Annotated in this window: 44 protein-coding genes (1 of these 44 running past the window's edge); 29 read left to right on the top strand and 15 right to left on the bottom strand. The window is 50.6% G+C overall.

Annotated elements, in window-relative coordinates; translation table 11 throughout:
- The 4 genes in view from BZG80_RS08935 to BZG80_RS08920 are tightly spaced (at most 24 nt apart) and all read left to right on the top strand, a layout consistent with a single transcriptional unit that may run on beyond the window.
- Window positions 1–205, top strand: partial view of a response regulator gene (locus BZG80_RS08935; protein WP_077660780.1) — the 3' portion only. The gene continues 185 nt to the left of window position 1, outside the view; only the last 205 of its 390 coding nucleotides appear in the window; its start codon lies beyond the left edge, outside the window; its stop codon occupies window positions 203–205.
- The gene (locus BZG80_RS08930) at window positions 198–1847 is read left to right on the top strand and encodes a diguanylate cyclase (RefSeq protein ID WP_077660781.1); all 1650 of its coding nucleotides are present in this window, start codon (window positions 198–200) and stop codon (window positions 1845–1847) included. Before BZG80_RS08935 ends, BZG80_RS08930 begins: the two co-directional genes overlap by 8 nt.
- A gap of 24 nt (window positions 1848–1871) precedes the next feature.
- Entirely contained in the window at window positions 1872–4730 is a 2859-nt protein-coding gene (locus BZG80_RS08925) for a PAS domain-containing protein (RefSeq protein WP_077660782.1), read from the top strand.
- Window positions 4727–7909, top strand: coding sequence for an ATP-binding protein (locus tag BZG80_RS08920; protein ID WP_077660783.1), 3183 nt, complete (start codon window positions 4727–4729; stop codon window positions 7907–7909). The genes BZG80_RS08925 and BZG80_RS08920 overlap by 4 nt, the downstream gene beginning before the upstream one ends.
- A 108-nt stretch (window positions 7910–8017) precedes the next feature.
- Here BZG80_RS08920 and BZG80_RS08915 read toward each other — a convergent pair whose 3' ends face one another.
- Window positions 8018–8284, bottom strand: a complete 267-nt coding sequence (locus BZG80_RS08915; RefSeq protein WP_021022836.1) for a GrxA family glutaredoxin — start codon at window positions 8282–8284, stop codon at window positions 8018–8020.
- A 249-nt stretch (window positions 8285–8533) separates the two neighbouring features.
- On the opposite strand from BZG80_RS08915, the gene nfsA reads away from it, so the two are divergent.
- Entirely contained in the window at window positions 8534–9256 is a 723-nt protein-coding gene (gene nfsA / locus BZG80_RS08910) for an oxygen-insensitive NADPH nitroreductase (RefSeq protein WP_077660784.1), read from the top strand.
- Window positions 9257–9511: 255 nt separating this feature from the next.
- Window positions 9512–10114 carry an acetate uptake transporter gene (locus BZG80_RS08905; RefSeq protein ID WP_077460644.1) on the top strand — a complete coding sequence of 201 codons (603 nt, stop codon included), beginning with the start codon at window positions 9512–9514 and terminating at the stop codon, window positions 10112–10114.
- Between the two features lie 164 nt (window positions 10115–10278).
- On the opposite strand, the gene BZG80_RS08900 is transcribed toward BZG80_RS08905, so the two are convergent.
- From BZG80_RS08900 to pabB, 4 genes are all read right to left on the bottom strand, one after another.
- The gene (locus tag BZG80_RS08900) at window positions 10279–11640 is read right to left on the bottom strand and encodes an L-serine ammonia-lyase (protein WP_021022833.1); all 1362 of its coding nucleotides are present in this window, start codon (window positions 11638–11640) and stop codon (window positions 10279–10281) included.
- 225 nt (window positions 11641–11865) lie between these two features.
- Window positions 11866–13134: a serine/threonine transporter gene (locus tag BZG80_RS08895; RefSeq protein ID WP_021022832.1), complete on the bottom strand. Its 1269-nt coding sequence runs from the start codon at window positions 13132–13134 to the stop codon at window positions 11866–11868.
- Window positions 13135–13337: 203 nt separating this feature from the next.
- Window positions 13338–14141: an NUDIX hydrolase gene (locus tag BZG80_RS08890; RefSeq protein WP_077460641.1), complete on the bottom strand. Its 804-nt coding sequence runs from the start codon at window positions 14139–14141 to the stop codon at window positions 13338–13340.
- Between the two features lie 9 nt (window positions 14142–14150).
- The gene (gene pabB / locus BZG80_RS08885) at window positions 14151–15536 is read right to left on the bottom strand and encodes an aminodeoxychorismate synthase component 1 (RefSeq protein ID WP_077679162.1); all 1386 of its coding nucleotides are present in this window, start codon (window positions 15534–15536) and stop codon (window positions 14151–14153) included.
- A gap of 307 nt (window positions 15537–15843) precedes the next feature.
- Between pabB and BZG80_RS08880 the strand changes: the two genes are divergently transcribed.
- The gene (locus BZG80_RS08880; RefSeq protein WP_025744813.1) at window positions 15844–17361 is read left to right on the top strand and encodes a fumarate hydratase; all 1518 of its coding nucleotides are present in this window, start codon (window positions 15844–15846) and stop codon (window positions 17359–17361) included.
- 170 nt (window positions 17362–17531) lie between these two features.
- Here BZG80_RS08880 and BZG80_RS08875 read toward each other — a convergent pair whose 3' ends face one another.
- Both BZG80_RS08875 and BZG80_RS08870 read right to left on the bottom strand, forming a co-directional pair.
- On the bottom strand, window positions 17532–19163 hold the full coding sequence (locus tag BZG80_RS08875; protein WP_021022828.1) for an ABC transporter ATP-binding protein: 1632 nt from the start codon (window positions 19161–19163) through the stop codon (window positions 17532–17534).
- Window positions 19164–19665: 502 nt separating this feature from the next.
- A complete protein-coding gene (locus BZG80_RS08870; RefSeq protein ID WP_077660788.1) occupies window positions 19666–21021 on the bottom strand; it encodes a dihydroorotase in 1356 nt (451 codons plus the stop codon).
- A gap of 201 nt (window positions 21022–21222) precedes the next feature.
- Between BZG80_RS08870 and hinT the strand changes: the two genes are divergently transcribed.
- The 7 genes from hinT to BZG80_RS08835 all read left to right on the top strand — a co-directional run bounded on the left by hinT (window position 21223) and on the right by BZG80_RS08835 (window position 27740).
- Window positions 21223–21573 (top strand): purine nucleoside phosphoramidase, encoded by a 351-nt coding sequence (gene hinT / locus BZG80_RS08865; protein ID WP_077460639.1) that lies wholly within the window; start codon window positions 21223–21225, stop codon window positions 21571–21573.
- Window positions 21574–21595: 22 nt separating this feature from the next.
- A complete protein-coding gene (locus BZG80_RS08860) occupies window positions 21596–22186 on the top strand; it encodes a hypothetical protein (protein WP_158011539.1) in 591 nt (196 codons plus the stop codon).
- Entirely contained in the window at window positions 22173–23030 is an 858-nt protein-coding gene (locus tag BZG80_RS08855; protein ID WP_077679160.1) for a phosphotransferase, read from the top strand. Before BZG80_RS08860 ends, BZG80_RS08855 begins: the two co-directional genes overlap by 14 nt.
- A 67-nt stretch (window positions 23031–23097) precedes the next feature.
- Window positions 23098–23952 (top strand): DUF6279 family lipoprotein, encoded by an 855-nt coding sequence (locus BZG80_RS08850; RefSeq protein ID WP_077676944.1) that lies wholly within the window; start codon window positions 23098–23100, stop codon window positions 23950–23952.
- A gap of 106 nt (window positions 23953–24058) precedes the next feature.
- Entirely contained in the window at window positions 24059–24601 is a 543-nt protein-coding gene (gene ycfP, locus BZG80_RS08845) for an alpha/beta hydrolase YcfP (protein WP_021022822.1), read from the top strand.
- Between the two features lie 289 nt (window positions 24602–24890).
- The gene (locus BZG80_RS08840) at window positions 24891–26180 is read left to right on the top strand and encodes an NAD(P)/FAD-dependent oxidoreductase (protein ID WP_077679159.1); all 1290 of its coding nucleotides are present in this window, start codon (window positions 24891–24893) and stop codon (window positions 26178–26180) included.
- 255 nt (window positions 26181–26435) lie between these two features.
- Entirely contained in the window at window positions 26436–27740 is a 1305-nt protein-coding gene (locus BZG80_RS08835) for a DEAD/DEAH box helicase (protein ID WP_021022820.1), read from the top strand.
- Between the two features lie 115 nt (window positions 27741–27855).
- Here BZG80_RS08835 and BZG80_RS08830 read toward each other — a convergent pair whose 3' ends face one another.
- The 3 genes from BZG80_RS08830 to BZG80_RS08820 form a co-directional block, all read right to left on the bottom strand.
- On the bottom strand, window positions 27856–28728 hold the full coding sequence (locus tag BZG80_RS08830) for a peptidoglycan binding protein CsiV (protein WP_077679158.1): 873 nt from the start codon (window positions 28726–28728) through the stop codon (window positions 27856–27858).
- A gap of 64 nt (window positions 28729–28792) precedes the next feature.
- On the bottom strand, window positions 28793–32257 hold the full coding sequence (gene mfd / locus BZG80_RS08825; RefSeq protein WP_077679157.1) for a transcription-repair coupling factor: 3465 nt from the start codon (window positions 32255–32257) through the stop codon (window positions 28793–28795).
- 4 nt (window positions 32258–32261) lie between these two features.
- Window positions 32262–32879, bottom strand: a complete 618-nt coding sequence (locus tag BZG80_RS08820) for a hypothetical protein (RefSeq protein ID WP_077679156.1) — start codon at window positions 32877–32879, stop codon at window positions 32262–32264.
- Between the two features lie 195 nt (window positions 32880–33074).
- Between BZG80_RS08820 and BZG80_RS08815 the strand changes: the two genes are divergently transcribed.
- The 3 genes from BZG80_RS08815 to lolE are packed head-to-tail and all read left to right on the top strand — an operon-like array spanning window position 33075 to window position 36179.
- Window positions 33075–34262, top strand: a complete 1188-nt coding sequence (locus BZG80_RS08815) for a lipoprotein-releasing ABC transporter permease subunit (RefSeq protein ID WP_077679155.1) — start codon at window positions 33075–33077, stop codon at window positions 34260–34262.
- Entirely contained in the window at window positions 34255–34944 is a 690-nt protein-coding gene (lolD, locus tag BZG80_RS08810; protein ID WP_077679154.1) for a lipoprotein-releasing ABC transporter ATP-binding protein LolD, read from the top strand. The genes BZG80_RS08815 and lolD overlap by 8 nt, the downstream gene beginning before the upstream one ends.
- Entirely contained in the window at window positions 34938–36179 is a 1242-nt protein-coding gene (lolE, locus tag BZG80_RS08805; protein WP_077679153.1) for a lipoprotein-releasing ABC transporter permease subunit LolE, read from the top strand. Before lolD ends, lolE begins: the two co-directional genes overlap by 7 nt.
- Window positions 36180–36380: 201 nt before the next feature.
- Here the strand turns inward: lolE and BZG80_RS08800 are convergent, their stop codons facing one another.
- On the bottom strand, window positions 36381–36941 hold the full coding sequence (locus BZG80_RS08800; RefSeq protein ID WP_021022813.1) for a DUF2062 domain-containing protein: 561 nt from the start codon (window positions 36939–36941) through the stop codon (window positions 36381–36383).
- 29 nt (window positions 36942–36970) lie between these two features.
- Between BZG80_RS08800 and BZG80_RS08795 the strand changes: the two genes are divergently transcribed.
- The 5 genes from BZG80_RS08795 to kdsB are packed head-to-tail and all read left to right on the top strand — an operon-like array spanning window position 36971 to window position 43023.
- Entirely contained in the window at window positions 36971–39268 is a 2298-nt protein-coding gene (locus BZG80_RS08795; RefSeq protein WP_077679152.1) for a DNA internalization-related competence protein ComEC/Rec2, read from the top strand.
- Window positions 39269–39311: 43 nt separating this feature from the next.
- A complete protein-coding gene (msbA, locus tag BZG80_RS08790) occupies window positions 39312–41066 on the top strand; it encodes a lipid A ABC transporter ATP-binding protein/permease MsbA (RefSeq protein WP_077679151.1) in 1755 nt (584 codons plus the stop codon).
- 2 nt (window positions 41067–41068) lie between these two features.
- Window positions 41069–42061: a tetraacyldisaccharide 4'-kinase gene (gene lpxK / locus BZG80_RS08785; protein WP_077679150.1), complete on the top strand. Its 993-nt coding sequence runs from the start codon at window positions 41069–41071 to the stop codon at window positions 42059–42061.
- A 12-nt stretch (window positions 42062–42073) separates the two neighbouring features.
- A complete protein-coding gene (locus BZG80_RS08780; RefSeq protein WP_077460625.1) occupies window positions 42074–42256 on the top strand; it encodes a Trm112 family protein in 183 nt (60 codons plus the stop codon).
- Window positions 42253–43023 (top strand): 3-deoxy-manno-octulosonate cytidylyltransferase, encoded by a 771-nt coding sequence (gene kdsB, locus BZG80_RS08775; RefSeq protein ID WP_077460624.1) that lies wholly within the window; start codon window positions 42253–42255, stop codon window positions 43021–43023. Before BZG80_RS08780 ends, kdsB begins: the two co-directional genes overlap by 4 nt.
- 130 nt (window positions 43024–43153) lie before the next feature.
- Here kdsB and elyC read toward each other — a convergent pair whose 3' ends face one another.
- Entirely contained in the window at window positions 43154–43930 is a 777-nt protein-coding gene (gene elyC / locus BZG80_RS08770; RefSeq protein WP_021022808.1) for an envelope biogenesis factor ElyC, read from the bottom strand.
- 115 nt (window positions 43931–44045) lie between these two features.
- On the opposite strand from elyC, the gene cmoM reads away from it, so the two are divergent.
- The 5 genes from cmoM to BZG80_RS16225 all read left to right on the top strand — a co-directional run bounded on the left by cmoM (window position 44046) and on the right by BZG80_RS16225 (window position 52091).
- Window positions 44046–44855, top strand: coding sequence for a tRNA uridine 5-oxyacetic acid(34) methyltransferase CmoM (gene cmoM, locus BZG80_RS08765; RefSeq protein WP_077679161.1), 810 nt, complete (start codon window positions 44046–44048; stop codon window positions 44853–44855).
- Window positions 44852–46216, top strand: coding sequence for a chromosome partition protein MukF (gene mukF / locus BZG80_RS08760; protein ID WP_077577019.1), 1365 nt, complete (start codon window positions 44852–44854; stop codon window positions 46214–46216). Before cmoM ends, mukF begins: the two co-directional genes overlap by 4 nt.
- On the top strand, window positions 46197–46928 hold the full coding sequence (gene mukE / locus BZG80_RS08755; protein WP_021022806.1) for a chromosome partition protein MukE: 732 nt from the start codon (window positions 46197–46199) through the stop codon (window positions 46926–46928). The genes mukF and mukE overlap by 20 nt, the downstream gene beginning before the upstream one ends.
- Complete coding sequence (mukB, locus tag BZG80_RS08750) at window positions 46925–51379, top strand: chromosome partition protein MukB (protein WP_077679149.1); 4455 nt, start codon at window positions 46925–46927, stop codon at window positions 51377–51379. The genes mukE and mukB overlap by 4 nt, the downstream gene beginning before the upstream one ends.
- Window positions 51380–51956: 577 nt before the next feature.
- Window positions 51957–52091 carry a hypothetical protein gene (locus BZG80_RS16225; protein WP_274533709.1) on the top strand — a complete coding sequence of 45 codons (135 nt, stop codon included), beginning with the start codon at window positions 51957–51959 and terminating at the stop codon, window positions 52089–52091.
- A gap of 675 nt (window positions 52092–52766) precedes the next feature.
- Here the strand turns inward: BZG80_RS16225 and BZG80_RS08735 are convergent.
- On the bottom strand, window positions 52767–55082 hold the full coding sequence (locus BZG80_RS08735) for a methyl-accepting chemotaxis protein (RefSeq protein WP_077679147.1): 2316 nt from the start codon (window positions 55080–55082) through the stop codon (window positions 52767–52769).
- Window positions 55083–55183: 101 nt separating this feature from the next.
- Complete coding sequence (locus tag BZG80_RS08730; protein WP_077679146.1) at window positions 55184–55681, bottom strand: GNAT family N-acetyltransferase; 498 nt, start codon at window positions 55679–55681, stop codon at window positions 55184–55186.
- Between the two features lie 280 nt (window positions 55682–55961).
- Between BZG80_RS08730 and BZG80_RS08725 the strand changes: the two genes are divergently transcribed.
- Both BZG80_RS08725 and BZG80_RS15895 read left to right on the top strand, forming a co-directional pair.
- Window positions 55962–56822, top strand: a complete 861-nt coding sequence (locus tag BZG80_RS08725) for an aldo/keto reductase (RefSeq protein WP_051109700.1) — start codon at window positions 55962–55964, stop codon at window positions 56820–56822.
- Between the two features lie 7 nt (window positions 56823–56829).
- A complete protein-coding gene (locus BZG80_RS15895; RefSeq protein WP_158011538.1) occupies window positions 56830–56991 on the top strand; it encodes a hypothetical protein in 162 nt (53 codons plus the stop codon).
- A 35-nt stretch (window positions 56992–57026) separates the two neighbouring features.
- Here the strand turns inward: BZG80_RS15895 and BZG80_RS08720 are convergent, their stop codons facing one another.
- Complete coding sequence (locus BZG80_RS08720; protein ID WP_021023622.1) at window positions 57027–57524, bottom strand: MarR family winged helix-turn-helix transcriptional regulator; 498 nt, start codon at window positions 57522–57524, stop codon at window positions 57027–57029.
- Between the last annotated feature and the right edge of the window lie 147 nt (window positions 57525–57671).

Below are 57671 nucleotides of genomic sequence, written 5' to 3'. Positions count from 1 at the left end.
GGATGGCCCAGAAACACTCACCGCGATGCGGGAACGAGGACTCGTTGATGACTCGGTGCTCATTCTTTTTATGACAGCGAAAGTTCATCCAGAAGAAGTGGCGCGCTATAAAGCGTTAGGGGCGAGTCATGTTATTTCTAAACCTTTCGATCCTATGACATTAGCTGATGATGTGCGTGCGTTTTGGGACGAATTCAATGGATGATAACAAAAAGACTAATGACACCGAAAAGCGTCTTGAAAGGCTCAAGGAAGCGTACGCTAAACGGCTGACCTCGGAGTTTAAACGGCTTCATGCCATCAATGATAAGTTGTTATCAGGCCATGATGACCAGGAAACGTTAAAGGCGTTGCACTCTGGGTTGCACACCATTGCGGGCGCGGCGGGAACATTTGGTTTTGCTAGTCTCGGCGAAGCGGCCCGTCAATTTGAGCAACAGGTTGCCAAGCGCTTATCCCAAACAGAACCGCCCACCAGCCTGCCAACTGATTGGATGGAAGCGCTTGAGTCTGCGCACCATAAAGATAGCGTGTCAGCGACGCAAAGCACCACAACAATCCAGCAACCGGTTATGGAAGGGGCGCCTATTATCGGCTTGGTCGAGCGCGATAATATTTTGGCTAAATACGCCCAATCCCAGTTTGCTCGTTTTGGTTTTCAGGTGTACTGGATAAAGGATGCGAACGAACTAAAACAATTGACTAAACACGCACCTGACTTACTGCTTATTGACCATCATGCTATTCAGGACGACGTGTCTGATACCGATTTAGCAACTTTATGGAAGACCAAGTTACAGCACTTTCAATGTCCCGTCTTTTTCATTGGTGCTGAGGAAAGTTATAAAGCTAGGCTGCAAGCATTGCGCGCGGGAGGCGCAGGTTATTATCCCAAGCCGTTGGACATGGCCAAACTTGCCTCAAAGTTTGCGTATATGCTTGGCCACATAGACGCGGAACCTGGTCGGGTTATGATAATTGATCAAGACCCAGCCCTCGTCTCTCAATGCCAATCTGTCTTAGAAGATGCAGACATGAACGTCGCGACACTGGATAAGCCAGAACGACTGTTTGAGTGTATCAGCGAGTTTAATCCTGAAATTATCCTTGTCAGTGTCTGGTTACCGCAGGTGACGGGCGCTGAATTAGTGGCCTTGCTCGCGCAGACAGAGCATTGGTCACATTTGCCGATTATTTTCCTCTCTCGCGACCCTAACGCAGATTTGCGTCGCCAATCATTGTTGTTAGACGGCGATGCCATTCTTGAGGTGCCGGTGGACACGGATCTTTTGGTGCGCCTGTGTCAAAGCAGAATACAGCGATTTCGAGCGTTTAACCGCACGCAACATCAAGACGGGCTTACCGGCTTATTGAAACACGCCAGCATCAAAGACGCGTTGCAAAAGCAATGGCAATTGGCGCAGCGTCGGTCGCAAGTATTCAGCGTGGTCATGTTGGATATTGATCACTTTAAAGGCGTGAATGACACCTATGGTCACGCTATTGGGGATCAGGTGATCGCGGCAATCGGTACGCTTTTACGTCAGCATTTTAGGAATACGGATAAGCTTGGCCGATACGGCGGAGAAGAGTTTGCGCTGGTATTGCCAGATTGTGATGCTGACCAAGCCGAGCATTTGGTTAATCAATTACGAGAAGATTTCGGAGCGATCACGTTCAAGGCGAATGACGCCACGTTTTCTTGCACGCTTTCCGCCGGCATTGCCGACAATCAGTGCTTTCCGACAGAACCAAGTGAGTCTTTATTGGCTCTCGCGGACAAAGCCTTGTATCGCGCCAAGCATGACGGACGAAACTGTGTCGTACAAGCAATGAATACGCCTTAATCGCTAATTGTCCGGAGCTTTTGTATGCGAACGCCATCTATCCCTGATAACGAAGCCGAGCGTCAACAGGCACTAGACGAAACCGAGCTGCTTAACAGTGGTGCCGACCCACGTTTTGAGCGCATTACTCGCTTATGCCTTGACTTGTTTTCTGTCCCTATCGCGCTGGTGTCACTGATCGACCGGGAGCGACAATACTTCAAGTCTCGTCAGGGGGTAGATGCCTCTGAAACCCCAAGGGATATCTCTTTTTGTGGGCATGCCATTCTGGGTAGTGAACCATTAATTGTTGAAAACGCGCTAGACGACATGCGTTTTTGTGATAATCCGCTCGTCTGTGGGGCGCCGGATATTCGGTTTTATGCAGGTATGCCGATTCACAGCAGCGAGGGTTATCGACTGGGCACGCTATGCCTAATCGATAACCAACCAAGGCAGTTTAGTGAAGAAAACGTGGCGCAACTAAAGAACCTTGCTGGCATGGTGGAGGATCTGATTTGGACCGATACTTATCAGCGACGTGAGTCAACGGCGTTGCAGCAACAACTGCAGGCTAGTCACAATGAAATGACATCGCTGGTTAATAACATACCAGGTATTACGTTTCGTTGTTTGCCAGATAAAAGCTGGACCATGCTCTATATCAGTAATCAAGTCGACACCATCAGTGGCTATACCGCCGAGGACTTGATAAATAATAAACGTGTTTGTTATGCGGATCTCATTCACCCTGATGATGTGTTCGTTGTTGATAACGCCGTTGCCAACGCCATGGCCAACAATGAGGAATGGCATATTGAGTATCGTGTTCGACATCGTACGCTGGGCTTTCGCTGGGTGGAGGAACGAGGTAAATGTATAGACACAGATCCTAGGCATCCACTGGTGCTTGAAGGGTTTATTATCGATATTACTCGAGAGCGCAATGCCTTAACGCAGCTGGAGCGGCACCATCAGGCGTTAACGGTGCTGACTGACATTGCCTTTTCCAGTCATGGGAGCCTGGATGAGATAATCAATCATGCCTTGCAAGAGGCCAAGCTCTACTTGAGGGCTGAATTGGCCATTGTCAGTGAAATAAAAGGCGAGGTGTATACGGTTAACTGGATAGCTGGGCCGCCAGACACAACGATTGTTGCAGGGCAGCAGTTTGCATTAAAAGACACCTGGTGTCAGTTTTTGATGGCAGAGAACCCCAGCAGCACCACGCAGGAACAGTTTATTGCCGATACCGATCGCCCAGAGTTTCAGCAACATCCGTGTTATAAAACTGCACCGTTAGGCAGCTATGCTGGCGTTGTCATCAATATCTATGACCGCCCCTGGGGCACATTGAACGTATCGTCCGCTAAGGCGCGTTCTGAAGATTACAACGATGGCGAAAAACTGTTTCTACGCCTCCTCGGCAACTGGTTATCCGATGTATTGACCCAGAATTTGAGCCAGCAGCGGCTGACCAAATTAGCAGCATTATTGCCGGGAACGCTCTATCAATTCCGTCGTTTTCCCGATGGGCGTATGGTTTTTCCTTATAGTTCCCCTCAAATAGAGACGTTGTACGGCATCACACCAGAACAGGCTGCAGAAGATGCCATTCCTGCGTTTGAGCGCATCCATCCTGGCGATATTGAGACCGTGAGTCGATCCATTGAGCATTCGGCGAATACGTTAGAACACTGGCAATCTACCTATCAGATCAATTGTCCGGGTAAGGGCTATCGTTGGATTTCTGGCGAGGCGAGGCCGGAGAAAATGATCGACGGTAGTATATTGTGGCACGGTTATTTGCAAGATGTTCACGAACAGCACCAGGCGCGTTTAGCTTTGGAGCAGAGCGAGGCGAGATTGCGTAGCTTGTTTGACTTTTCCCCTATCGGCATCGCTTTGAATGATTTTGCTACCGGGCAGTTTCTTGATCTCAATGATGCTTTGACTGCACCCACGGGTTACACCCGCGAAGAATTCGTTTCCCTTAGTTATTGGGATGTCACGCCTAAAGAATATGAGCCAGAGGAGCAAAAAGCGCTGGCAAGTATGCAAAGCACGGGTCGTTATGGGCCGTTTGAAAAAGAGTACATCCGCAAAGATGGCAGTCGTTATCCGGTCCGTTTGCAAGGCATGCTGAGCACAGAGTTGGATGGAAGAAAGGTGATCTGGTCCCTTGTCGAAGACATTACTGAGCGTAAAAAACTCGACAAAATGAAAGATGAATTTATTGCCACCGTCAGCCATGAACTGCGCACACCCTTAACGTCGATCAAAGGCGCGTTAGGATTATTGAATGGCGGCGCAACTGGGGAATTACCACCAAAGGCTAACAAGTTGCTGCATACTGCCGAGCGTAACGCAACACGTTTAACCTTGCTGATAAACGACTTGTTAGATATGGAAAAGCTCGTGGCAGGAAAAATGCCAATTCAGAAACAAAAGCAAGATCTTGGCTCGCTATTGGATGACGCGATAGAGTCTGTTAAATCCTACCAGCATCAAACTCAGACACAAATACGCCCTCCAAATAACTGGCCGGCTGTGACGGTCAATGTTGATGGACCAAGATTGATTCAAGCACTGACCAATCTTTTATCTAATGCGATCAAATTCTCACCAGAAGGTGAGTGGGTAGACGTTTCGGTAATTGTTGATAAAACGCTGGTTGAAATTGCTATCAGAGATCGTGGACCTGGGGTTGACCTAGCGTTTCAGGATCGACTGTTTCAGCGTTTTAGCCAAGCTGACAGCAGTGATAATCGCAAGGTTGCTGGTACAGGACTGGGGCTAGCGATTACGCGGGAGATATGTCAGCAAATGGACGGTAATGTGGGGTACCGCGATGCTGAGGGCGGTGGGGCGTTGTTTTTTATTCAGTTGCAGGTTGCACAATGAGCGTAGTTGCTAAACAGGTGATGGCAACGCTGTTACTGGCCCTTATTGCCGTCGTTGGTAACATGGTCAACTTGCCTTTGTTTTTCGGCGTGCATTTTATCTTTGGCTCGGTGGCTGTCATGCTGGCCATAAGATTGATCGGGCTATGGCCAGCCGTGTTCGTGGCGTTAGCTGGCGGTTCTTATACCTGGATACTTTGGGGTCACCCTTACGCGATGCTGACACTGACATTGGAAGCGTTTGCAGTCAGTTTATTGTATCGCCGCGGCGTAAAAAACTTGGTACTCGCGGATCTCGCTTTTTGGGTAGTGGTGAGCCCGATAGTGCTGATACCAATCTATGCAATAGCCATCGGTATGGATGGCAGCTCCACCGGCATGATTGTCTTAAAACAAGCGCTGAACGGTTTGTTCAATGCGCTCATTGCAGGGCTATTGGTGAAACTGCTGATTTGGTATTTCCAGAATGGCACTATCAATTGGTTACCGGCAAAGATACGGCTCCAGGAGCTGCTTTTTGATGCCCTGTTGTGCCTGACCCTTATCGCGGGGATGACACCCATCATTATCAACAACCAAAATAATATAATAAAAAACGAGCAACGGATCGCTGACGAACTTAAGCGGGTTGCCGAGGGTGCCGTGGCTCGACTCAACCAGCAACCTGACCGTTCGCTTGATAACCAAAAGAGAGCATTACGGCCGTCACTGTCTCAAGGTGCGTCTGGTGTGGCGATATTAAATCGCGAGGGAACACCGACAGTGCAGGTCGGTGATTTACACTCTGGTTTACCAGGGGGAGTCCGGCCGCTAACCAGTGCCGATAACCTGTCTATTTGGTTGCCGGCGTCGGGGGGTAGTTTGGTTAATCGCTGGCAATCCGGCTTTTATCGTTACCAACTGCCATTAACAGACCGGTCCGACGCTATGGTCTTGCTTGCAGAACGGCCGGCAGCGCCATTGATAGAGGCTATTGAAAGGAGTCGTAATCAAAGCTTTATTATGCTTTCAGGCATTGCTTTTTTGAGTATACTCGCGGCCTTTTTGTTGAGCCGAATCCTGATTCAGCCTCTTTCACAACTCGATAGGGCAAGCCGTCATCTACCTAAAAAAATACGCTATCAAGCGAGTGTTGTGCTGGCTGAAAGCCGAGTAGCGGAATATGCTGTTTTGTCGACATCGCTGCAAGATATGAGCCATGCGCTTAGTGATAACTTCCGTGAATTGGAAAAGGCACGAGCAAACTTAAAGCAAGAGGTAAAGGACCGTACCCGTGAACTGGCAAGCACTTCCGATCTGCTCAGTAATATATTGGCCGCCTCGACTGAGGTTGCGATTATCGCGACGGATACGAGAGGCATAATTACTTTATTCAACACCGGCGCTGAGCGACTGCTTGGTTACCATTCTGCCGAGGTCGTCGATAAACACAGCCCTGCCTTTTTTCATGTGCCTGACGAGGTGGAAGAACGATCTCAGGCGCTATCAGGTCAGTTTAATCGGGCGATAACTGGGTTTGAGACATTTATGACCATTCCGATGTTAGAGGGCGCAGAAACGCGTGAATGGTGTTATGTCCATAAGCAAGGTCAGCATATTCCGGTTATGTTGACAGTAACGGCGATATACAACGACAGTCAAGAGATTACCGGTTTCCTCGGGATTGCCCAAAATATCACCGAACGCAAACGTCATGAGCAAATGAAGAATGAGTTCATTTCTACGGTCAGTCATGAGTTGCGTACGCCGCTTACCTCGGTGTCTGGTGCACTGAGTCTAGTGCTGGGTGGACGCTTGGGTGAGATCCCTGATAAAGCCCAAAAAATACTCAACACCGCACACCGTAATAGCGAGCGGTTAGCGTTATTGATCAATGATTTACTCGATATCGAAAAAATAGCGGCCGGCCAGTTGTATTTTGATATGCAAGTTCAATCTATTGATCCCATCCTTGAGCAGTGTTTAGAAGAAAATAAAGCATACGGTGCAGAGCGGCACATCGATATCGTCTTGAACAGTGAAACGGCTAACGCCGAGGTTCGAGTAGACAAACAAAGGCTGAAGCAAGTATTGGCTAATCTGCTATCTAATGCGATCAAGTTTTCGCCTGATGGGGCGACGGTCACCATCGATACCGTGGTGGATGAACAGCACGTGACCGTGAGTGTTACTGACCAAGGTTGTGGTATTGCTGCGGACTTTTATCCCAAAATTTTCCAAAAGTTTGCCCAAGCCGATAGCACAGATACACGGCAAAAAGGTGGCACGGGGTTAGGGCTTGCGATTACCCGTGAACTCGTTGAAAAAATGAATGGCAAGATAGGTTTTGAGTCGAGCCCGGGGAAAGGCACCCGTTTTTACTTTCAGCTGCCTTTGCATGAAACAGTGAAGACCAAATCGGTCGATCAGCATAGGCCGACTGACTCGAACATTGGTGACAAACCAAACATTAACTCTTCATATAATATTCTAGTGATTGAAGATGATCCCGACGTGGCTAGTTTATTAAAAATAGTGCTGGAAGAGGCCGGATACCGAGTTGATATTAGCCAAGAGGGTATGGCGGCGTTAAAAGCGTTACAAGCAAGGCATTATGACTTAATCAGCTTAGATTTAATGCTGCCCGATATCGGTGGGCTCGATATTATTCGTCGGATAAGACAGCATGCCGACACCGCTAATATTCCCATTGTTGTGGTGTCTGCAAAGATGAAACAAGGACGGTTAGAGCTTAATGGCGACGCTGAAAACATTGAATGGTTAGCAAAACCCATCGATCACAAACAACTCATCAGTCTAGTAAAACAACAGTTGCTAACGTCTACACAGGCAAAAATTTTGCATGTTGAAGACGATATAGATTTACATCGAATTGTTCAGGCGATGGTCAGTGATTATATGACGCTTGATCATGCTCTCACACTGAGCCAAGCTCAATCGTTGTTAACGCAACATGCGTATGATGCTGTCTTGTTGGATATTGGTTTACCCGACGGATCGGGTTGGCGCTTAATTCCAGTGATTCAAGAAACACAGCCAACGGCTGCGATTATCGTACTGACCGGTGAGGAGATTAGTGCTGAACGATACGATACGGTTCACGGTGTGTTGATGAAAAGGCAACTGACAACTGACAGGCTTGTGGATATTATCGGCAAGCGTATTACGCGTGAGCGGTAACGTTCCTAGCGTTAATCGAGACGCTAGACGACAACCTCGATATATCAATGACCGCCAAAAACAAAAAAACCAGCCAATGGGCTGGTTTTTTATCGATTGCTCGACCGATTAGTCTTGGAACAAACCGAGATTTTCTTTGGCGTAGGCTTCAAATTCGGTAAAGCCGCCAACGTGCGCTTGATCAACGAAAATCTGTGGCACGGTTTCAACCGGTTTGCCGACGGTTTTTTCCAAATCCGCTTTGCTGATGCCTTCCGCGTGAATATCGACATAACGGTAGTTAAAGTCATCACGGTTGGTTTTAAGATCTTCCGCTAGGTCTTTGGCGCGAACACAAAAAGGGCACCCTGGGCGACCGAAAATTACGACGAACATATTCATCTCCTTTGGCATTAATGTTGTTACTATGCCTGATAGGCGATGGAGAGAAAAGACGAATTTCCCTTTTGCACCGATAGGCAAAACCGATTGCTGTGAACGTCTATACCGAATCGCACGACCGGCGGGAGATCACGGGTGGTATGGCCGCAGAGCGTCGCTATTGTGTTGATTGCGCGTCGGCTCATAAAGGTGTAAAACCAGCTCATCCCTCTTTTACAGCTCAACGTCTAATAAGGAAACATAATGAACCCAACGATTGAGACATTACTTTCTCACCGCTCTATTCGCAAATTTAGCCAAGCCCCCATTTCGTCAGAGCAACTGAGCCAGATTATTGATGCGGCGCGCTCGGCGTCGAGCTCAAGCTTTTTACAATGCACCAGTATTATTCGTGTGACCGATGGCGACAAACGACGTTTACTGGCGGAATACGCGGGCAACCAAGCGTATGTAGCCGACTGCGCCGAGTTTTTGGTGTGGTGTGCGGACTTTCATCGTCATGAGCAAATCAATCCCAATGCCAAGTTGGGCTTTACTGAGCAAACGTTAATTGGCGCGATTGACGGCGCAATCATGGCGCAAAATGCGATGGTCGCAGCAGAGTCCATGGGTCTTGGCGGTGTGTATATCGGTGGGTTGCGTAACCAACCGAATAAAGTCGCCGAGTTGCTGGATATACCTAATCATGTGTTGCCATTATTTGGTATGTGCTTAGGTGTACCTGCACAAGATCCTGAAACCAAACCGAAACTACCGGCCAGTCTTATCGTTCACGAAAATCGTTATCAGGCGATTGATGAAGCGGCGCTAAGTGACTACGACAACCAAGTGCGCGAGTATTATCAAACACGTACAGGCGGCAATAAAGACATGAGCTGGAGCGAACAAGTGTCTGCCACATTGGAAAAAGAAGCGCGTCCGTTTATGAAAGAATTTCTGCATAGTAAAGGCTTTAGTACTCGCTAACGCGCTATGCTTGAACAATTGAGTGAAAAAGCAGCATTTTGCTGCTTTTTTATTATCAACAAACCGGAATTGCCCAGTTTTATTGGCTATTTTGGCTCTCTTGTTTATGAAAGCAACGCTAAGCGCTAAAAGTTATTTACATCTAGTCTGTAACCCGTAATATTGCCGCGTTTTTGCGCGTGATAATCACTTTTATCCGTGGTTTTGGGCGCTTATTTTGAGTATTGATAGGTTTTTTTAATAAGTAGGGCACTGATGGAAAACAAACTGGCAAATCCTGCCCCTTTAGGGCTGATGGGTTTTGGAATGACCACGGTATTATTGAACATTCATAATGCAGGGTTTTTTCCGATTGATAGCATGATTTTGGCGATGGGGCTGTTTTATGGCGGCTTAGCGCAGGTGATTGTGGGGATCATGGAATTCAAAAAAGGCAATACGTTTGGAACAACCGCGTTTACCTCTTATGGTTTGTTCTGGTTGACGCTTGTTGGCCTGATTGTGATGCCAAAAATGGGTCTGGCTGACGCAAGCCCTGCTGCCTTTATGGGTTGGTATTTGGTGTTGTGGGGTGTGTTCACTGGATTTATGTTTATTGGCTCATTGCGCTATTGCCGTGCTAAACAGTTTGTATTTGGTAGCCTGACTATCCTGTTTTTCTTGCTCGCGGCGCGTGATTTTACCGGCAGTACACTCATTGGCACCATTGCCGGATTTGAAGGGATTGTGTGTGGCTTAAGCGCGATGTATTTTGCGATGGCGCAGGTGCTTAACGAGGAATATGGCCGTACCGTACTTCCGGTTGGTGAGCTAACACGTGATGCGAAAAAGCCTGCGATGGCCACCCACGCGGCTTAAATCATACCTGTGAGGGCAGTGGAAAACACACTGTCTGTTTGCGGTGTAAACGCAGATAAAAAGGCCCAGTGACGTGATGTCCCGGGCCTTTTTGATGGTTTTAGTCAGCAATATAACGCGTTACTTTTCGATAGCGTGTGGCTACCTGGCGTGATTCTCTGGGATTAGCACATCACGGTGACAGCTAGGCCACCTTGTGATGTTTCACGGTATTTGGCGTTCATGTCTTTACCGGTTTCCATCATGGTTTCGATCACTTTATCTAACGACACCCGTGGCTCGGAAGAACGTTGTAGTGCCATGCGTGATGCATTGATCGCCTTCACCGCCGCAATGCCGTTACGCTCAATACACGGCACTTGCACCTGTCCAGCGACCGGATCGCAGGTAAGGCCTAAGTTGTGCTCCATTGCGATTTCAGCTGCCATACACACCTGGTGCGGATTACCGCCCATAAGTTCAGCCAAACCGGCGGCGGCCATTGAACACGCGACCCCGACTTCACCTTGGCAACCCACTTCTGCCCCAGAAATAGACGCGTTTTGTTTATATAAGCCGCCAATCGCACCGGATGCAGCAAAGTAGCGGGTATAGGTTTGCTTATCGACCGGCTCAATAAATTTATCGTAGTAGGCGAGGACGGCAGGAATAATTCCGCATGCCCCATTCGTTGGCGCGGTTACAACACGACCACCGGCGGCGTTTTCTTCGTTTACCGCAAAGGCAAACATATTGACCCAGTCCACTACCGACATGGGATCGATGTTGTATTTTTCGGTGGTTTTGAGCTGGTGATGCAACGCAGCGGCTCGACGAGGTACACGCAATGGACCGGGCAACACGCCTTCGTTTTCCATACCACGGTACATACACGCTTGCATGGTTTTCCAGATATTGGCGAAATAGGTGTCAATTTCTGCTTGGCTATGCATGCTACGCATGTTGGCCATCACTAAGCCGCTGATAGAAAAACCGGTTTCTTGCGTCAGTGCGAGCAAGCCGTCTGCGCTATTAAAGTCGTAAGGGACTTGCACCGCTTGCATGGCAGGCTGACCAAACTCGGCTTCTTCAACAATAAAGCCGCCACCAATGGAGTAGTAGGTTTTGCTCAGCACGCACTCATCGCCTTGCCAAGCATGAATACGCATGCCGTTTTCATGCAAGGAGAGGTTGGTTTGGTGAAAGTTCATGCCGCCATCACGCAAAAAGGTGACGACATGCTGCTGTTCGCCCAACGGCAATTGCTCTGTGTCTTCGACACGTTTAACAAAGCTAGGGATCGCGTCGATATCAACGGTTTCAGGGCTGTTGCCTGCGAGGCCCATAATGATCGCGATGTCGGTGTGGTGGCCTTTGCCTGTTAAAGACAAAGAGCCATAAACGTCAACCGTCACGCGGTCGACGTCGGTCAAGCGTTGGTTAGCAATAAGCGCATCAACAAAACACTGGCCGGCTTTCATTGGGCCAACAGTATGCGAGCTGGACGGGCCAACGCCAATCTTGAAAATGTCAAAAACACTGATCATGTGTTTACCTCAGTCAATGCCCTAAGGGCAATGGATTTAGTGTTTACGCCATCCGTCCATGGTATTGACTGTGCTGGCAATGCCGGTGGCTTGCCATAATGAAAGGAGCAGCGTTCACTGCTCCTGGTTATCCCGCAAACATCGATGAATGCGGCTGGGATTAATGCCCCAGTAACAGCAGTCCTATAGCACCTGCTGCGCGCGCTGATTAACGGTCATGATTAATTAAAAAAGCATGCCGTACATAATCGCTGAAATCGCGACCAAGCCCATGATAAGAACAAAGGCGTTACTGATTGTACCTGAATACTTCTGCATTGCTGGCACGTTTTTCACGGCATACATTGGCATAATAAACAGGATGGTGGCAATGATAGGGCCGCCAAGTGATTCAATCATCCCCAAAATACTTGGGTTTAGGGTCGCCACCAACCAAATGGTGAGGATCATGAAGACCACGGTAAACACGTCAATTTTCTTGCGGTTGATCGGTTTACCTGCACCACGCAGCGTTTTCACGACTAAGCCATTTAGACCTTCACGTGCGCCCAAATAATGGCCGAAGAATGAAGACACGATCGCGACAAAGGCAACCAATGGGCCCAAGAAGGAAATAAATGGGCTCTCATGCTTGTTGGCAAGGTAAGACAAAATCGCAATGTTCTCTGCTTTGGCCGCTTCCAGGTCCGCTGGTGTCAGCGACAGGACGCAAGAGAATACAAACAACATCACAAAGCCAACCAGCATCGCCGCTGCACGCATTAGAATTTGGCCAGACTTTTGCTCTGCATCGTCACCATGATCGCGACGTTGTGCCAATGAGAAAGATGAAATCGCTGGGCTGTGGTTAAACGCAAATACCAGCACCGGAATCGAGATCCAAAGAGTGATGGCAAAATCGCCAGCTGAGGGCACTTGCGACAGGGCGGCGGTGTTCCACTCTGGGATAAGATAGAGCGACATAAATACTAAGATGGCAACCAGCGGATAAACCAAGAACTGGGTGACACGCAACATCATTTTCTCGCCCAGAAGCATGATAGCCATCATTCCCAAAATCAGGGCCAGTGACAAAATTGCCCGCGGTGGTGATGCCATACCAAGCTGGTTAACCAAGAAGGAATCAACGGTGTTGGTGATGCCGACACCGTAGATCAGAACAATCGGGTAAATCGCGAAAAAGTACAACAGGGTGATGATTTTACCCGCGCCGACGCCAAAGTGCTCTTCAACCACTTCGGTGATATCGCTGCCTGCGTTTTTGGACGAGAGCACAAAACGAGACAAACCACGGTGAGCAAAAAAGGTCATCGGGCCAACTAATAAGGTCATCACAACCAATGGCCAAAAACCGCTCATCCCCGCATTGATGGGAAGAAAGAGGATGCCGGCTCCAACAGCGGTGCCAAAAAGGGAAAGCGCCCAGGTTGTGTCTTGTTTGGTCCAGCGCGGGCGCGTGGTTGCGCGGGTACCAGTCGTCGAGGTTGTTTGCATAACAATACTACTCACATTGTAGGGAACAGGAATCAGGGAAGGCGAATTCTGGCGATTTCCACGCAGAAAACCAAGCGCTAGATCGCGATATGAAAAGGCGCGCCCGGACTATTGCACCAAAATGTGACAACTATCAATAATAAAAGCGCTTTAGTGCGATTAAGTAGGCAGGTGTGTACGGTTTTGTGTTGGATAAATATGCATCAAATTGCGCCAAATTCCATAGTATTGGTAGGGTTTATGGTGCGATTGACCGGAAAGTGAAACAGCGTGAGTTGACTGATCAACGCGCGTAACAGCTGGGCAGTGGCTCCCCAAACAAGATGATCGTGATGATAAAACGCACTCACAGGGTGCCATTGTCCGTCGATTAAAAACGATTGTTCTCGGATGTGGCCGGGATAACACAAGGTATCTAAGGGCACTTCAAAGCAGGCGGCCACTTCATTGGGATCCAGACAAGGCTGATAATCGGGATCCACCCAGGCAAGCACCGGATGAATATAATAGCCCGTCACCGTGGGCAAGGGACACAAGTGGCCAATGACAGCGTCGCGTGTGACGCGAATACCGGTTTCTTCCCACATTTCACGGGTGGCGGTGGCAATATTATCGTGATCGATAGACTCGCGCTTTCCGCCCGGAAAGCTCACTTGTCCCGGGTGATGTTTAAGGTGACTGGCGCGTTGGGTTAACACCAAATGAATGCCTGACGGCCTAGGCACCAGCCCGATCAATACTGCGGCGGGTTGAAAATCCGCCCCACCGAGAATGCGCGGAGATAGCCGCACGCGATTGAGAATACGGCTGTCGTGGCGCGCTAAAGGGGTGAGTGAAAATGCACGGACCACGTCGGTCGGTGATAGTCGCGTGGCCGCACCGTGATCAGCGAGGAAACACTCTCCTTCGTAGCGCGGCCAAAACCCAGGCACTGTCTGTATTGTATTGCCCAGGGGGGAGACATTTAGGGGTGAGAAATACGCCTTGTCAGCGGTGAGTAACTGCATCCACTCTCCTTAATCCTGAATAGGTGTGCTCAATGCCTCATCTTCTGCCAGTACGGGTAAAATTCGGCTCACTTTATCGAGCGTCTCCTGATATTCGGCATCAGCTTGGCTGTCAGCAACCAACCCGCCACCTGCCCAAACATGAAGTTGTCCTTGATGACCAACCAACGTGCGAATGGTAATGCTGGTATCCATTCGTCCACAGCGGCTGATATAGGCAAAGCTGCCACAATAAACATGACGACGATGGGGCTCGAGTTCTTCAATGATTTCCATTGCCCGCACCTTTGGTGCCCCGGTAATTGACCCGCCAGGAAACGCGGCGCGCAGCAAATCGAGTGCTGTCTTGTCGTCGGGTAAGCGTCCAGTCACTGTACTGACCATGTGGTGGACAGCAGGAAAACTTTCTATATCAAAGAGTTTAGGCACAGATACGGAACCTGGCGAGGCAATGCGACCAATATCATTGCGTAATAAGTCTACAATCATCAAATTTTCGGCGCGATCTTTTTCAGCCGACTTCAATGCTTGGGCGCGTTGTGCGTCTTTTTGTGGATCGGGATCGCGCGGGCGTGTGCCTTTAATGGGTTTGGTTTCTATCTGTTTGTCGTGCACCGATAAAAAGCGCTCAGGCGAGACCGACAACAGGGCGCTGTCTTGCAGGCGAATAAAGCCCGAAAACGGCGCGCCGTTGTTCGCGGCCAATTTGCGATACGCGTGCCACTCGTTACCCTGATAGGGTGCGGAAAAGCGTTGAGCAAGATTGATTTGATAGCAATCGCCCGCGTGTAAATACGCTTGGACGGTGTCGAACTTTTGGCCGTATTGTTGCGCGGTCATGTTGGCCTGCCAAGGCCCGGTGAGAGAAAAGGGTACCGGCGAGGTTGGCGCGTGTTGCTCGGTTAGCCACTGCCATCGTTGTTGGCTATTGGGTGCAATCACCACCGCTTGGCGCTGATGATGATCGATCACCACCGCCCAGTCATAGAGCCCGACCGCCATATCCGGCACCTCGAGCTCATCTTTCGCCAATGCCGGTAGCACTTCCACCCATCGACCGAGATCATAGCCAAAGTACCCCAAGGCGCCACCAATAAATGGCCAAGGCGCTATCGGATCCGCGGTGGGTAAAAGCTTGGCCTGAAGATCGGCCACCCAGTGAAAAGGGTCTTGCGTGTGGGTGGTGGTTGTGCCATCTGCGTAATAGGTTGTCACCTGGTTATAACGCGCAGTAATGGTGGCAACCGGATCGGCGACCAAGATATCGAAACGACTGTCTGGGTGGGTTCGCGTGGCCGAGTGGAGCAGCATCGCCCAGGGCTGGTGGGCAATCCGATCAAAGAGGGTCACCGCAAGATCCGGCGTATAATCGATGGGCGTCGTTGTCAGTGTCATGGCATTTTGTCGCTGCATTGTTCTTTTTGTGATCACGGTTGAAGCGCTGTGTGGCGCGCGAATAGCGCTAAGCGTATCATAGCTAGGCCTTTTCCGGCATGGGCCAACACAAATAACCAAGCAACGTTGTTGCCATTATCACCTTCTATAATTCGATGAGGCAACTTGGCTACATGCGATTTACATCTAGCGTCAACTGGCAATCGAGCGCTATTCGAAAATTGATCGCCAACCGATAATAACGAGGGGAAAGCTCCCCCACACTGGATACCCACTTTGGGTCCTGCAAATGACACCAGAGGCAATGATGACCACAATTAAACAGCAAGACGTGATCGAAAGTGTTGCAGATGCCCTGCAATATATCTCTTACTACCATCCCCTTGATTTTGTACAAGCCCTTGAAAAAGCGTACAACAAGGAACAAAGCCAGGCGGCAAAAGACGCCATTGCGCAAATTCTGATTAACTCCCGCATGTCGGCGGAAGGTAAGCGTCCTATTTGCCAAGATACAGGTATTGTCACCTGCTTTGTCAAAGTGGGCATGGCGGTGCAGTGGGATCGTCATGATATGACGGTGCAAGAAATGGTCGATGAAGGGGTACGACGTGCCTACACCAACCCTGACAATCCGCTACGTGCCTCCGTGGTTGCCGATCCGGCCGGTAAACGCCAAAACACCCGCGATAATAGCCCTGCGGTCGTGCACATCGATATGGTGCCGGGCGACGCGGTGGACATTCAAATTGCAGCCAAAGGCGGTGGTTCGGAAAACAAAACTAAGATGGTGATGTTGAATCCATCTGACGATGTGGCTGAGTGGGTTGAGAAAACATTGCCGACCATGGGCGCGGGTTGGTGCCCACCGGGTATGTTAGGTATTGGAATTGGTGGCACGGCCGAGAAAGCCGCCGTATTGGCCAAAGAATCGCTCATGGAGCACATTGATATTCAAGCGCTTATCGACCGTGGTCCAAGCAATGCGGATGAAGCACTGCGGTTAGATATTTTTGATCGGGTGAACAAGCTGGGTATCGGTGCTCAAGGCTTGGGCGGCCTGACCACGGTAGTGGATGTGAAAGTAAAAACCGCGCCCACTCATGCCGCTTCTAAGCCGGTATGCTTGATCCCGAACTGTGCCGCCACACGCCATGTTCACTTTACGCTTGATGGCTCAGGCCCAGCCGAATTGGCACCACCAAAACTGGACGACTGGCCACAGGTCACCTGGGAAGTGGGGGATAACGTCCGCCGTGTTAACTTAGATACCGTGACCAAAGAAGACGTGCAGAGCTGGAAAACCGGCGAAACTGTGTTGTTATCAGGTAAGATCTTGACCGGACGCGACGCCGCACATAAACGCTTACAAGAAATGCTGCGCAATGGCGAAGGCCTTCCCGAGGGGGTCGACTTTAACGGCCGCTTTATTTATTACGTTGGCCCTGTCGATGCGGTGGGGGATGAGGTAGTCGGTCCAGCAGGCCCAACCACCTCAACACGCATGGATAAATTTACCGATATGATGCTGGCAGAAACCGGACTCACCGGCATGATCGGTAAGGCTGAGCGCGGTCCTGCGGCGGTGGAATCGATTAAAAACCACAAAGCGGTGTACCTCATGGCGGTCGGCGGTGCCGCGTACTTGGTATCAAAAGCGATCAAAAAAGCGCGCGTGGTCGCGTTTGAAGATCTCGGTATGGAGGCCATTTACGAATTTGAAGTGGAAGACATGCCCGTGACCGTAGCGGTTGATGCGCAAGGGCAAAACGCGCACCAGATTGGCCCGGATACCTGGAAGGTGAAGATAGCTGAAATGGATGATTAATCCGTCAATTGCACCTGTTCGGCTTAACGCCAGTTTGCGTTAATGAGAAGGCGTTGAGTCGGGCGGAGCCTAAGCGGATAGACGTCATAAAAAATGCGCCAATTAGGCGCATTTTTTGTCTACTTTTGTCTACCCGAACGATGTTGCCCGTTTGGACATCACTGCGTGGGCTAAGCCACTTCCTCTTCTTCCAGATCGAACGACGCGGCAATCAGGTTACGCGTGTATTCGTGTTGCGGGTGATGGAAGATTTCTTCTGGTGTGCCCGCCTCCATGACTTTGCCGTTTTGCATGACCATGACGCGGTCTGATAGCGCACGAACCACACTCAAGTCATGGCTGATAAACAGATAGCCAATATTGTGACGCTGTTGAATGTCTTTCAACAAATCAATCACGGTCAACTGTACTGAACGGTCCAATGCAGAGGTTGGTTCGTCGAGTAAGATAAACGCAGGATTCAAGATCAAGGCGCGTGCAATCGCAATTCGCTGACGCTGACCGCCTGAGAACTCGTGCGGATAACGGTTAATCGCGGAACTATCGAGACGTACTTCATAAAGGGCATCTTTTACCCGATCGAGACGCTCTTTTTTGTCGAGCTCTGGAAAGTGAGTGCGCAAGCCCTCAGCCACAATTTCACCGACCGTCATGCGGGGCGACAGTGAGCCAAATGGGTCTTGGAACACCATCTGCATATCGCGGCATAGCGCTTTATTCTCACTGTTTTTTATTTCGTGGATATCGTGACCTCGAAAACAGACTCGGCCTTCGGCAACGGGCAACAAGCGCATAATTGCGCGGCCCAGGGTCGATTTACCCGATCCAGACTCGCCCACGATACCTAAGGTCTCGCCACGGCGTAGCGATAAGCTAATGTCGCTCACCGCTTCAAAATAGCGTTTGTTGCCGCCAAAGAAGTCAGCACCAAGGAAATACTTGATGGTGACATTATCCACGGTTAGCAAGTTTTCTGAATCCTCATTGACAGCCGCTTTGCGACCACGCGGTACCGCGTCAATCAGCATTTTGGTGTAATCTTCTTGCGGATTATCGAACAAGGCTTTGGTGTCGTTGGTTTCAACCACTTCACCTTTACACATCACCACAACGCGGTCGGCTAAGTGTTTCACCACGGCCAAGTCATGCGAGATAAACATGATCGCCATGCCCATCTTTTGCTGCAGTTCGCCAATCAAGTTCAATACTTCGGCTTGTACCGTTACATCCAAGGCCGTTGTTGGCTCATCGGCGATCAGCAAGTCAGGCTCATTCACTAGGGCCATAGCAATCATGATGCGTTGCAATTGGCCGCCTGAAAACTCATGCGGGTATTTTTGCAATGCGCTAGTGGGGTTAGGAAGGTGGACTAAATTAAGGAGATCGATAATCCGCTGCTTGGCCTTGTCTGACGTGGTGCGGTGGTGACACTGAATGGCTTCGGTTAACTGCTCGCCAACGCGCATATACGGGTTCAGTGAAGTCATTGGCTCTTGGAAAATCATCGCGACACGATCACCGCGCATTTTCTGAATTTGCTTGGTCGACAAGGTCAGAACATTGGTATCGTTAAAGCTTACTTGCGATTCAGGTTTTACCACAGCGTTATTGGGCAGCAGGCCCATCACGGCACTGCTAGAGACCGATTTACCCGATCCTGATTCGCCAACGACAGCCACGGTTTCACCGGGCATGATGTCAAAGCTTACGTTTTTAACGGCATCGACCATACCGTCGTTGGTAGTAAATGACACGCTCAAGTTTTTGACACTGAGCAGTGGCTTAGAAGCAGATGAAGACATCATCACCTCACTGGTTGATTATTCGACGTCCCGAGCTTGCCGGTGCCTTCTGCACGACAATAACGTGCATGATATGGACTGCGGCGATGGCTCGATGATTTGGGTTACGCCTGCTGGATTACCGAGCAAACGTGAGTCATTCATGTGGGGTCATCATTGCTTGCGATGGCTTTGCAATGTACGCCCTGATGCGGATATCAGCCAGCTGGTGCCTTTGAACGGCTTACGCCAGTGGAAGAGGTAGGATACGAGTGTCGCGATAACCGAAAGACGCTTAAGGTTACCTCTCCTTGCGAACACAGCTTTTCAACATCATCCGGTGTTGAAACCAAGCAGCGTGAATATCCATATATCAACAACACAATAAACGATTCGGATATAAAAGCAAATCGTTATTATAAGCAAGGTTTGTGATGTGAGAGTTTGACCGCGCAGGCAAAAAGAAAAGCGCGCGACGGATTCGTTTTGGTGTCGCGCGCGTATCGATTAAGGGTTACGTCGTTTAGCTGCGGTCGAACGCTAGACGCGTGGAGTAGCGATTCTCACTGTGCTGACCGTGCTCAAACGCGACTTCGCCATTAACGAGAGTCATCTCAATGCTTGACCCAAAGGTGTGGCCGTCAAACGGTGACCACTGGCACTGATAAAAGAGATTTTCTTGGCTGACTGTCTGAGTTTGGTTCAGATCCACCAGTACTAAGTCGGCCCAGTAGCCTTCACGAACGAAACCGCGCTCTTTCACCTGATAGCGAACAGCCGGCGCATGAGCCACTTTTTGTACCACCAACGGCAAATCAAAAATCCCGCGATGATAAAATTCTAACGCCACTTGCAAGGCATGTTGCACTAAGGGTAGGCCGGCTGGGGCGTTAAAGTAGGTATTTTGCTTCTCTTCAAAGGTATGCGGCGCATGATCGGTGGCAATCACATCGATAACCCCGTCTTTCACCGCTTGAATGAGCGCTTGCTGGTGGTGCGCCTCTTTGATCGCAGGATTACATTTGATCAGTGTCCCTTTGCTGTCGTAGTCGTCGCGATTAAAAAACAGGTGATGAACGCAGGCTTCGGCAGTGATTTGCTTTTGCTGCAAGGCTTCTAGGGTTTTAGCAGGCTCAAACTGGTACAGCTCGTCTTCGGTCGTCAGATGCAATACATGCAAGCGTGTCCCGTGTTTTTTGGCTAAGTTAACCGCCAGTTGCGACGATTTTAAGCACGCTTCTTTGGAACGAATATGGGCGTGCGCATCAATGGGGACGTCGTCGCCATATTTTTCCCGATATATGCCTTCCAGTTCATTGATCATTGGCGTGTCTTCGCAATGGGTTGCGATCAGCGTTGGGCAGTCGGCAAAAATCGCGTTCAGTGTTTCAGGATCGTTGACCAACATGTTCCCGGTTGACGCGCCCATAAATACCTTCACGCCACACGCAGCGTTGGGATCAAGACGACGGATCTCATCGATATTGTCGTTAGTAGCGCCAAGATAAAAGGCGTAATTGGCATGACTGGATTGTGATGCGCGTTGATACTTTTCTTCCAGTGCCTCTAGCGTAGTGGTCGGCGGGTTAACGTTGGGCATTTCCATGTAGGTGGTGATGCCGCCGGCAACCGCGGCTTTCGATTCAGTGGCAATGGTGCCTTTTTTCGGGAAGCCAGGTTCACGAAAGTGAACTTGGTCATCAATCATTCCAGGTAATAGGTGTTTACCGGTTGCATCAATCACGCGACAATCGGCGGCCGCAGGGGCACTGATGTCGCGAGCAATCTGGCTAATGCGGCCATTTTCGATCAGTACATCGGTCTCAACAACGTGTCCTTCGTTGACGACAGAAGCGTTTTTGAAAAGCAGGGTGGTCATGGTGTGATCCTTACATGTCAATGCATCGGTGCTATGGTAACGCAATCGATTACTTGATTCAGCCCCTGTTTTTACCGGGGATTGACGGATATTTCACCGCGCATTGACCGAATTGTTGCACATTCGTACCGTTAGCATATTGCCCTTCATTGGGGGCTGCCGCATACTTGGCCGACACACAATCATAAAAGGGAATCGACCATGGCGGAAGAAACTATTTTCAGCAAAATCATTCGCAAAGAAATCCCCGCGGATGTTGTCTATCAGGATGAACTTGTTACTGCCTTCCGTGATATTAATCCGCGCGCGCCGGTTCATGTGCTTATTGTACCCAACAAATTGATCCCAACGACCAATGATGTGGAGCCAGATGATGAGCTCGCGCTCGGGCGTATGATTACCGTGGCCAAGAAAATTGCAGCGGACGAAGGGGTTGCCGAAAACGGCTATCGTTTGATCATGAACTGTAATCAACATGGTGGCCAAGAGGTCTATCATATCCACATGCATTTAGTGGGTGGGCGAGCGCTTGGGCCCATGGTGGTGGGTTAACACATTAAATATGAATGAAACCATGAAAACCGCGAACCTTGAGTGGTCACGCCGATGGACGAAAAAATGGGGCAAGTTGCGCTTGCCTCAACTAATGGTGGGCGCGCTCGTGCTGTTACTCGCAGGGTGTGCGCCTCGCTACCAGCCGGTTAACCCGTCGCCAGACACCAACCGCGCAGCACGTTTATCAGATTCGCAGGTGCATAACGGCATTGATCGCGCCATGCGTGCTGCGGTGGAAGCCTTATTGGCGAGTGAGCCTTTAAAGGTATCGCCGGTGACCTTGGTCCAACCGATCCAAAATAGCAGTGGCGATTATTTTCCTACCCCAAGGTATTCAACGCAGTTGCAAGCGGGCTTAATCGAATCCGGTCGGATAACGCCTGTTCCTGAAGCGAGAGTACAGGCGGTCCGCGCCTCGTTAGGGTTGGCAGCGAATCAGGTGCTGGTGGATCCCGCGACCATTATGCAATATGGCCGCATGCTGGGTGCGCAGTATCAACTGAGCGGTAAAATCACCGGTCAGGCCCCTTATCAGCTAAGTTTGCAGTTAATGGACTTACAGTCAGGAGTGATCGCTTGGCAGGATGTAGAACGCTTTGTCAGCCGTTGAATGGTCTCCTGCTCTGGCGCAGACCTTATCTATCGCACTGACGCGCTATTATGGTGTCCCTACCGAGGTTACCGGTGTCGAGCCGTTGGCAGCGGGCCTGACAAATCGCTGTTTACGACTCACCGACTCACAGGGGGGGCGCAGTGTTTGGCGTCCCCATGGTCGAGCGGCGAATGCTTTTGCCATTGACCGTGCGCGTGAAGCTCAGGCGCAATCTTTGGCCGCTGAGCATGGTCTGGCGCGTCAGCCGATTGTCCACAACGGCGAAGGATTATTGGTGCCTTGGGTGGATGGCGAACCGCTTTGTAATCTAAAAACCGATCAGGCATCGATCCTTATTCCACTTTTATCCCGTATTCACCAGCTGCCGACGGATCTGGAAACCGCGTCCGTCGAGGCACAATGCGCTCATTATGAAAAGCAACTGTCTGATGATGTGGTAGCGCGTTTACACCGGCTCAAACATAAGGTGCTCGCACATAGCCCGCTCCCAACGTATGAGCCATCGGTGGTGTGTCACATGGACTTGGGCGCTTACAATGTGGTGATCGAGCCAGATGGTAACCCGTGTGTGCTTGATTGGGAGTATGCCCGCGCCGGTGATCCTTATCTTGACATCGCGCTCTTTTGTCGTGCTAATGGCTGGTTACCACACACTGTGGTGCCGCGTTATTGCGCTCTGCGGCAACTAAAATCGGTGAATGTTATCCTCGCACGCGTCAACACTTGGCTGCCGTTTACCGACTATTTAGCGCTATGTTGGTATGAGGTGGGGGCGAATCTGTATGGGTTACCTGCGTACAATCAAGCAGCGGACGTGCTGTATCAACAGCTTTCAGAGTAGACCGCCCGCTACATTCGGATAAATCCCTCGTAGCTGACGCATAGGCGAATAAGGATAAGGAGACAATATGGTCAAGGATTGCAAACGGCGGTGTCGAACAGGCTGGCTTGTGGGCTGTCTGTTGGTACTTGCCGGATGTACCACGGAGCTTGCGTACAATACGTTGCCGTTTTGGATTCACTATTACCTGGACGATATTGTCGACCTGACCGCCACCCAATCGCGCCAAGTAAAAGCGGACCTCGATGCAGTTCAGCAATGGCATCGCGTGGAAGAGTTGCCTCGGTTAGCGGATCGGCTCACCTTGATCGCCGCGCAAAGTACGGAACGGCAAACATGGGACCAGTTGCGCGATCATCAAGCTGGGTTTAAAACTCGGATACAAGCCACACTCAATGCACTGATCCCGGCGACGACGCGTTTATTGCAAAGCCTGGATGATCGTCAGGCTGAGCGATTGACCCAATTTTTAAAAGACGAAATTGCTGAGGCACAAGCGCGCCGTGACCAGCAATCACCGCAAGAACGGCTAGCCGAGCAACAAGAAGAGCTTGAAGAGCGCACTGAGGGTTGGGTCGGACACACCACAGACAGCCAAGCGCCATTCTACGCTGAGATGGCGGACTACCAGCAACGCGCGATGCCGACCTTCATTACGGTACGTGAGCAGTTGCAAGCGCGGCTATTTAACCTGATTGAGACACGCCAACGCGATGACTTGGATAGTCAACTGCGTCAATGGGTGGATGACCTCGTCGCCTGGCGCGGTGGTAGTGATACGCAGACAGACATGGCGATCTATCGCTCTCGGCGCCTTGACTGGTTACTCAGGTTCGATAAAAGCTTGGATGATGATCAACGCACGCACTTGATAGAAGAACTTGAGCAATGGGCGTCGCGTTTGCAAGGCATGGCTGGATAAAAATACCCTGATCCTCGCTAGGGTGATCTTGCTCATTTTTGCGTGTAAGCAGCTATGCTATTGATAAAGGCCATTACATTCTTAGCGCAATCAGCAAGGACCGCTTATGATCATCTATCTGCATGGCTTTGATGCCACCAGTCCAGGCAACCACGAAAAAGTGCTTCAACTTCAATTTGTTGACGACGATGTTCGCACCATTAATTACAGCACCCTGCACCCCAAACATGATATGCAGCACTTACTTAAACAGGTGCAAACGCAGATCGAAGCCAGCCAGGATCCTAACCCATTGATATGTGGTGTTGGGCTAGGCGGGTATTGGTCAGAGCGAATTGGATTTTTGTGCGGGATAAAGCAGGTTCTGATCAACCCTAACTTGCACCCTCAGGAAAATATGCCGGGCAAAATCGACCGTCCTGAAGAGTACGAAGATATTGCAACTAAATGTGTCACTGATTTTCGTCAGCGCAACCAGCAGCGAGCGTTGATTATCCTATCACGTGAAGACGACGTGCTAGACAGTCAACGTAGCTATCATCTGCTTTCACCTTTCTATCCTGTGCGTTGGGATGAGGCGCAAACCCATAAATTTAAAAACCTTTCTACGCATCTACAAGCGATTGCGCACTTTAAAAAGTCTACCTGATGGTCACTTTCCCGTATCGAGCGTATAGCTACGCCATTGTTATACGCGCTTGGTGTTATTTTCCTACATTTTATCCGTAAATAAAGCACAGACAAGGGTCGAAGTGATCGCCATTTTACGGCAAAATGGACGGGCGTGCTGACCAACTACACAGCAATAAACCACACGCACTGATACAGATTATGTCGTTAGTCACTAACAAATAGAAAGTGGCGTACTTAAGACCGATTTTAGCTAGTGGCATACGTGCGGCTAGCGAGTGTTTTTTAATTAAGGTAAGGATGTAGAAGTGACCAAAATTATCGTTGTCGGCGGAGGTGCAGGCGGGCTTGAGCTCGCGACCAAGTTAGGCCGCACGTTAGGCCGCAAACGCCGTGCTGAAATCACCCTCGTCGATAAAAACAGTAGCCATTTATGGAAACCCCTGCTGCACGAGGTGGCCACGGGTTCGATGGATGAAGGCGTCGATGCATTAAGCTATCGCGCGCATGCTAAAAATCATGGGTTTGATTTCCAAATGGGCACATTATGGGATATTGATCGCGAACGTAAGGTGATCACCCTCGCGCCCATGTATGACGAGAATAACGAGCTATTAATGCCCGAGCGTGAGCTCGAATATGACACCTTAGTGATGGCGATTGGCTCGACCTCTAATGACTTTAATACCCCTGGCGTGCGTGACAATTGTATTTTCCTGGATAACCCGAAACAGGCACACCGTTTCCGCCGTGAAATGAACAATGAGTTTATGCGCCTGCACGCGAAACACGGTGACGGCAGTGTTGATATTGCCATTGTTGGTGCGGGGGCGACAGGCGTTGAATTGTCGGCTGAGCTGCATAATGCGATTAAAGAGCTGCGCAACTATGGTTTCCGTGACCTCGAGAACTCTAAGTTGAATGTGACCTTGGTTGAAGCGGGCGAGCGAATCCTACCGGCGTTACCGCCACGTATTTCTAGTGCCGCGCATCAAGAGTTATTAAAACTCGGCGTAACAGTAAAAACCAACACCTTTGTGGTAAAAGCTGATGAAGATGGCCTAGAAACCAAATCGGGTGAACGTATTCATGCTGATATTATGGTTTGGGCTGCGGGGATTAAAGCGCCTGATTTCTTGAAAGATATTGCGGGGTTAGAAACCAACCGCATTAATCAGCTTGAGGTGAAGAACACCCTACAAACGACCCATGACGACGATATTTTTGTGATTGGTGATTGCGCGGCGTGCACGCAGGAAGATGGCAGTAAAGTGCCACCGCGCGCGCAGTCTGCCCATCAAATGGCGAGCCTGTGCTTTAGCAATATTGTTGCGAAAATGAACGGGCGTGAACTTAAACCTTATGTGTTTAAAGATCATGGTTCGCTGGTTTCTTTAAGCCGCTTCTCGACGGTTGGTAGCTTGATGGGGAACCTGACCAAAGGCTCAATGATGATCGAAGGGCGCATCGCGCGTGTGGTTTATATTTCTTTGTATCGCATGCATCAAATTGCGTTGCACGGCTATGTAAAAACCGGCTTGATGATGTTAGTCGGCCGCATTAACCGTGTGTTACGTCCAAGCTTGAAGCTGCACTAAGGTGGGATAACGCGCCGAATCTAAACCGGGGCCTGTTCCCGGTTTTTTTTGAAGATGGTGCTTTTGCGATAATTGTTGCTCAATGGCGCGAAAGTCGTCACAATGGCACCGCAATCAAGATTATTGATATCACTTCTAGAGCAACCCTCCTGAACGCCGAGTTTTCCTCATACAACGATATTGATATTCATGCCCTTAAGCGACGGGTAGGGTGTCTACACGTGGCGACATTTTTTTATTTATTGAGATCAATTGATGAGTTTCTCCTCTTTAGGACTATCTGCACCACTCCTTAAAGCCGTGCAAGAGCAAGGCTATACCATCCCATCACCGATTCAGGCTAAAGCGATTCCGGCAGTAATTGAAGGCCAAGATGTGATGGCTGCCGCGCAAACCGGCACCGGTAAAACCGCTGGGTTTACGTTACCGATTTTAGAACGTTTGCAAGCCGGTAAACGTGCGCGCCCGAATCACGTTCGTACTTTGATTTTAACGCCAACGCGTGAACTCGCCGCACAAGTTCATAAAAACGTTGAACAGTACAGTCAGTACACGCCGCTGACCTCGCTGGTGGTGTATGGTGGGGTGAAGATAAACCCGCAAATGATGAAATTGCGTAAAGGGGCCGACGTCCTCGTGGCAACGCCGGGTCGTTTATTGGATCTGTATAACCAAAATGCCGTCAACTTTTCGCAACTTGAAGTGTTGGTGCTGGATGAAGCCGATCGCATGCTGGATATGGGCTTTATTCGTGATATCCGTAAGATTTTGGCCGCTTTGCCTGCGAAACGTCAGAATCTATTGTTCTCAGCCACCTTCTCGGATGAGATCCGTCAACTTGCCAAAGGCATGGTCAACAATCCGGTTGAGATTTCGGTCAGCCCTGCTAACCAAGCGGCGACCAGTGTCGAACAGTGCATTTATCCTGTTGATAAAAAGCAAAAAGCGCCGATGCTCTTATCGTTAATTGCCGATAACAACTGGCAACAAGTGTTGGTCTTTAGTAAAACCAAGCACGGTGCCAATCGTCTGTCGCGTTATTTAGATGAGTATGGCGTCAGTGCTGCCGCGATTCACGGTAATAAAAGCCAAGGCGCACGTACCAAAGCACTGGAGCAATTCAAAACCGGTGATGTACGTGTGCTTGTCGCGACCGATATTGCCGCGCGTGGCATCGATATTGCGCAATTACCACAAGTGGTTAACTTTGATTTGCCCCATGTCGCTGAAGATTATGTTCACCGTATTGGACGGACCGGACGGGCCGGCGCTGTGGGTCATGCGATTTCGCTCGTCTGTGCCGACGAAGCTAAAGATCTCTTTGCGATTGAGCGTCTAACCAAGCAAGTGTTACCGCGCCTTAGCCTTGAGGGTTTCCCAGTGGCGAATCCACTGCCGGAGTCGCGGTTAGATACGCGACCACTGAAGCCGAAAAAACCGAAGAAGCCAAAGCAGTATCAAGATGGCCAACGTTCGGGCGAAAAAGCACGAGGGCATAAACCGATGAGTAAAAATCGTCGCCATACGGGCAAGCCGGGTGCGAAACCGTCATCCTCATAGTCTGACTGGGGCTGTGAGCGTGAAACTAAAAAAGCCGGCTTGATGTGCCGGCTTTTTAATGCGATTTTTTCGATGAGCGGCTTTCAATGAACGGCTTTCAATGAGCGACTGTCGATTAACCGTTATTGACTTTGCGGACCTGAATAATCAATCCCATCATTGGATTATCGAGATAATGTGTTTCACCACTGCGCATACGGCGTTTGTGGGTAAATGCATAAGGCTGCAAGTAGCGTTCAACATGGTATTGTTTTTCTACTTTCTGTAGCCCTGCCACTTGCACATCGTTATTTTGATTCGCGGCAGCATCGGCGCGTTGCAGTGGCATATCAATGATGTCTTCAACTAAAGCGCGACGTTCAGTCGGCTCGCGTAACACCATATCGGCCTCGACATATAAGTAATGCTGAACATAGACACGTAGTGTGCCGTCAAGTTCATACAATTCCTGCGGTGTCGCGGGCTCGGAGACGCTTTGCTCGTCCCAGTCTTTGCGGCTTAAGCCATCGGTAGGGTCGTCAGCGGTCTTCGGCTCAGGTGTAGCTTTGATCGGCGTGCCGTCGGGATTAAAACTTGCGCGATAGTCTTTTCCTGCCATCACTCGCAGTAAAGGCAGTGCCGCTCGACCACTGTCATCTTGGCGCCATGCCACATGAACCATGGGCGTAAAGCCTGCATGGTTTTTTAATTTGTTGTAGGCATCGTTAAGTTGCCATTGGTTAGGTGACAATGGCGTTAACCCGGCGTCTTGTAACGCGCGTTGATTGGTGACTGGCACGCCGCGGCTCACACTGCTCTCGCTGTCTTGCGATGGCCAGTTTTCTTCTACGCTTGCAGGATCTTGGTTGCGCTTAAAAACAATTAATTCGACATCATAAAGCCGTTTAGCCCAGACGGGCTGGCTTAATGACAACAGTAATAACACCACAAGTCCTTTTAGGCCTGCGGCTGAGCGCCAATCTTTCGCGGGACGTTGATGATTTCTCACTGGTTACTCCATTGGTAATGAAAGGCGACGTTGTCAGCCGCCTTTCATTGGGTTTGTTGACGCACTAGGCGACTAACTGATGGCTCGCAAATTGAGTCAACAGCTCATCAATAAAGTTCATCCGCTCGCGTCGGTCGGTGAGCGTTTCGACAAACTTGATCTTAGTTGGCCCGTCAAACTTAAACTTATCTGGGCGCGATTGTAACAGTCCCACTAAAAATCCGGGATCAATTTGCGCGTTTTCATGAAACTCCACTAAGCCACCCCGCTCACTGGCCTCGATCTTCTTCACGCCTAGGCTTGCGGCACGTATTTTCAGTTGCTGAATGTGGAGGAGGTTCTTCGCCGCATCAGGCAGTAATCCAAAGCGGTCAATCAGCTCGACTTGCAGCTCGTTCATGTCGTCGTTGGACTTGGCGCTGGCAATGCGTTTATACATCGATAGGCGCATATTAATGTCCGGAATATAGTCATCCGGTAATAGGGCAGGTAGCCGCAATTCAATGTCGGTCTGTTCATTGAGCAGTGCATCTAGGCTTGGCTCTTTGCCCTCTTTTAAGGCTTCAACCGCTTGCTCTAACATATCCATGTAGAGGGTAAAGCCAATCGATTGAATTTGGCCGCTCTGCTCATCGCCCAATAACTCGCCCGCCCCACGAATTTCCAAATCTTGCGTCGCGAGAGTAAAACCGGCCCCTAAATCTTCCAGCGCGGCAATGGCGTCGAGTCGTTTGACCGCATCTTTGGTCATGCGTTTTGGATGTGGCGTGAGCAGATACGCATAGGCTTGGTGGTGTGAGCGTCCAACACGGCCACGCAACTGATGAAGCTGCGCCAAGCCAAAGTGATCGGCGCGATCAATAATAATGGTGTTGGCTGAGGGAATATCGATGCCGGTTTCGATGATGGTGGTACACACTAATACATTGTACTTTTGGTGATAGAAATCACTCATGATTTTTTCTAGCTCACGCTCGCGCATTTGCCCATGCGCCACGGTCACGCGAGCTTCAGGGATCATGTCACTGATTTCATTCGCAGTTTTTTCTATTGTCTCGATATCGTTGTGCAAAAAGTACACTTGCCCCCCGCGCATGATTTCGCGTAAGAGCGATTCTTTGATCAAGTTGTCTTCGCGCTCGCGGACAAAAGTCTTCACCGCTAAGCGTCGTGAGGGCGGGGTCGCAATAATCGACAGATCACGCATGCCACTCATGGCCATATTGAGTGTCCGGGGAATCGGTGTGGCGGTGAGCGTGAGAATATCAACATTGGCACGCATGGCTTTGATTTTCTCTTTTTGACGTACCCCAAAGCGGTGTTCTTCGTCGACAATCAGTAAGCCTAAATCCCGTACTTTGACATCGGATTGCAGTAACTTATGGGTGCCGATCAGTATGTCGACTTTGCCGGCTTCGCAATCGGCCATGATCGCTTTTTGCTCTTTGGCAGATTTAAAACGTGAGAGCACTTCAACCCGCACTGGCAGGTTAGCGAATCGATCGCGGAAGTTTTCAAAGTGTTGTTGCGCGAGCAAGGTGGTTGGCACTAATACAGCAACTTGCTTACTGTTGTTTACGGCGAGGAACGTCGCCCGCATTGCCACTTCCGTTTTGCCGAAGCCAACATCGCCGCAGACCAGGCGATCCATGGCGATTGGGCGGCACATGTCGGATAACACCGCATTAATCGCTTGGGACTGATCTGCGGTTTCTTCAAACGGGAAGGTGGCCCGAAATGTTTGATAGGCCTCTTTGTCGTGAGTAAAGGTAAAGCCTGGCTTAGTTTCGCGTTTGGCATAGACATCCAAAAGCTCTGCGGCGACATCACGGACTTTTTCGGCCGCACGGCGACGGGCTTTTTCCCACGCTTCGCCGCCTAATTTATGGATAGGTGCGGTGTCTTCCGCTCCACCAGAGTAACGGCTAATTAAATGCAATGCGCCAACAGGCACATACAGTTTGGCTCCTTGCTGGTATTCGAGCGTCATGTATTCGGTTTTTAAGCCGCCGGCTTCTAAGGTCTGCAAACCTTGATAGCGGCCAATACCGTGTTCAAGGTGAACCACTGCTTGTCCCGGTTTGAGCTCTGCCAAGCTGCGGATCACCGCATCATTACTGACGGTTTGTTTGCGTTTTTCGCGTCGGCGTTGTTGCACGGCGCGCTCGCCGAACATGTCACTTTCGCAGATTAGGGCAAATTGGCGCGGGTTATCAATAAAGCCTTGGTCTACCGGACCGATGATTAAACCAAAACGACCGGGTTGTGATAGGGCTTCGGATAAGCCATCTGCGACCATAGGGCGGATTTTCGCTTGGCCAAGTAAATCCAACAATGCTTCGCGTCGACCTTCCGATTCGACCGAGAAAATCACCTTACCGCTATACGCTTCGCTAAATTGACGCAATGCGGCCAACGGCTCTTTCGCTTGGTGGTTAACGGTCAGTGACGGCAGTGGCGAGATATCTAGATTCTCGCGTCCGGCTTTTTTTGTGACGCTGTCACTTTCAAGCTTAAGCCGAGGGTACTGTTTGAGTGTCGCAAACAGGGTGTCTTTGCTCAGCCATAGTGCATCGGGAGGAAGCAGTGGACGCAGCGGATCAACACGGCGTTGATCATAGCGGTTGGCGACATCTGCTTCAAAGTGGCTGATCGCCGCATCGATATCGCCGACCGATAAGATAAGTGTGTTGTCAGGCAAATAATCGAACAAGGTTTCGGTTTGCTCGAAAAATAGCGGCAGCCAATATTCAATCCCCGCTGGCCAGGTTTTTTTGCTGACTTGCTGATAAATCGACTCAGGCTCTCGGCGCGCTTCAAAGTGTTCACGAAAACGGCCGCGAAAGTATTCTACGGCGGCATCATCGGTAGGAAACTCATGAGCCGGCAGTAATTGGATCTGAGTCAGTTCGCCGGTTGAGCGCTGGTTTTCCGGATCAAATTGACGAATGGTATCGACTTCATCATCAAAAAAGTCAATGCGATAGGGTTCGTCACTGCCCATTGGGAATAAATCAAGAATGGAGCCGCGGCTGGCGAATTCACCATGTTCCATCACCTGGTCAACATGGCGGTAGCCGGCATCGGTGAGTTGATCCCGCAGCTTTTCAAGCGAAAGAATATCGCCTTTTTTCACCATCAACGCATATTGGTGCAAAAACTGTCTTGGTGTGACGCGTTGCAATGCCGTACTGGCCGGTGCGATTAATACGCCCGTTTTCTGGTGCGGCAGTTGATACAAGCAAGATAGGCGTGCCGAGATAATGTCTTGGTGGGGCGAAAAACTGTCGTACGGCAGCGTTTCCCAATCCGGAAAAATATCGCACTCACCTTGGGTGAACTGGCGAATGGTCGGCTGTAATCGCACCGCGGTTTGGTTATCCGGGACCAATAGAAAAACCGGGCCCGCATGCTGTTGGGTTAAGGTTGCAATCGCTAGCGGAAGCGCGGCCCCTGCTAGGTTACCAAGGTGTTTAACGTCGCCGGGGCCCGTGGGCAGAGTGAAAGCGTAGAGCGGTTGTTGGGTCATGAGTTTAACTGCTTGATTGTTTTCGGTCGCGTGCGCGTTTTTTTAAGAGTTTTTGCTGATGATACAACGCGGCACGAATGAGAGTGTCTTGGTCTTCTTCCAATAACCGTGTGTACTGGATTTGGATCAAATAGTGAGGCTGATTGCCATCGTCTTCTTGATGATGCTCGCAATCGTCTTCTTGATGATGCTCGCAATCGGTCACCACGCCGTAGCAATAAATGGCTGTGGGTGGATGATCAAGGAACAGCTTGACGCGCGCATGTATCCCAAGTGCTAACGGCGATGGACTCAGGTACGAAAAACGACTCGCCCCAAAGGTATGGGTGATAAAGCGGTGAGAAGGCTGATCTTCATGGCTGAGCATGTAGCCCATCATCAGTGTGAGCTTTTCGTTTTGAGTCTGCAAAATGCGGAACAATGCTGACGCGTCATTAGGGTCAATCGACTGTAAATCCTTTTCCACGTCAGCATCAAGCTGGCCGCATTGGCTCGCCAAGCGAAATGGCGCGGGGATCTCCGCGATGAAGCCATCCGCGTCCGGTTGCGGTTGATTGTCGGCGAGAGGCTCCACATTTATCCGCATGGCCGCTCGCACAGAGAAGTATTCGTCTTGGCTCATCACTGTGCCTTTACATTGCTGTTGTATTCATGATTATCACGCACCCTTACCGAGAGGTAAAGGTTAGCGATACTTTCTYGCCCTAAAGGCATGGATTTGTATCATCCAGAGGGGGTTAAATGCGGCGGATAACTTGGCGAGCCTGGCTTGGACAGGTATGCTTGCAGCGAATCAAAACAATAAGCTAGGTGTGCTATGTATCAACCTTTGTCGGTGTTTATTGGTCTGCGCTATTTGCGTGGCCGTTCAGCCGACCGCTTTGGGCGTTTTGTCTCGTCGATGTCTACCGCGGGGATCGCGATCGGTGTATTGGCGTTGATTACGGTGTCATCGGTGATGAATGGATTTGAAGCCCAACTCAAAGGCCGCATTTTAGGGGTGTTGCCCCATGCGATTATCGCCAATGGCCAGTTAGGATCGACACCATCGACCATAGAGCAGTGGCCGCATGTGGTCGATACCGCGCCGATAAAAACCACCGATGCGGTGATTCAAAGCCGTAATGGCCTCAGTGCCGGTTTACTTGAAGGGATTGATCCGAAGGCGACAGAGCCGCTGGCGTCCCACCTTTTGCAAGGTGAGATGTCGGCACTGCGTCCGGGACGCTATCAAGTGATGATAGGGCGCGCGATGGCATCTGAGTTGCAATTACGGGTCGGAGATTCGGTCCGAGTCATGGTCACCAGTGCTAGTCGTTTTACGCCCATCGGTCGGATCCCAGCGCAACGTTTATTTACCGTGGGTGGGATTTTTCATACTGGCACGGATGTCGATAATCAGTTGATGCTGGCCAACATTGAAGATGTCGCAAAACTGAGTGGTATTTCCCCAAACCAAGCGAACGACTTACGGTTATTTTTAGATGATCCATTTGCGATTACCCAGCTTAAACCCAAGGTCGATCCTGCCACCTGGACCGATTGGCGACGTTGGCGTGGTGAGCTCTTTCAAGCGGTGAAAATGGAAAAAAACATGATGAGTTTGATGCTGAGTCTGATCATTGTGGTGGCGGCATTTAACATCATTTCCGCGCTGATTATGGTGGTGATGGAAAAACAATCCGAGGTCGCGATTTTAAAAACACTGGGCATGAAAGATAGAGACATTGTGGCTGTCTTTATCGCGCAAGGCAGTTTAAGTGGTCTGGTTGGTGCTGCCATTGGGGGCGTGCTTGGTGTATTGATTGCATCATACATCAACGAAATCATGGCGATATTCGGCGTGAGTCTATTGGGTAACGGCTTAGCGTTGCCTGTGGTTGTTAATCCGTTTCAAGTTGCCATGATACTCGGCTTAGCCGTTGTGCTAAGCGTGTTGGCAACCTTATTCCCTGCATTTAAAGCAGCATCTGTTCACCCTGCTGAGGCACTGCGTTATGAGTAAATCTTTGTTGTCCTGCCACCGTGTCAGTAAAACCTATCAAGAAGGTGGGCAATCAACCTGTGTGTTAAACCAGGTGTCAATGACAATAGCCCCGGGCGAGCTGGTGGCGATTGTGGGGTCATCCGGCTCGGGGAAAAGTACGCTATTGCACACGCTTGGCACGCTTGATGCGCCGAGCGAGGGCGATGTTTGGATTGAGGATGCATTGGTGAGTGCGATGTCGGCGGCACAACAGGCGACACTGCGCAATCAAACCTTAGGATTTGTTTATCAGTTTCATCATTTGTTGGCCGACTTCACCGCGCTCGAAAACGTGATGATGCCTTTGCTGATCAACAAAGTCAGTCACAAAGCGGCAGCCAAACAAGCCACTGCGATTTTGAACGCGGTTGGGGTTGGGCATCGACTCAAGCATCGCCCCTCGGAGTTATCGGGGGGTGAGCGCCAACGCGTGGCGATTGCACGCGCCTTAGTCAATGAGCCGAAGTTGGTATTGGCCGACGAACCGACAGGCAATTTGGATCACGCCACGGCGTTAGAGATCTACGATTTGATGCGACAACTGAATGCGAAACATGGCACGGCGTTTTTAGTGGTCACTCATGATAGTGAGTTGGCAGCAAAACTGGATCGCCAAGTGATGATGCAAGATGGCCACTTGGTTGTGCAGGAGGCATCATGAAACCGTTATCGTTGGCGATAGGCCGGCGCTTTAGTCGTGCTCGGCAGCGAAATCGCTTGGTCTCCTTTATTTCTCTTTCCTCGGTCATTGGTATCGCGGTGGGCGTCATGGTGATCATTGTGGGTTTATCGGCCATGAACGGGTTTGAGCGAGAGTTGAATCAACGCGTGCTGTCGGTGGTGCCTCATGGGCAGGTGTTTGGTGTCAATGGTCCGATTGAAAACTGGCAACAGGTGCAAGCGCAAAGTGAACGGCACCCACAGGTGCAAGCGGCGGCGCCTTATGTCGAGCTTACGGCATTGATGGAACATGGCACTCGCTTACAGCCCGCACAAATTCGCGCGGTGGATCCCACCTCAGAGCGCACGGTTAGCCGGATTGGTGATTATATCGATGGTGGATGGGAAAGTTTGCCAGCGGGGCAGTCTCGCCTTGTCTTAGGGCAAGGCATTGCTTCTCAGCTCGGTGTTAGCAAGGGTGACTGGATCACGGTCATGGTGCCGGCGACAGACAGTAGCCTTAACCTACGGGCACCGAAACGGGTGCGAATGCAGGTTGCTGGCCTGTTGCAGTTAGGCGGACAAATCGACCATTCGCTGGCATTAATGCGTCTCCAAGATGCCCAAGCTCTGATGGGAATGGATGAGGCGGTGACCGGCGTCTCGCTTAAGGTTTCGCCGGTACTCGACGCGCGAAAAATCGTACAAGAAGTAGGGCAAACCTTATCTACTTATGTGTACTTAAAAGATTGGACGGGCGATTTCGGATATTTATATCGCGATATCCAGTTGGTCAGAGCCATTATGTATTTGGTGATGGTGCTGGTGATTGGCGTGGCGTGTTTCAATGTGGTGTCAACCTTGATGATGTCGGTAAAAGATAGAGCCGCGGACATTGCAATTTTACGCACAATGGGCGCGAATGATCGCCTGATTCGACGCATATTTATCTGGTACGGATTGTTCTCTGGGGCGTTAGGCAGCGCAATTGGCAGTGTGTTGGGCGTGGCGATTGCCAGTCATCTCACCGCGATCTTGTCTCAGATTGAGGCTTGGGTCGGGCATCGCTTTTTGTCAGGTGATGTGTATTTTGTCAATTTTCTCCCCAGTGAGTTACATGCCACTGACGTGGTACTTGTCAGTATCACGGCGATACTTCTGAGCTTACTGGCGGCTTGGTACCCAGCACGTCGTGCTTGCCAGCTTCAACCCGCTGCAGTGCTCAGTGCCAAATAGCGTGAATACCAGATAGCTTTAATACAAAATAGCCTGCATAAAAGACAGCGACAAAAAGAGCCCGTTACGACGGGCTCTTTTTGATCTGTCTCGCTCAAGGGTGTTAACGATTGTATAACGACCAACAGCTATTCCATCTCACTCGCACCTTATCGGACTCACTCTTGCGCAAGATGCACCGAGCGCTACGCTACGTGCTCACTAAGATGACGGTTTGGTCGGCTTTGGGAGTACTTGTTTGATTTTCTTAGGCAAGCGAAGTTTGCGCTTTTGCCAGCTTCTCACCACCGAGTAGCGCCATATACCGCGCACACTGAAATAACCAATCACCGCGAAGACGAGCCCGCTAGTGATACACCCTAATAAAAAAGGTGGGCCAATATGGCTCATTTGCTCGGCAAGGTAATGCCATGAAAGCTCAAAGTGAAAGGGGATAGGTGCCGTATTCAGCATCCAGGTCCCGAGTTTGTAAGCGAGATAAAACATCACCGGCATGGTGATTGGATTGCTTACCCACACCAAAGCCACGGCTAGTGGCAGATTCACGCCGAACATAATGGCCAGCCCTGCGGCCATGATCATTTGGCTAGGAAGCGGGACAAATGCCATAAACAGCCCCACCGCAAAGGCCCCTGATGCCGAGCGCCGGTTAAGGCACCACAGATTGGGATCCTGCAACAGGCTACCAAATACGCGTAGCGCCTTATTGTCGCGCAACGCCTCCCGCTTTGGCATATAGCGTTGAAAAAACTTCTTGGGCATACCTGTTTACATTACCTGGAAATTACGCGATGAAGCTAACCTTTACGATAACCGCGGCACTGACTTTGCTATCACTACCATGGTGGCCGGTATTACCGCCGTTTTGGGTCTGCTCCATTACCTGTATTGTCTTTATTTTCGGGGTGAAAACACGTTGGTGGTGGCTTGCAGGGAGCGCGCTGGGGCTCACTTGGGCTGTATTATCCGCAAACCTGTATCAAGCCAACGTGATCCACATCATTTCAAACCAAAAGGATACTACAATCACCGGCACTGTGGGCACCCTTTTTAGCGATAAAGCCGGCGCGCAAGCGATTATTTTTGATGTCGATAAAATTAATCAATGGAGATTGGCGCCTTTTCGTTCAGCGCGTGTACGTGTGTACTGGCAATCGGCGCCTTTTCCTAAGCAGGGCGAGCGTTGGCAACTGACTGTACGGCTTAAGCCACCGTATGGCCGACTCAATGAAACCGGCTTTGATGCGGAAAAATATTATGTGGCTCGGCGAATACACGCCAAAGCCAGTTTAAAACAGGCTACACAATTAACCGATACCATTACTTGGCGTCAGCAGCTGCTTGATACCTTAACGCCGACTTTATCACCACTTCGGTTTGGCCCTCACCTTTTAGCATTGAGTTTGGGCGAGCGATCGTGGCTGACTGCCGCCCATTGGGACACATTGACACAAAGTGGTTTGGCCCACTTGATGGCGATTTCAGGGTTACACATTGGCTTGGCTTATGGCATGGGGTGGCAACTTGGCCGTTGGGCGCGTGTTTGGCTGCCAGAGCAGCGTTTATTTACATGGTTGCCGCTCTATGTGGCACTCGGTGTCGCGATAGTCTATGCCGCACTAGCGGGATTTGCACTGCCAACCCAACGGGCATTGATTGCGCTGTTATTGGTGTCGGTGGCAAAGCGTCTTGGTGCCAGCGTCTCACCGCTTAATCTTTTGCAACTCACCGTGTTATTGGTACTTGCGCGTGATCCGTTAGCCGGCTTCTCGGTCAGCTTTTGGTTATCATTTTCGGCGGTCGGTGCCTTATGTCTTGCGCATTATGGCTTTTCGCGCTCATCCGGTTGGGGACAAGCGCCCCGGCGCTGGCACTGGCTGCGGCCGTTGAAGCAGCTGTTGGTCGTCCAACTGGTACTGTTGATTGGTATGTTACCGCTGCAACTCAGTTTTTTTTCTGGAGTGAGTGCGGCGGCAACGCCTATTAATCTGGTTGCGGTCCCGTGGGTGGGAATGATAACGGTACCGTTAGTTTTTATGGCCCTTTTTTTGTCAACGACTGGATTAGGGGGCGTGTTATGTTGGCAGTGGGCCAATATCAGTCTGATCCCGGTGATGGCACTGGCTGAAAATGCCTCAGCGAGTTGGTTGACTGTACCGGTGGCATCAATCGGATGGGCGTTTACTGTGATAGCGTTAGCGATAGGGTTGTATGGTTGGCGGTGCCATCGATGCAGCGGCTTGGTCATTGTGTTTATCGTCGCGTTAATCACCTGGCGCGCGCCGAAAGCGGTGAACTGGCAAGTGGATGTGTTGGATGTTGGCCATGGTCTTGCGGTGTTGGTGAGTAAAAATGGAAAGGCCATCCTTTATGATACTGGCAATCGTTGGCAAGTGGGCGGCATTGCACAGGCGGTCATCGCGCCTATTTTAGAAAGTCGACACATTGCGCGCCTGGACGGTCTTATTCTCAGCCATGGCGACAGTGATCACGATGGCGGTGCCGATTTTATCGTCGCTCAATATTCACCGCGTTGGCGCCGTGCCAGTGAGGTACGCTCTGGCTATCAAACGTGTGTGGCAGGGCAGCGCTGGCAGTGGCAAGGATTAGACTTCGCCGCCTTATGGCCGCCAGAAGCAACGGCACCTGCAGACAATAATGACTCTTGCGTCATACGCATCTCTGACGGGGAATACAGCGTGTTACTGACCGGAGACATTGAGAGAAAGGGAGAAGCAAATTTGCTTGCATCCTTGGGCGATCAAACGCAGCTGGACAGCGATATTATGCTGGTGCCGCACCATGGCAGTCGTTCTTCTTCTTCGCCTTCTTTTATTGGTGCGGTGAATCCTTCTTGGGCGGTGGCATCGACGGGGTTACTCAATCCTTGGCGGTTGCCCGCGCAACAAGTACGGGCCGCCTATGAGCACGCCGATGTGACGTGGTTAGATACCGCAGCCAATGGTCAGGTTCGTTGGCAGCGTGTCGACACGGGTTGGCAGTTAACGCGTTGGCGCCAAGATCGTCGTGCGGCTTGGTATCGTCAGATGTTTAAACGTCGGCCAGTAAATTTGGACGCAGACCGGTAAAAGAGTAGAATGCCGGTCTGTTTTACCCATCAAAACGATTTTAATGAGCGAATATCAAGATAAAACGACCTGGCAGACGTTTAAGCAACTCTGGCCCTATATTGCTAATTACAAACTAGGGTTAATCGTTGCCATTGTCGCCTTGGTAATGAACGCCGCCAGTGACACCCTGATGCTTTCCATGCTCGGCCCACTGCTTGATCAAGGCTTTTCTTACGATGACGTTGAGGGCGATTTCCTTAAATGGATGCCACTTTACCTCGTGATATTAATGTTGGTGCGTGGCTTATCAAGCTTTGTCTCTGCTTATTGCTTATCTTGGGTGTCGGGTAATGTGGTAATGACCATGCGCCGTCGCATGTTTAATCATTTTATGAAAATGCCCGTGAGCTTTTTTGACCAAGAGTCGTCAGGGGCGCTGTTGTCGCGTATTACCTATGACTCCGAACAAGTGGCGTCCGCAACCAGTAGCGCATTAGTGAGCTTGGTGAGAGAGGGTGCATCGATTCTCGGCTTGATGATCTTAATGTTTTGGTCAAGCTGGCAGTTATCGGCCATTCTCTTGGTTATTGCGCCGGTTGTCGCGATTTCCATTCAAGTGGTCTCTAAGCGCTTCCGCCGTATTTCGTCGAATATGCAAGATGCAATGGGCTCGGTCACCAGCTCCGCGGAGCAAATGCTCAAAGGCCATAAAGTGGTCTTAAGCTATGGTGGCCAAGACGTCGAGAAAAAACGGTTTGAAAAAGTCAGTAACCGCATGCGTCAGCAAACCATGAAGCTGGTTTCGGCCCAGGCGATTGCCAACCCTGTGATTCAGCTTATCGCGTCAATGGCGCTGGTGGTGGTGTTGATTTTGGCCAACACCGAGGCGATTCGCTCTGAGCTGACCGCAGGGACCTTTGCGGTAGTGTTTGGTGCCATGTTTGGTCTGATGCGGCCACTGAAGTCGTTAACCAATGTGACGTCGCAATTTCAGCGCGGGATGGCAGCGTGTCATAGCTTGTTTAAATTAATGGAGCTTGAGACCGAGAAAGATACTGGCACCCATAAGGCCGAGCAGATTAACGGCGACATTAAAGTTGAAGACGTGGTCTTTACCTATCCATCACGAGAAGCGCCGGCACTGAATCATGTGAGTTTTGAGGTGCCCGCGGGGAAAACGCTGGCACTGGTGGGGCGGTCAGGCTCAGGAAAAAGTACCATTGCCAACCTTTTGACTCGTTTTTACGAGATAGACAGTGGCTCAATTACCTTAGATGGGATGCCGATTGAGCAATATACGTTGAGTAATCTGCGTCAACAGGTTGCGGTGGTGTCGCAGAATGTCCACCTGTTCAACGATACGGTGGCTAACAATATAGCCTATGCTGCGGCCGATCAATATAGCCGTGAGCAAATTGAGCATGCCGCTAAGTTGGCCTACGCAGACGACTTTATTCGCGGTATGGATGAGGGCTACGACACCATGATTGGTGAAAATGGCGTGAGCTTGTCGGGTGGGCAGCGTCAGCGTATCGCCATTGCCCGCGCGCTGTTACGTAATGCGCCTGTTTTAATCCTGGATGAAGCAACCTCGGCCCTGGATACAGAGTCAGAGCGCGCGATTCAAGCTGCTTTGGATGAGCTGCAAAAAGATCGCACTGTACTGGTGATTGCTCACCGTTTATCTACCATTGAAGATGCCGATCAAATTTTGGTGGTGGATGAAGGTGAGATTGTTGAGCGAGGTAGCCATCAAGCATTGCTCGCACACAACGGTGCCTACGCCCAACTCCATCGTATTCAGTTTGGTGACTAGGTATGTTGGATCAACTTTGGTTTGGCCATCAAGGATCCCTTTGGACGGCGCTATTACGGCCGTTTAGTGCTTTATTTGGTTTGGTTGCTCGTCATCGGCGCCGCCAATATTTGCGCGGAAGAGCGCCTTGTTATCGTGCGCCCGTTCCTGTGGTGGTTGTCGGTAATATCATGGTGGGGGGGAACGGTAAAACGCCCTTCGTGATCTGGCTAGTGGAGCAACTGAAAGCGCAAGGCTATCGTCCAGGTGTGGTCTCCCGTGGATATGGCGGAAAATCAGACCAATACCCGTTACTGTTGACGCAAACGACATCGCCGAGAGCCGCCGGTGATGAGCCGGTGTTAATCGCTCGCCGCACCCAAGTGCCAGTGTGCGTTGACCCTGACCGCAGTGAAGCAGTGAAGCGCTTATTGCAAGAGGGCGTCGATATCGTGGTGACGGACGATGGCATGCAGCATTACCGTTTAGACCGTGATCTTGAAATCGTGATCATTGATGGTCAGCGCCGCTTTGGTAATGGTCATTACTTACCCCTTGGACCCTTACGTGAATCGGTCGATCGCCTCGACAGTGTCGACATGCTGATTAATAACGGCGGCACCACCCAAGGGCAAGAGTGGCCTATGCATTTGGTGGCCGGGCAAGCCACGAACCTTCGAACCGGTCAGGCTTGCCCTGCATCTATGTTACCGGGTGTGGTTGCCGTGGCAGGGATTGGTCATCCGCCGCGCTTTTTTGCCACGTTGCAACAAATGGGCGTGACGCCTCTGTACAGCCAAGGGATCAATGATCACCAAACCCTCAGCGCTGAGGAACTGGACAGGCTGGCAAAGAAGGGGCAACATTTACTCATGACCGAAAAAGACGCGGTAAAATACCAAGGCATCGCACAAGATAACTGGTGGTATTTGCCGGTAGAAGCGAGTTTGCCGGAGGCTGCGGCCCAGGCTTTACTCGCCAAGATCGAACGTTTGACCAAAAACGCGAACAAATAAAAAAGGAACGCTATGGATCACCGCCTGCTTGAAATCGTGGCCTGCCCATCATGCCAGGGCAAATTGTTTTATAACCGAGATAATAACGAGCTGATTTGTAAATTCGATCGGGTTGCTTATCCTATTGTCGATGGAATTCCGGTACTGCTAGCGTCGGAAGCGCGCGATTTATCCTTGGAAGAGGTGCAAGGATGAGTCCGTTTTATGTGGTGATCCCAGCACGGTTTGGTTCAAGCCGTCTGCCAGGAAAGCCATTGGCTGAGATCGCTGGCAAACCGATGATCCAACATGTGTATGAGCGCGCGCAAGCCGCAGGGGCCAGTAAGGTCATTGTTGCAACAGACGACAAACGCATTGAGACTGCGGTACGTGACTTTGGCGGCGACGTATGCCTAACACGTGCTGACCATGAGTCAGGGACTGAACGCTTGGCGGAAGTGGTGGCACAATACGGTTTTGCTGATGATGACATCATTGTCAACGTGCAAGGCGATGAGCCTTTAATTCCGTCTGCAGTGATTGGGCAAGTGGCGGCGAATTTGAATCAGTACCCGCAAGCCCCGATGGCGACCTTAGCCGTTGCGATTGATGACAGTGAGCAAGTATTCAACCCGAACGTGGTCAAGGTCGTCACGGATCAGCAAGGGTTTGCGTTGTATTTCAGTCGCGCCACGATTCCCTGGGATCGTACTCATTTCGAGGCTGAATCTCCCGATATTCCAGACGCTTTACTCCGTCATGTTGGCATTTATGGCTACCGTGCGGGGTTTATTAGTCGCTATATTCATTGGACGCCAAGTCCGTTGGAAAAGATTGAGTCGCTTGAGCAGCTCAGAGTGCTTTGGCATGGTGAAAAAATTCATGTTGCGGTTGCCGCCGAAACGCCACCGCATGGGGTCGATACCCAGGCTGATCTTGAGGCGGTACGTGCGCATATCGCCGCCAATGGTGCAAGCGAGTGACGTTAACAGCCATCAGGTCGTAATCTCCTCGCTTGTCATGGCAATAAACGATAAAAAAGCCGCGAATGTTATCGCGGCTTTTTTCTTTTTTACCCGTTACCTTTTCTTGTTATCCGTTGTCTCTTCGCTGTTACTTGGATGCCGGCTGTGCGATCAAATCACGAAGGCGTTGCCAGGCTTGACCGAGCCGCTCGTGCCAATAGCGCTCAAATTGCTCCAAGTATTGGGCGCGAGGGCTGTATTTAATCCATGGCTGTTTGATCTCTTTTTGCGCCATGAAGTTGGTCGGTGCAGGGATGGGATTAAGGCCTGCGCTTTGAAACTCATACACCGCGCGCTCCATATGTGCGGCTGATGTAACTAACACCAGATTACGGCTCCCCACCACAGACGCTGCTTGATACGCCTCCTCCCAGGTATCTTTGGCTGTTTCCAGTAACAAGATACTGTTTTTGTTGACCCCCAGCGCCATCGCGACACGTGCCAACATGCGGGCGTGGCTCACCTCATAGCCGTGGTCATAGCCCGATAATATTAGTTTGGATGTCGGATACATCCGGTGAATTCGGATCCCTTCGGTCAGACGCATGAGCGCTGCACGCGAGAGTTCAGACGTTGGTGGTAATGCGTCATCTACCACATGACTGTTTCCAAGTACCATTACAAAGTCCACCGGTTTCTCTGTCGGGAGAAAAGCGGTGTATTGACGCTCAAGAGGGCGAAGTAACCCAGAGGCGACCGGTTGAAACGCAGTGAGAAAAATCCCAGCAAACGCGATGAAAATAACAAAAGATGCCAGCCTTTTACGCTGAGAGAACCAAAGCAGGCATAGCCCGAAAAGACCCAAGAGCAACAGCGCGGGCAAGGGCATTATCAAGGTTGAGATAAGTTTTTTTAATTCAAACATGCAATGTCGCCCGAAATATAGTCAAACGAGGCACAAATAATGCCATAAACCTTTATTAACGTAAGGCTTGTGACAGAATAAGCCTTCATACCACTCAATGATAACGAATGCCATTGTGACTGAGGATAAAAATTTCGACGACATCGCCCACAAATTTGTTAAAAACATTTATGGATCGGGCAAAGGCGAAATCCGTCAAGCGGTAATTTGGCACGACATCGAGCAGATGTTGCAGTGCTTTCCGCCGGATCAACCACTCCATATTTTGGATGCGGGTGGCGGCGTTGCACCGATTTCACAACCGCTGGCCGCTCGAGGTCACAGGGTCACTTTGTGTGATCTTTCTTCACAAATGCTCGAGTTGGCGCGTCAGGAGATTGAACAACAGGGCTTACTTGCGCAGTATCAGCTGGTCCACTCCTCGGTGCAGTCCATTGGTCAGCATTTGGCGTCACCCCCGGATGTGATTTTATTTCACGCGGTATTGGAGTGGGTCGCCGCTCCTGAACAAGTGCTAAAAGATTTGCTCAGCCATTTACGGCCGGGTGGCGTCGCATCCGTGATGTTTTATAACCAAACCGGATTGCTGTTTAAAAACCTCGTATGTGGCAACTTAACCCATGTTGAACAGGGAATGCCGCACCGTAAACGGTTTAAACTGCAACCGCCCAAAGGGTTGCAGCCAGACAGTGTCTATCAATGGATGCAAGACAGTGGCATTAGCCTCAAAGGTAAAACCGGGGTGCGCACGTTTCATGACTACATGCGCGATACCAATATTGGTGATTTTACCTTTGAGCAGGTGCTGGCGTTGGAGCAGCAACTTTGCCGCCAAGAGCCGTTTGTGTCTCTAGGGCGATATATTCATGTATGGGGACAACATAATGCCTCCAGCCATCAAGATGAAAACAAGGACAACCGATGAGTGATCAGGCTCAGTCTTCTCAGCATGGAGAAGGCGACGCTCAGACCGTACCGGAATTGGTCAGTTGGGTTAAACACAATAACTTTGCACTTCAGCTGCCGCCCGAGCGTTTGGCATTTTTGCTGGCAATGGCGGTGATGAGCCAAGAGCGCTTAGACGATGAACTGAACGAACATGAATTAGTCGATGTTTTTCGGCTAGTGAGTGAACAGTTTATGGATGACGAGGGTGGCAGCGTCGGCAACATCGCTTTTCGTGCCAACAATGCTATCAATGAAATGGTGCAAGCGCGCTTATTAAGCCGTTTTACCAGTGAAATGACCGAGGGCGATAGCATTTATCGTCTGACGCCGCTCGCCCTGGGCATTGCGGATTATTATGCGCGCCACCGTGAATACTCGACGTTAAAGTTGTCTGTACAGCTTTCAATGGTCGCGGATGAAATCGCTAAGGCACGCGGTGCGGCAGAGGAAGATGGCGATGCCGCCTTTTGGCGTCACAATGTGTATGGGATATTAAAATACTCGGTAGCCGATATCTTTGACCGTATCGATCTTAACCAGCGGGTGATGGATGAGCAGCAACAGCAAGTCAAAGACGATATTGCCGCCTTACTTACCCAAGACTGGCAAGCCGCTATCGCTAACTGTGAGCACTTGTTAAATGAAACATCCAATACGTTGCAAGAGCTGCAAGAAACGCTGCAAGCGGCGGGAGATGAGTTACAAAGCCAACTGTTAGAGATCCAGGAAGTGGTGCGGCAACGCGACGAGCTCGAGTTTGTCGATGCCATGGTTTATCGACTGCAGATGAAACTGGATCGGATCGTGAACTGGGGTCAGCAAGCGATTGATTTATGGATAGGTTACGATCGCCATGTGCATAAATTTATTCGAACAGCGATTGATATGGATAAAAACCGTGCGTTTAGTCAGCGCCTGCGTCAATCGGTCTCGGACTATTTGGATGCGCCGTGGTTTTTGACCTATGCGGATGCCGAGCGTTTACGCGACACCCGTGATGAAGCCTTGGTGTTACGTGATGATGAAGTCACCGGCGATATGCCAGAAGAAGTGACGTTTGAGCAGTTGGCTGTGGTTGATGACACCTTGTCACAGAAAGTTTCACAGATGCTCAACCGTCACCGAGAAACCGGACAAGCGATCGATCTCGGTCGTGTTCTTAAAGACTACTTAGCCGAGCACCCCCAAGCTCGCCATTTTGATCTCGCGCGCTTAGTGATTAATCAAGCGGTTCGGATGGGCTATTCCCAATCTGATCTTAACGCGATCCAGCCTGATTGGCAGGCGATTAACGACTTTGGAGCGAAGGTACAAGCGAATGTCATCGATAAATACTGAACAGCCAATGCCAGAGGAACTGGCCAAAGCCATTGCTAACCCTTTATTTCCGGCGTTGGATAGTGCATTACGCGCTGGCCGCCATGTTGCCAGTGACGATTTAGATAACCACGCCTTGTTGATTGAATTTGAGCAAGCGTTAAATATTTTTTATCAGCGCTATAACGCTGAGTTAGTGCGTGCGCCAGAAGGCTTTTTCTATCTGCGTCCGCGTTCTACCAGCCTTATCCGCCGCAGTGTCTTGTCGGAGCTTGATATGCTGGTCGGCAAAGTGCTGTGCTTTTTGTATTTGAGCCCAGAGCGCTTAGCCCAAGAAGGGATCTTCACCACGCAAGAATTGTTCGACGAGCTGATGGCATTGGCCGACGAGAAAAAACTGATGAAGCTGGTCACCCACCGTGCCACAGGCTCCGATCTCGACCGCGAGAAGCTGTTTGATAAGGTGAAAACCTCGCTGCGTCGCCTGCGTCGTTTGGGAATGATCTTGCCGATTGGTGAGGGCAATAAGTTTCGCGTTAGTGAAGCCACCTTCCGCTTTGGCGCCGATGTGCGCACGGGCGATGATCCGCAAGAAGCGCAGTTACGCTTAATCCGAGATGGCGAAGCTGTGGTCCATAGCCAAGAACATATTCAATCTAGCTTGCTTGATGATGCGTTTGATCAGGAAGCTGAGACGTCCGCAACACAACACACGGAGGAGCCGACAGCATGAGCCAGCGCGGTAAGTATCAATCACTCACCATGGTGAACTGGAACGGCTTTTTTGCGCGGACCTTTGATATCGATTCACTGGTCACCACGTTATCAGGTGGCAATGGCGCCGGTAAATCAACCACAATGGCGGCTTTTATTACTTCATTGATCCCCGATCAAACCTTACTGCACTTTCGCAATACCACGGAAGCAGGCAGCTCGAGTGCATCTCGGGACAAAGGTTTGCACGGTAAATTGCAACCAGGCGCCTGTTATGCGGCATTAGACGTGGTGAACTCGCGTCAACAGCGCGTGTTATTTGGCGTACGCCTACAGCAAGTCGCCGGTCGAGATAAGAAAGTCGATATCAAGCCATTTATCTTGCAAGGGTTACCGTCCTCAGTCTCACCTACTGATGTCTTGGTTGAAACCTTAAATAACGGCCAAGCGCGAGTGCGTCAGTTAAACGAAGTGAAAGACGCGGCCGGTGCGTATGAAACCGCGCATTTTAAAGCGTTTAGTTCGGTCACTGACTATCATGCGCAAATGTTTGAATTTGGGGTGTTACCTAAAAAGCTGCGTACGCAACAAGATCGTGGCAAATTCTACCGTCTGATCGAAGCGTCTTTGTATGGCGGTATTTCCAGTGCCATTACTAAGTCACTTCGTGAGTACTTATTGCCACAAAATGGCGGGGTTAAAAAAGCTTTCCAAGACATGGAAGTGGCGCTAAAAGAAAACCGTATGACGCTGGAGGCGATTAAAGTTACCCAGCGCGATCGGGATTTGTTTAAGCACCTGATCACCGAGGCGACCCATTATGTGGCTTCAGATTACATGCGCCATGCTAACGAACGTCGTACCAAGCTCGAACAGGCTTTGTCTTTGCGGGCTGAATTAAACGCCGCGCAGCAAACCTTGCAGCAAAAACAGCAGCACGCTGAGGCCATGCGTGCCGAATTAAGTGAGTTGGAAGCCGGACAAGATCATCTTGAGCAAGACCATCAAGCCGCGGCGGACCACTTACAACTGGTGCAATCGGCGATGCGTCAGCAAGAAAAAATCCAGCGTTATGAAGAAGACTTGCTTGAATTATCTGAGCGACTGGAAGAGCAAATCATGGTGGTGGAAGAAGCCACGGAACAGCTCACCGAGGCCGAGTTACGGGCGGCACAAAGCGAAGAAGAAGTCGATAGCCTGAAAACGCAACTGGCGGACTATCAGCAAGCGCTAAATACTCAGCAAACGCGATCTTTGCAATATCAGCAAGCTGTAACGGCGCTTGAAACAGCCAGACGTCTCACCGACGATGACGCCTTAACCGTAGATGAGGTAGGGGCCTGCTTGCAAAGGCTCAAAACCGAAGAATCAGAGCAAACGGATCGCGTCTTGTCGCTTAAACACAAGCGGGATCTGGCATCGGCAACGGCCAATCAGTTTGCGCAAGGATTAAGCTTATTACAACGCATTGACCCGTCAGTGGCCCGGTCCGAGGCAGGAGAAAAAGCCAAGTATTGGGTAGAGCAGGGGCGCACCCGTCGCTATCTCGCCGACAGCCTCTCACAACGCCAATATGAACATCGCGAATTAACCCAACGTGTTGAGCAGCAGCAAAAGGCTAGCCACCTGGTGTTAGACTATCAGGCGTTAACCGGGGAGCGCCTGGCTGATAGTGATGCCGTGGAGCAAGCTGTTGCCTTGCAACAAGAAAAACGAGAGACCTTACAGCAAGAAAAAGAGGCTCAAGCCGAGCGGCTGCGCGAGTTGTCACGTACCGAGGCAGCGATTGATGCGGACATTCGCGAGCTTGAAGGCAAAGCGCCCCGTTGGTTTGCCGCCAATGAGGCGTTGACCAAACTCGAAACCCAGACCGAGCAAACCTTGGCGGATAGCCAAGCGGTGATGGACGCCATGCATGCCACACATGAGTCAGTGCGTCAGCAGACCCATCATCAAGAGCAGCTTGCCCGCCAAAAAGCCGAGATAGAGCGGGCGATTGAACAGCTGGCGCAACCTGGTGGCAGTGAAGATTCGCAATTACAAGGACTGGCAGAGACGCTTGGCGGAACCCTGCTCTCTGAGATTTACGACGATATTACCTTAGAAGATGCCCCGTATTTTAGCGCTCTGTATGGTCCAGCGCGTCATGCGATTGTGGTGCCGGATCTGAAAGGCGTAAAGGAGAAGCTGGCTTCGCTTGACGCGTGCCCAGATGATCTTTACATCATTGAAGGCGATGCGGACGCATTTGATGATCGCGTGTTTGATGCTCAAGAGCTGGGCGGTGCGGTATGTGTGCACCTGAATGATCGGCAAATGCGCTATTCACGCTTCCCAGAGACCCCGCTATTTGGCCGTGCGGCTCGTGAGCATCGGCTTGAGCAGCTCAGAGCACAACGTGATGCACTGGTAGAAGATTACGCGAAGGCCTCGTTTGATGTGCAAAAGTGGCAGCGTTTATCGCAAGCGTTTAGCCAATTTATTGCGGAGCACCTAACCGTTGCCTTTACTCCCGATCCCGAGCAAGCGATAGCGCGCTGCCGTGAAAAACGCGTGCAAACCCAGCGTGCGATAACTGAGAGTAAACAGACGCTGACGCAGCATGAGGCTGAGGTTTCACGTTGTCAGCAAGCCCTGCAATGCCTTGATAAGCTGCGTTACTGTGCCGACGCCCTAGCAGAATCCGAACTTGATGTTCGCTTGCAAACCGCGAATGACAACCTGCACGCGGCGAAACAGGCCAAAACGTTTATCCAGCAGCATGGAGAGACGTTGGCGTCCCTAGAAGGATACTTGGCCACATTGGAGAGTGATCCTGAGCAGTTTGATAAGTTGGAGCAAGCCTATCAAGAAGCGGATGAAGCCTTACAAGCGATTAAGCAACAGCTATTTGCCGTCGCCGACTTAGCGGAGCGCCGTCCTCATTTTGCCTATCAAGATGCGGCAGAGATGCTGACGCAAAGCAGTGAGTTAAACGAGCAACTGAAGGCCAAACTAAAAGACGCAGAGCAAGTTCGCCAACGTGAGCGTGATGCGCTAAAGCAGGTACAGGGGCAAAATAGCCAGTATCAGCAGCTGCTCGCGTCGCTTAAAAGTGCCCATCAGTCCAAGCAAGAGACGTTGAACGAGTTTAAACGTGAATTTGCCGAGTTAGGTGTACAAGCGGACGAAGAAGCTTTGATGCGCGCGCAGCATCGTCGCGATACCTTGTATGAGCACATGCACCAAGCGCGACAGCGACATAGTGAGCTGTCACGCGGGATCACCTCGTTAGAGATGGAAACCAAGTCGCTGACCAAAGAGCTGCGTAAATCGCTCAAGCAGTATAAAGAACTGCGTCAGTTTGTGGTCAATGCCAAAGCAGGCTGGTGCAGTGTATTACGGATTGCGCGTGATAACGGCGTTGAAAAGCAACTGAACCGCCGAGAAATGGCGTATATGTCTGCCGAGGAATTGCGCTCACTGTCGGATAAGTCGTTGGGTGCCTTGCGCCTTGCCGTGGCCGATAATGAAATTTTGCGTGATGCTTTACGCGCGTCAGAAGATATCGGTCGGCCTGAGCGTAAAGTGTTGTTTTACGTTGCGGTTTATCAACATCTGCGCGAGCGGATCCGCCACGACATTATTCGCACCGACGATCCGGTTGAAGCGATTGAAGAGATGGAAGTGGAGCTTGCGCGCCTGACCGAAGAACTCACGCAGCGTGAGCAGCGGTTAGCGATCAGCTCAGAGTCGGTCGCCAATATCATTCGTAAAACGATTCAGCGTGAACAAAACCGGATCCGCATGCTCAACCAAGGGTTGCAAAGTGTCGGGTTTGGTCAGGTTAAAGGCGTGCGTCTCAATGTCTCGATTCGTGACACCCATGCGCAGCTACTGATGGGCTTGGCCGAGCATGCCGATCAACACCAAGACTTGTTCGGCAATCCAAACCTGACCTTCTCAGAAGCGATGGCGAAGTTGTTCCAACGCCTGAATCCGCATATCGACATGGGGCAGCGTTCACCACAGACCTTAGGCGAAGAGTTGTTAGATTATCGCAATTTCCTCGAATTAGGCATTGAGGTGAATCGTGGTACCGACGGCTGGCTGAAAGCGGAATCCGGTGCGTTGTCGACAGGGGAGGCCATTGGTACCGGCCAGGCCATTTTGCTGATGGTAATTCAAAGCTGGGAAGAGGAATCACGGCGGTTACGCGGTAAAGACGTGATCCCATGTCGCTTGCTGTTCCTCGACGAGGCCGCCCGTTTGGATGCTAAATCGATCTCGACCTTGTTTGAGTTGTGTCATCGTTTGGATATGCAGCTGTTGATTGCCGCACCGGAAAACATCAGCCCAGAGCAAGGCACCACCTATAAATTAGTGCGCAAGATCTTTAACGATCGTGAGCATGTGCATGTGGTTGGCTTACGCGGTTTTGGTGAGGAGAAGCGTCAAGCGCTTGCGCAAGAGCCAGTGTCATTGGCGTAGGTGAAACAAGCCCCGGTAGTCGGTTGGGATAGGCGCCCGATGCTACCGGGCGCTTGTCACATTCGATGCCAAATTTGCCCCAGGTGTCGGAGGCGCGCGTTGGCTTGGGTATGCACGACTAACACCGCACTGGCGCTTGCCAGACTTACACGCACTTTAACGTCTGTGGGGCCATCGGCGCGGATGACACAAAGCGTTAATATTGTGGATTACTCGTTCCCACGCTCCTGCGTGGGAATGCATACAATGACAAAATTTATACATCGATGGTGCCATTGGCGTAGGTGACACAAGCCCCAGCACGATGATGGATAGGTGCACATTGCCAACGGGCGCCAGTTGCACTGCGCCTGTCACGATCGGCGCCAATTTTAACACCGGCGCCAACTTTGACCTGAATGTCCGNGGAATGCATACAATGACAAAATTTATACATCGATGGTGCCATTGGCGTAGGTGACACAAGCCCCAGCACGATGATGGATAGGTGCACATTGCCAACGGGCGCCAGTTGCACTGCGCCTGTCACGATCGGCGCCAATTTTAACACCGGCGCCAACTTTGACCTGAATGTCCGATGGCGCCGTGCAACGGGCGCGCGGCGCAAATCACACCAAGCTTGCACGAGCGAGAAGGCGCTTATGCCGACCTAAGCCTGATTTATACATCGGTGGTGCCATTGGCGACGATGACTCAAGGCGTTAATATTTAACCTCGATGGTGCCATTGGCGTTGGTGACACAAGCCCCGGTAAGATGTTGGATAAGTGCACATTGTCAACGGGCGCGCAGCGCAAATCACACCAAGCTTGCGCGATCGAGAAGGCGCTTATGCCGACCTACGCCTGGTTTATATATCGGTGGTGCCATTGGCTACGATTACTCGTTCCCACGCTCCTGCGTGGGAATGCATACAATGACAAAATTTATACATCGATGGTGCCATTGGCGTAGGTGACACAAGCCCCAGCACGATGATGGATAGGTGCACATTGCCAACGGGCGCCAGTTGCACTGCGCCTGTCACGATCGGCGCCAATTTTAACACCGGCGCCAACTTTGACCTGAATGTCCGNGGAATGCATACAATGACAAAATTTATACATCGATGGTGCCATTGGCGTAGGTGACACAAGCCCCAGCACGATGATGGATAGGTGCACATTGCCAACGGGCGCCAGTTGCACTGCGCCTGTCACGATCGGCGCCAATTTTAACACCGGCGCCAACTTTGACCTGAATGTCCGATGGCGCCGTGCAACGGGCGCGCGGCGGAAATCACACCAAGCTTGTACGATCGAGAAGACGCTTATGCCAAACTACACGTATTTTAACGTCTGTGGGGCCATCGGCGAGGATGACACAAAGCGTTAATATTGTGAGATATATTATTCGGTTTTGAAATGTCCGATGGTATCCGCCAATCGCGCAGAACGTTGGCTTAAGCCGGTGACGGTTTCTGCCGTGTCATGCGTACGTTGCGAGACAGTCTCTGCTGATTGTGCAATGTCTGTGATGCTTTCGCTAATCTCCGTTGTGACTTGGGTTTGCTGCTGTGTGGCATTGGCTATGTGTGAGGTCATTTGATTAATTTCGGTGACCATGTTGGCAATATCCACCAAGGCGGCGTTGTTTTGCTGACAGTGGTTCACACAAACTTCCACGGTTTGGCTGGTGGTATCCATATCCGCCACCGCCGATTGGGTCTCTTGGCGCAGTGCGGCAATTTTATCGCGAATACTTTCGGTGGAGTCCTGGGTGCGAGAGGCAAGGGTACGTACTTCTTCAGCGACCACGCTGAATCCACGGCCTTGTTCGCCGGCACGGGCGGCCTCGATAGCAGCATTCAATGCCAACAAGTTTGTTTGCTCGGCAATCGCTTGGATCACATCGAGCACGGTGCCAATTTCCTCACTTTGCTGCGATAAGCGGCTCATGGTCGCCGTGGCGGCGTCCATACTCGATGACAACGTGCGGATCTGTTCCACCAGATCGTCACCAATTTGCGAGCCTTTATTCACCGCTTGGGTGATATCGTCTGACGCGGTTGAGGCTTGATCGGCGTATTGCGCGACATCCGTGACCGATGTAGCCATTTCCGTCGCCGCTGAGGCCACTTGATGGGTATGCTTGACCTGGTCGGTAACGCGATCGTGCATGGTGACTACGTCTTGGTTAATATCGTTAGCGGCTTGCCCAAGTAATCCAGATGCTTGATGCGCTTCTTGGATCACGGTATGGAAGCTGGTAAACATCTGATTGAGCGAACGGCCGAGCAGCGCCATTTCATCTTTACCTTTATCCGGCAGCCGTTGAGTTAAATCCTTGTCTTCGGCGATCGTCTTAATCCGTGTGGTCACCGCAATCATGGGTTTAGCAATATTGCCACCCAGTACATAACCAATCAGTATCGCGACACCCACCAGAACCAGCGATGTGAGCACGGTGGCGTTTAAAATAGTGTCTTTCATGGTCGTCACTTGGGCAAGCGCTTCTTGTTGACTAATTTGATTCACCAACGCCCAGCGCTTTCCAAATACATCAATCGGCGCATAAGCGGTATAAACGGTTTGGTTGCGGTAGCTTTTTTCTTCCCCCGTGCCTGTTTGGCCCGCGAGCGCCTGGGCCACACTTGGAGAATCGATTGGCATTTGTCCAGCCGCAGTGTCAGTGAAGTCGATGCGGTTAATCAAACCGGGTTTTACGCCATTGGTGCGCAACAAATTCAAATAGGCCGATTTATCTTCTTGTAACGCGCGTGCCTCGGTACGGAGAACCTTGTCTGGCCCCACCATAAACATTTCGCCCGTCTCACCAAATCCGGCAGATTGCCAGTGCCCTTGGCCACTTATGACACCGCTTAATCGTGCGATGGGCAGTTTAAAGATCAGCACCCCTTGGGTTCCGCCGTTTTCAACAATAGGGGTAGCGATAAATGAAGCTGGCTCGTCATAGCTGGGAAAATAAGGGCGATAATCAACAAAACTAATGTCGCCTGCTTGCGCGTCGATAGCCTCTAAAAACGCATCTCCCATCCCGCTGGTGGCGTAGGGACCGGCAAACAAACTGGTGCCAAAATCGATTTCTTTCGCCACCGAATAAACGATACGACCGTTCGCATCTGCTAATAAAATATCTTGGTAGCCAAAGGTTTCGGCAAAACGGTGATAGTTGGGATGGTACTGGGTGTGAACGTTATCGTAGGTTGATCCGTCATTAGTGGTAACTAACTTGTCTTTCTCGCCCAAAGGGTGCGGGCTACCACTGATGTAAAATTGTTGCAGTGTACGTGTGGCGGGGGCGAGCGCGGCGAGGTTGGAACGAGCGTTGGCATTCGTATCGTTAAGCGCCTGGTAGGCATCACCAAAGGTGTCGGTATAGTAATCCTGCAGGGCGCGGCGTGACGCGCGGTCGGTCCGTACTTCACGGCTGTAGCGTAAATAGGCCTGACTAAATGCGTTAACGGCATTTTCAGTCATGGTTGAATCGGCCATTGATGTCAACTGTTGACCGATAAATGAAAAATAACTGCTTAGCTCTGATTGTTTAGCTTCACGGACTGCTTTGAGCTGGCTAATGGCTTGATCTTGCATCTGGTCGCCAAACAATGCAGTGGTGCGATTGGCGAGCACTGCTGCGGTGGCGAGAATACAGATAACACAGGCGGAGATGATTGCCGCAGATACCTTTGTGCGAACTTTCATACTACTAAACTCCTGAACGTCGTGACGACGGTATCAAATGAGGGCACCGTAACGGTGCATGGTGAAGAGGGTGGGGCTTATTCAACAGGCCAACAGCATGCTCAAATGGTCAGATCACACTCGAGCATGGCGACACTATGGTATTGGCCGAACTTTTCACCGACCTCGTTAAGTTGGCCAACCTGCTGAAAGCCAAAACGACGATGAAGCGCCAGTGAAGAGGGGTTGGGGAGTGTGATCAGCGAGTAAGCACGGCGAAGATCTTGCTCTCGCATCCCCTCGAGCAAAGTGCGCATCAATTGTGAGCCGATACCGCGACCGCCGGCATCAGGCGCGGCGTAAATCGTGATCTCTGAGGCGATATGAAAAGCCTGTTTAGCGTTGAACGGCGTGTTATAAGCAAACCCAACGATTTGTTGATCTTGCTCTGCCACCCAAGCTTGATAGCGGGAGGACGGATCAAATTGCGCAAACCAATGTTCACGCTCTTGCTTTTGCCAGGGGGCTAAATCGAACGTGATCGCAGTGTGGGTGATGTAATAGTTATAAATGGTATTGATCGCGTCACAATCACGCAACTCCATGCGTCGAATAAGCATTTTCGCTTCCTTTTTGCTTTTTTGCGGCGCATAAGATACCGAAGTTCGTCCCATTCGCCAAGTATTGATGACAAATTGCTCATCTTTCGTTCAAACGCGTGGTACGCAAAAAATCAAAAATTGAGAGAAAACAAACTATCTCGTTATATTAATAAAAAAGGGATTGTGACGTGAAATTGATCGGACTAGCATGAGATCTTCACTTCTCGGCATATAAGGACGCGTTTTGTCAGAGTTTAAAGCGACATCCATTTCTCCGGTCGGCCCGTTTTTCTCGCCTATGGTGCAGGGATACTGGCGATTAGATGATTGGCAGATGACCCCGCAGCAGCGGCTCAGTTTTCTCAAATCCCATATTGATTTGGGAATTACAACGGTTGATCATGCTGATATCTATGGAGACTATCGCTGTGAAACCTTGTTTGGACAAGCGGTAAAATTGGATCCGAGTGTGAGAAAATCGATCCAAGTTGTCTCCAAGTGCGACATTAAGTTGGTCAGCGAGGCGGCCCCTAATCGTAAAATTAATCATTATGACACCAGCTATCATCATATCCTGGAGTCGGTGGATCATTCACTGAAGCGTTTAGGGGTGGAAAAGCTCGACGTGTTATTGTTGCATCGCCCTGATGCATTGATGGACGCGGATGAAGTGGCAGAGGCGTTTACAACGCTTCGCTATCACGGAAAAGTCGCGCACTTCGGGGTATCAAACTTTACGCCGTCACAATTTGATTTATTGCAATCTCGTTGGGACGAATCGCTCGTCACCAACCAGGTTGAAATCAACCCGCTACGTTTTGATGTGATCCACGATGGCACGCTTGATCAGCTTCAGCGTCTTCAGGTAAAACCGATGGCGTGGTCGTGCCTTGCCGGCGGCGAATTATTGACGGGAGAGTCACAACAAGCTGTCCGTGTGCGCGAAACGCTTAGCGCTATTGGTGAGGAGTTAGGCGGCGCGAGTATCGATCAAGTGATTTATGCTTGGGTGATGCGCCATCCATCGAAACCATTACCCATTATAGGCTCGGGGAACATTGAGCGAGTGAAAGCCGCTAAACAGGCTTATGATCTTAAATTAACGCGTGAGCAGTGGTATCGCATATGGGTCGCTTCGAAAGGGCATAACGTGCCTTAGAGCGAAGGTGTTGGTCATTCGTGCGAAGGTGTTGGTCATTCGTGCGAAGGCGTTGATCAAGGGAAAAATCAACAGACGGTACGTGGTGCCGTCTTTTTATTTTCCGATGAGCAATGGCGACAAAAAGCGTTCAATCCATGGCTTTTCTGGCGCCTTGCTGGCAGGTTGACCGGTGGAGACGTCCTGTTTACCCGCCGGTAGCTGCTATTTTTTAGCCTGAGACATGGAGTGATGCGAGGTAAGCGCAGACACCTCTAGCATCGGTGCGGCATCAATATCGTCTGCATTCATCATTGATGAGATACGTTGGACAGAAGACAGGAGCAGAGATTGTTCCCATTCTTCTAGGTTTTGAAAGCGTGAGATAAAGTTCTCCTGCAGTGGCTTAGGGGCTTGCTCCAATGCCGCTTCCCCTTGTTCGGTCAGGTGTGCGTGCACTTTACGCTTATCAAGCTCGCTCCGGACACGCAAAATCAGCCCACGCTTTTCTAAGCGGTCCAAAATGGTGGTTGCTGTGGCCTGGCTCATGTTGGTATGGACAGATAACTTACGAATTGTCACTTGACCAAGCTCTTTAATCGCACGCATCAGTACCAATTGGGGGCCAGTGATCCCCGATACTTTGTTAAGCTTTCGTGAATGCAAATCGATTGCGCGTATAATTTGCCGCAATGCGACCAGTACTTCTTCGTGTTTTTCCATTACCTCACCTCCACCAGAAAAAATTGCCCCCGAAACTTACAATACCCGCGGTTGTAGTGCAAAGACATCGAGAGAAAAATCGATGATTTATGTTTGTTTCAACGAGAAAATAATCGACGTGCTTTCAGTCTATTATAACCATTAGAG

Source organism: Salinivibrio sp. MA440 (genome assembly GCF_001996265.1).
GTDB lineage: Bacteria > Pseudomonadota > Gammaproteobacteria > Enterobacterales > Vibrionaceae > Salinivibrio > Salinivibrio costicola.
Note: the sequence above shows the minus strand (reverse complement) of the source record. Positions and strands in the feature narration are given on the sequence as shown.

Coding starts and splice junctions, on each gene's coding strand:
- BZG80_RS08920 (WP_077660783.1), top strand. CDS start 4,727: ATGAGCGTAGTTGCTAAACAGGTGATGGCAACGCTGTTACTGGCCCTT.
- BZG80_RS16225 (WP_274533709.1), top strand. CDS start 51,957: ATGGCGCCGTGCAACGGGCGCGCGGCGCAAATCACACCAAGCTTGCAC.
- BZG80_RS08870 (WP_077660788.1), bottom strand. CDS start 21,021: ATGACCACCCTGCTTTTCAAAAACGCTTCTGTCGTCAACGAAGGACAC.
- mukB (WP_077679149.1), top strand. CDS start 46,925: ATGAGCCAGCGCGGTAAGTATCAATCACTCACCATGGTGAACTGGAAC.
- BZG80_RS08875 (WP_021022828.1), bottom strand. CDS start 19,163: ATGTCTTCATCTGCTTCTAAGCCACTGCTCAGTGTCAAAAACTTGAGC.
- lpxK (WP_077679150.1), top strand. CDS start 41,069: ATGTTGGATCAACTTTGGTTTGGCCATCAAGGATCCCTTTGGACGGCG.
- msbA (WP_077679151.1), top strand. CDS start 39,312: ATGAGCGAATATCAAGATAAAACGACCTGGCAGACGTTTAAGCAACTC.
- BZG80_RS08925 (WP_077660782.1), top strand. CDS start 1,872: ATGCGAACGCCATCTATCCCTGATAACGAAGCCGAGCGTCAACAGGCA.
- BZG80_RS08795 (WP_077679152.1), top strand. CDS start 36,971: ATGAAGCTAACCTTTACGATAACCGCGGCACTGACTTTGCTATCACTA.
- BZG80_RS08860 (WP_158011539.1), top strand. CDS start 21,596: ATGAAAACCGCGAACCTTGAGTGGTCACGCCGATGGACGAAAAAATGG.
- BZG80_RS08720 (WP_021023622.1), bottom strand. CDS start 57,524: ATGGAAAAACACGAAGAAGTACTGGTCGCATTGCGGCAAATTATACGC.
- mukE (WP_021022806.1), top strand. CDS start 46,197: ATGTCATCGATAAATACTGAACAGCCAATGCCAGAGGAACTGGCCAAA.
- nfsA (WP_077660784.1), top strand. CDS start 8,534: ATGAACCCAACGATTGAGACATTACTTTCTCACCGCTCTATTCGCAAA.
- BZG80_RS08915 (WP_021022836.1), bottom strand. CDS start 8,284: ATGTTCGTCGTAATTTTCGGTCGCCCAGGGTGCCCTTTTTGTGTTCGC.
- kdsB (WP_077460624.1), top strand. CDS start 42,253: ATGAGTCCGTTTTATGTGGTGATCCCAGCACGGTTTGGTTCAAGCCGT.
- mukF (WP_077577019.1), top strand. CDS start 44,852: ATGAGTGATCAGGCTCAGTCTTCTCAGCATGGAGAAGGCGACGCTCAG.
- BZG80_RS08880 (WP_025744813.1), top strand. CDS start 15,844: ATGACCACAATTAAACAGCAAGACGTGATCGAAAGTGTTGCAGATGCC.
- BZG80_RS08730 (WP_077679146.1), bottom strand. CDS start 55,681: ATGCTTATTCGACGCATGGAGTTGCGTGATTGTGACGCGATCAATACC.
- BZG80_RS08835 (WP_021022820.1), top strand. CDS start 26,436: ATGAGTTTCTCCTCTTTAGGACTATCTGCACCACTCCTTAAAGCCGTG.
- BZG80_RS08890 (WP_077460641.1), bottom strand. CDS start 14,141: ATGCAGTTACTCACCGCTGACAAGGCGTATTTCTCACCCCTAAATGTC.
- BZG80_RS08820 (WP_077679156.1), bottom strand. CDS start 32,879: ATGAGCCAAGACGAATACTTCTCTGTGCGAGCGGCCATGCGGATAAAT.
- BZG80_RS08800 (WP_021022813.1), bottom strand. CDS start 36,941: ATGCCCAAGAAGTTTTTTCAACGCTATATGCCAAAGCGGGAGGCGTTG.
- BZG80_RS08780 (WP_077460625.1), top strand. CDS start 42,074: ATGGATCACCGCCTGCTTGAAATCGTGGCCTGCCCATCATGCCAGGGC.
- BZG80_RS08815 (WP_077679155.1), top strand. CDS start 33,075: ATGTATCAACCTTTGTCGGTGTTTATTGGTCTGCGCTATTTGCGTGGC.
- hinT (WP_077460639.1), top strand. CDS start 21,223: ATGGCGGAAGAAACTATTTTCAGCAAAATCATTCGCAAAGAAATCCCC.
- mfd (WP_077679157.1), bottom strand. CDS start 32,257: ATGACCCAACAACCGCTCTACGCTTTCACTCTGCCCACGGGCCCCGGC.
- BZG80_RS08905 (WP_077460644.1), top strand. CDS start 9,512: ATGGAAAACAAACTGGCAAATCCTGCCCCTTTAGGGCTGATGGGTTTT.
- elyC (WP_021022808.1), bottom strand. CDS start 43,930: ATGTTTGAATTAAAAAAACTTATCTCAACCTTGATAATGCCCTTGCCC.
- ycfP (WP_021022822.1), top strand. CDS start 24,059: ATGATCATCTATCTGCATGGCTTTGATGCCACCAGTCCAGGCAACCAC.
- BZG80_RS08735 (WP_077679147.1), bottom strand. CDS start 55,082: ATGAAAGTTCGCACAAAGGTATCTGCGGCAATCATCTCCGCCTGTGTT.
- lolD (WP_077679154.1), top strand. CDS start 34,255: ATGAGTAAATCTTTGTTGTCCTGCCACCGTGTCAGTAAAACCTATCAA.
- BZG80_RS08725 (WP_051109700.1), top strand. CDS start 55,962: ATGGTGCAGGGATACTGGCGATTAGATGATTGGCAGATGACCCCGCAG.
- BZG80_RS08850 (WP_077676944.1), top strand. CDS start 23,098: ATGGTCAAGGATTGCAAACGGCGGTGTCGAACAGGCTGGCTTGTGGGC.
- BZG80_RS08895 (WP_021022832.1), bottom strand. CDS start 13,134: ATGCAAACAACCTCGACGACTGGTACCCGCGCAACCACGCGCCCGCGC.
- BZG80_RS08930 (WP_077660781.1), top strand. CDS start 198: ATGGATGATAACAAAAAGACTAATGACACCGAAAAGCGTCTTGAAAGG.
- BZG80_RS08900 (WP_021022833.1), bottom strand. CDS start 11,640: ATGATCAGTGTTTTTGACATTTTCAAGATTGGCGTTGGCCCGTCCAGC.
- pabB (WP_077679162.1), bottom strand. CDS start 15,536: ATGACACTGACAACGACGCCCATCGATTATACGCCGGATCTTGCGGTG.